General features: G+C 42.6%; 45 protein-coding genes and 1 pseudogene. 15 read left to right on the top strand and 31 right to left on the bottom strand.

Annotated features, from left to right (window positions below):
• Positions 1–662: 662 nt before the first annotated feature.
• The 3 genes from V7K44_RS01695 to V7K44_RS01685 all read right to left on the bottom strand — a co-directional run bounded on the left by V7K44_RS01695 (position 663) and on the right by V7K44_RS01685 (position 7,105).
• Positions 663–3,992 carry an efflux RND transporter permease subunit gene (locus V7K44_RS01695; RefSeq protein ID WP_334928051.1) on the bottom strand — a complete coding sequence of 1,110 codons (3,330 nt, stop codon included), beginning with the start codon at positions 3,990–3,992 and terminating at the stop codon, positions 663–665.
• A 53-nt stretch (positions 3,993–4,045) separates the two neighbouring features.
• Positions 4,046–5,503, bottom strand: coding sequence for an efflux RND transporter periplasmic adaptor subunit (locus V7K44_RS01690; RefSeq protein ID WP_334928049.1), 1,458 nt, complete (start codon positions 5,501–5,503; stop codon positions 4,046–4,048).
• 147 nt (positions 5,504–5,650) lie between these two features.
• Complete coding sequence (locus tag V7K44_RS01685; protein WP_334928047.1) at positions 5,651–7,105, bottom strand: MFS transporter; 1,455 nt, start codon at positions 7,103–7,105, stop codon at positions 5,651–5,653.
• Between the two features lie 75 nt (positions 7,106–7,180).
• Here V7K44_RS01685 and V7K44_RS01680 point away from each other — a divergent pair, with 75 nt between their 5' ends.
• The 3 genes from V7K44_RS01680 to V7K44_RS01670 all read left to right on the top strand — a co-directional run bounded on the left by V7K44_RS01680 (position 7,181) and on the right by V7K44_RS01670 (position 8,393).
• Positions 7,181–7,699 carry a phosphoribosyltransferase gene (locus V7K44_RS01680; protein WP_334928045.1) on the top strand — a complete coding sequence of 173 codons (519 nt, stop codon included), beginning with the start codon at positions 7,181–7,183 and terminating at the stop codon, positions 7,697–7,699.
• A 191-nt stretch (positions 7,700–7,890) separates the two neighbouring features.
• Complete coding sequence (locus tag V7K44_RS01675) at positions 7,891–8,130, top strand: hypothetical protein (RefSeq protein WP_334928043.1); 240 nt, start codon at positions 7,891–7,893, stop codon at positions 8,128–8,130.
• Positions 8,127–8,393: a type II toxin-antitoxin system RelE family toxin gene (locus tag V7K44_RS01670; protein ID WP_334928040.1), complete on the top strand. Its 267-nt coding sequence runs from the start codon at positions 8,127–8,129 to the stop codon at positions 8,391–8,393. Before V7K44_RS01675 ends, V7K44_RS01670 begins: the two co-directional genes overlap by 4 nt.
• 178 nt (positions 8,394–8,571) lie before the next feature.
• On the opposite strand, the gene topA is transcribed toward V7K44_RS01670, so the two are convergent.
• On the bottom strand, positions 8,572–10,737 hold the full coding sequence (gene topA, locus V7K44_RS01665; protein ID WP_334928038.1) for a type I DNA topoisomerase: 2,166 nt from the start codon (positions 10,735–10,737) through the stop codon (positions 8,572–8,574).
• Between the two features lie 153 nt (positions 10,738–10,890).
• On the opposite strand from topA, the pseudogene V7K44_RS01660 reads away from it, so the two are divergent.
• Positions 10,891–11,115, top strand: a pseudogene (locus V7K44_RS01660) (pentapeptide repeat-containing protein); the annotation flags it as partial.
• Between the two features lie 184 nt (positions 11,116–11,299).
• On the opposite strand, the gene V7K44_RS01655 reads toward V7K44_RS01660, so the two are convergent.
• The 3 genes from V7K44_RS01655 to ftsH form a co-directional block, all read right to left on the bottom strand.
• Positions 11,300–13,510 (bottom strand): ATP-dependent nuclease, encoded by a 2,211-nt coding sequence (locus tag V7K44_RS01655; RefSeq protein WP_334928036.1) that lies wholly within the window; start codon positions 13,508–13,510, stop codon positions 11,300–11,302.
• A gap of 677 nt (positions 13,511–14,187) precedes the next feature.
• Positions 14,188–15,099 carry a DUF928 domain-containing protein gene (locus tag V7K44_RS01650; protein ID WP_334928035.1) on the bottom strand — a complete coding sequence of 304 codons (912 nt, stop codon included), beginning with the start codon at positions 15,097–15,099 and terminating at the stop codon, positions 14,188–14,190.
• Positions 15,100–15,416: 317 nt separating this feature from the next.
• Complete coding sequence (ftsH, locus tag V7K44_RS01645) at positions 15,417–17,306, bottom strand: ATP-dependent zinc metalloprotease FtsH (RefSeq protein WP_334928033.1); 1,890 nt, start codon at positions 17,304–17,306, stop codon at positions 15,417–15,419.
• 388 nt (positions 17,307–17,694) lie between these two features.
• Between ftsH and V7K44_RS01640 the strand changes: the two genes are divergently transcribed.
• Complete coding sequence (locus tag V7K44_RS01640; RefSeq protein WP_334928031.1) at positions 17,695–18,240, top strand: NADPH-dependent FMN reductase; 546 nt, start codon at positions 17,695–17,697, stop codon at positions 18,238–18,240.
• Positions 18,241–18,284: 44 nt separating this feature from the next.
• Here the strand turns inward: V7K44_RS01640 and V7K44_RS01635 are convergent, their stop codons facing one another.
• The 3 genes from V7K44_RS01635 to V7K44_RS33090 all read right to left on the bottom strand — a co-directional run bounded on the left by V7K44_RS01635 (position 18,285) and on the right by V7K44_RS33090 (position 20,312).
• Positions 18,285–19,403: a ferrochelatase gene (locus V7K44_RS01635; protein WP_334928029.1), complete on the bottom strand. Its 1,119-nt coding sequence runs from the start codon at positions 19,401–19,403 to the stop codon at positions 18,285–18,287.
• A 569-nt stretch (positions 19,404–19,972) separates the two neighbouring features.
• On the bottom strand, positions 19,973–20,155 hold the full coding sequence (locus tag V7K44_RS01630; protein ID WP_334928026.1) for a hypothetical protein: 183 nt from the start codon (positions 20,153–20,155) through the stop codon (positions 19,973–19,975).
• A gap of 1 nt (position 20,156) precedes the next feature.
• Positions 20,157–20,312: a LemA family protein gene (locus V7K44_RS33090; protein ID WP_442940653.1), complete on the bottom strand. Its 156-nt coding sequence runs from the start codon at positions 20,310–20,312 to the stop codon at positions 20,157–20,159.
• Between the two features lie 278 nt (positions 20,313–20,590).
• Between V7K44_RS33090 and V7K44_RS01625 the strand changes: the two genes are divergently transcribed.
• The 3 genes from V7K44_RS01625 to ilvB all read left to right on the top strand — a co-directional run bounded on the left by V7K44_RS01625 (position 20,591) and on the right by ilvB (position 24,649).
• Complete coding sequence (locus V7K44_RS01625) at positions 20,591–21,184, top strand: hypothetical protein (RefSeq protein WP_334928024.1); 594 nt, start codon at positions 20,591–20,593, stop codon at positions 21,182–21,184.
• A 180-nt stretch (positions 21,185–21,364) separates the two neighbouring features.
• Positions 21,365–22,627: an MFS transporter gene (locus V7K44_RS01620; RefSeq protein ID WP_334928022.1), complete on the top strand. Its 1,263-nt coding sequence runs from the start codon at positions 21,365–21,367 to the stop codon at positions 22,625–22,627.
• Between the two features lie 126 nt (positions 22,628–22,753).
• Entirely contained in the window at positions 22,754–24,649 is a 1,896-nt protein-coding gene (ilvB, locus tag V7K44_RS01615) for a biosynthetic-type acetolactate synthase large subunit (protein WP_334928018.1), read from the top strand.
• A gap of 113 nt (positions 24,650–24,762) precedes the next feature.
• Here the strand turns inward: ilvB and V7K44_RS01610 are convergent, their stop codons facing one another.
• The 3 genes from V7K44_RS01610 to egtD form a co-directional block, all read right to left on the bottom strand.
• Complete coding sequence (locus V7K44_RS01610; protein WP_334928016.1) at positions 24,763–24,903, bottom strand: DUF4351 domain-containing protein; 141 nt, start codon at positions 24,901–24,903, stop codon at positions 24,763–24,765.
• A 1,032-nt stretch (positions 24,904–25,935) separates the two neighbouring features.
• Positions 25,936–26,088, bottom strand: a complete 153-nt coding sequence (locus tag V7K44_RS01605; protein WP_334928014.1) for a hypothetical protein — start codon at positions 26,086–26,088, stop codon at positions 25,936–25,938.
• Between the two features lie 382 nt (positions 26,089–26,470).
• Positions 26,471–27,505, bottom strand: a complete 1,035-nt coding sequence (gene egtD, locus V7K44_RS01600) for an L-histidine N(alpha)-methyltransferase (RefSeq protein WP_334928012.1) — start codon at positions 27,503–27,505, stop codon at positions 26,471–26,473.
• Between the two features lie 209 nt (positions 27,506–27,714).
• Between egtD and V7K44_RS01595 the strand changes: the two genes are divergently transcribed.
• Positions 27,715–28,401 carry a nucleotidyltransferase domain-containing protein gene (locus V7K44_RS01595; protein WP_334928010.1) on the top strand — a complete coding sequence of 229 codons (687 nt, stop codon included), beginning with the start codon at positions 27,715–27,717 and terminating at the stop codon, positions 28,399–28,401.
• A 193-nt stretch (positions 28,402–28,594) separates the two neighbouring features.
• Here V7K44_RS01595 and V7K44_RS01590 read toward each other — a convergent pair whose 3' ends face one another.
• From V7K44_RS01590 to V7K44_RS01525, 14 genes are all read right to left on the bottom strand, one after another.
• Positions 28,595–28,903 carry a hypothetical protein gene (locus tag V7K44_RS01590; RefSeq protein WP_334928007.1) on the bottom strand — a complete coding sequence of 103 codons (309 nt, stop codon included), beginning with the start codon at positions 28,901–28,903 and terminating at the stop codon, positions 28,595–28,597.
• Between the two features lie 17 nt (positions 28,904–28,920).
• Positions 28,921–29,118, bottom strand: a complete 198-nt coding sequence (locus V7K44_RS01585; RefSeq protein WP_334928005.1) for a hypothetical protein — start codon at positions 29,116–29,118, stop codon at positions 28,921–28,923.
• A 13-nt stretch (positions 29,119–29,131) separates the two neighbouring features.
• A complete protein-coding gene (locus V7K44_RS01580) occupies positions 29,132–30,316 on the bottom strand; it encodes an IS110 family transposase (protein WP_334928003.1) in 1,185 nt (394 codons plus the stop codon).
• A 330-nt stretch (positions 30,317–30,646) separates the two neighbouring features.
• Positions 30,647–30,850 carry a hypothetical protein gene (locus V7K44_RS01575; RefSeq protein ID WP_334928001.1) on the bottom strand — a complete coding sequence of 68 codons (204 nt, stop codon included), beginning with the start codon at positions 30,848–30,850 and terminating at the stop codon, positions 30,647–30,649.
• Positions 30,843–31,511, bottom strand: coding sequence for a hypothetical protein (locus V7K44_RS01570; RefSeq protein ID WP_334927999.1), 669 nt, complete (start codon positions 31,509–31,511; stop codon positions 30,843–30,845). Before V7K44_RS01570 ends, V7K44_RS01575 begins: the two co-directional genes overlap by 8 nt.
• Positions 31,512–31,529: 18 nt before the next feature.
• A complete protein-coding gene (locus tag V7K44_RS01565; RefSeq protein ID WP_334927997.1) occupies positions 31,530–31,883 on the bottom strand; it encodes a hypothetical protein in 354 nt (117 codons plus the stop codon).
• A 97-nt stretch (positions 31,884–31,980) separates the two neighbouring features.
• Positions 31,981–32,256: a hypothetical protein gene (locus tag V7K44_RS01560; RefSeq protein ID WP_334927995.1), complete on the bottom strand. Its 276-nt coding sequence runs from the start codon at positions 32,254–32,256 to the stop codon at positions 31,981–31,983.
• Between the two features lie 3 nt (positions 32,257–32,259).
• Positions 32,260–32,544: a hypothetical protein gene (locus V7K44_RS01555; protein ID WP_334927993.1), complete on the bottom strand. Its 285-nt coding sequence runs from the start codon at positions 32,542–32,544 to the stop codon at positions 32,260–32,262.
• A 149-nt stretch (positions 32,545–32,693) separates the two neighbouring features.
• Positions 32,694–33,476 (bottom strand): hypothetical protein, encoded by a 783-nt coding sequence (locus tag V7K44_RS01550; RefSeq protein WP_334927991.1) that lies wholly within the window; start codon positions 33,474–33,476, stop codon positions 32,694–32,696.
• Entirely contained in the window at positions 33,466–33,588 is a 123-nt protein-coding gene (locus V7K44_RS01545) for a hypothetical protein (RefSeq protein ID WP_334927989.1), read from the bottom strand. The genes V7K44_RS01550 and V7K44_RS01545 overlap by 11 nt, the downstream gene beginning before the upstream one ends.
• The gene (locus tag V7K44_RS01540) at positions 33,585–33,758 is read right to left on the bottom strand and encodes a hypothetical protein (protein WP_334927987.1); all 174 of its coding nucleotides are present in this window, start codon (positions 33,756–33,758) and stop codon (positions 33,585–33,587) included. Before V7K44_RS01540 ends, V7K44_RS01545 begins: the two co-directional genes overlap by 4 nt.
• Positions 33,742–33,963, bottom strand: coding sequence for a hypothetical protein (locus V7K44_RS01535; protein ID WP_334927985.1), 222 nt, complete (start codon positions 33,961–33,963; stop codon positions 33,742–33,744). Before V7K44_RS01535 ends, V7K44_RS01540 begins: the two co-directional genes overlap by 17 nt.
• The gene (locus V7K44_RS01530; RefSeq protein WP_334927983.1) at positions 33,963–34,172 is read right to left on the bottom strand and encodes a hypothetical protein; all 210 of its coding nucleotides are present in this window, start codon (positions 34,170–34,172) and stop codon (positions 33,963–33,965) included. Before V7K44_RS01530 ends, V7K44_RS01535 begins: the two co-directional genes overlap by 1 nt.
• Positions 34,173–34,231: 59 nt before the next feature.
• Complete coding sequence (locus V7K44_RS01525) at positions 34,232–34,591, bottom strand: hypothetical protein (RefSeq protein WP_334927981.1); 360 nt, start codon at positions 34,589–34,591, stop codon at positions 34,232–34,234.
• Positions 34,592–35,082: 491 nt separating this feature from the next.
• Here V7K44_RS01525 and V7K44_RS01520 point away from each other — a divergent pair, with 491 nt between their 5' ends.
• From V7K44_RS01520 to V7K44_RS01510, 3 genes are all read left to right on the top strand, one after another.
• Complete coding sequence (locus V7K44_RS01520; protein ID WP_334927979.1) at positions 35,083–35,334, top strand: helix-turn-helix transcriptional regulator; 252 nt, start codon at positions 35,083–35,085, stop codon at positions 35,332–35,334.
• 83 nt (positions 35,335–35,417) lie between these two features.
• Complete coding sequence (locus tag V7K44_RS01515; RefSeq protein WP_334927977.1) at positions 35,418–36,398, top strand: hypothetical protein; 981 nt, start codon at positions 35,418–35,420, stop codon at positions 36,396–36,398.
• A 58-nt stretch (positions 36,399–36,456) separates the two neighbouring features.
• Positions 36,457–37,110 carry a hypothetical protein gene (locus V7K44_RS01510; protein ID WP_334927975.1) on the top strand — a complete coding sequence of 218 codons (654 nt, stop codon included), beginning with the start codon at positions 36,457–36,459 and terminating at the stop codon, positions 37,108–37,110.
• 71 nt (positions 37,111–37,181) lie between these two features.
• Here the strand turns inward: V7K44_RS01510 and V7K44_RS01505 are convergent, their stop codons facing one another.
• The 4 genes from V7K44_RS01505 to V7K44_RS01490 form a co-directional block, all read right to left on the bottom strand.
• On the bottom strand, positions 37,182–37,511 hold the full coding sequence (locus tag V7K44_RS01505; protein ID WP_334927973.1) for a hypothetical protein: 330 nt from the start codon (positions 37,509–37,511) through the stop codon (positions 37,182–37,184).
• 108 nt (positions 37,512–37,619) lie between these two features.
• The gene (locus V7K44_RS01500) at positions 37,620–38,177 is read right to left on the bottom strand and encodes a hypothetical protein (protein WP_334927971.1); all 558 of its coding nucleotides are present in this window, start codon (positions 38,175–38,177) and stop codon (positions 37,620–37,622) included.
• Positions 38,178–38,359: 182 nt separating this feature from the next.
• Positions 38,360–38,515 (bottom strand): hypothetical protein, encoded by a 156-nt coding sequence (locus V7K44_RS01495; RefSeq protein ID WP_334927969.1) that lies wholly within the window; start codon positions 38,513–38,515, stop codon positions 38,360–38,362.
• Positions 38,512–39,093: a tyrosine-type recombinase/integrase gene (locus V7K44_RS01490; RefSeq protein WP_334927967.1), complete on the bottom strand. Its 582-nt coding sequence runs from the start codon at positions 39,091–39,093 to the stop codon at positions 38,512–38,514. The genes V7K44_RS01495 and V7K44_RS01490 overlap by 4 nt, the downstream gene beginning before the upstream one ends.
• Before the next feature lie 216 nt (positions 39,094–39,309).
• Between V7K44_RS01490 and V7K44_RS01485 the strand changes: the two genes are divergently transcribed.
• The 3 genes from V7K44_RS01485 to V7K44_RS01475 form a co-directional block, all read left to right on the top strand.
• Positions 39,310–39,615 (top strand): glucose-6-phosphate dehydrogenase, encoded by a 306-nt coding sequence (locus V7K44_RS01485; protein ID WP_334927964.1) that lies wholly within the window; start codon positions 39,310–39,312, stop codon positions 39,613–39,615.
• A 15-nt stretch (positions 39,616–39,630) separates the two neighbouring features.
• On the top strand, positions 39,631–42,387 hold the full coding sequence (locus tag V7K44_RS01480) for a hypothetical protein (protein ID WP_334927962.1): 2,757 nt from the start codon (positions 39,631–39,633) through the stop codon (positions 42,385–42,387).
• A gap of 6 nt (positions 42,388–42,393) precedes the next feature.
• On the top strand, positions 42,394–42,935 hold a 542-nt coding region (locus V7K44_RS01475), incomplete at its 3' end, for a hypothetical protein (RefSeq protein ID WP_334927960.1).

The raw sequence follows: 42,935 nt of genomic DNA, 5'->3' as shown, positions 1-42,935 counted from the left end.
AAAATGCTCTAAATTGGTTTAATCATTGCGGTCTATTTTTTGAGCCTGTTTAGATAGCTATTTCTGTGGTGCATTTGGTCGCAAACTGCTGTAAGTGGGCTTTGCTAACCAAAACTACCTTACTCGTGAACAAAGTTTTTGTATGGAATATTCTTTCTTGTTTATATCAAAAGCCCCCTACGGCTTTAAAATTAGCTTGTAGAGGGCTTTTGAATATTTAATAAAGGCTTAATAAAAATCCTATTTTTCCCACAATGAATTGTTTAAACATAACTGAACAAATGAACCAAGTGTTATTTGTTCAGTTGGGGGAGTTGTGAACTACTCAGACTTGCCTACGGCTCAAGTCTGAGCTTCCCAATTCATTGGGAATAGCCATCAATTACTTCGTAGTTTTTTTGGTCTTACATTCCCTCCAAGGGCAGGAGTCCTGGTTCCCAAGACCCAAATTTTTTTCTCGCAACATATACCTATTAGCTTGGTTTTCGCTTATGGCATTGATGGTCAAGACACTGACTATTCTACCAGAAAATACTGGGGATTCGTCATACATCCAGAATTTGTTTTTACTGCGTAAAAAATCAATTCCAGATGTAATCCTTATCCCCCGCTCACAATCCCCACCTTATGAGTACATTGAAGGTGGGGACTTCCGCGACTCGTTAAACTGGCTGTTTGCGCCAGCTGCGTTTTTTTAGCTTGGTTTGCCAAGACTCCATGTAAGTGTAGAAAACGGGCGTCAAATAAAGTGTGAGAAACTGCGAGAACACTAATCCCCCAACTACTGCTAAACCGAGGGGACGGCGTGTATCTGCCCCGGCTCCTAAACCAAGGGCAATGGGTAGCGTACCCATGAGTGCTGCCATTGTCGTCATCATAATTGGGCGGAACCTCACTAAGCAGGCTTCGTAGATAGCTTCATAGGGCGTTTTACCGTTTTGACGGGCAATAATCGCAAAGTCAACCATCATGATCCCGTTTTTCTTCACAATCCCAACTAGCAGAATAATGCCCACGAAGGCGTAAATATTCAAGTCAACTTGAAACAGCAACAGGGTCAGTATTGCCCCAAATCCAGCAGAGGGTAAGCTAGAAAGGATTGTCAGTGGGTGAATGAAGTTTTCGTAGAGAATCCCCAGCACGATATAAATCACCAAGATGGCCACGAGCAGTAGCAATCCTAAGCCCTGAATCGATGACTGGAATGCCTGTGCTGAACCTTGGAAAGCTGTACTAATAGTAGGTGGTAGGGTTTGACGGGCAAGTTCTTCAATTTTGCCAGTGACGTTACCGAGTGAAACTCCTGGCTTGAGGTTAAAGGAGAAGGTGACAGATGCTAGTTGCCCTTTATGGTTAATAGTCAGCGGCCCCACATCTTTGCTCAAGGTTGCGACAGCGTTAAGAGGTACAAGTTGTCCGCTAGGGGCACGAACTGAGAGTAAATCTAGAGCATTGGCATTTTGCTGATATTTTGGTTCCACGCCCATAATTACTTGATACTGGCTATCGGGGGCGTAGATGGTAGAAACTTGGCGAGTACCATAAGCATTACTCAGGGCGGTTTCGATTTGATTGGCGGTCAAACCTAGAGCCGAAGCTTGGTCGCGGTTAATGTCTACTTTTATTTGGGGATTCTTGATTTGCAAATCGCTGTTGACATCTTGCAAATCTGACATGGTGCGAAGCTTATTTTCCAGGGCTGGAGCATACTGGTAAAGTTCTTGAATATTGGGAGTTTGCAGAGTAAATTGATACTGTGCTTTTGTCTGTTGTCCACCGACATTGATGGCTGGGGGATTTTGCAAGAAAACCTTGATTCCAGGCACAACTGACAACTTCGGTCGGAGTTCTTGCACAACTTCGTCAGCATTAAGACGGCGTTGAGAGCGGGGTTTGAGTTCGATTAAAAGTCGTCCAGCATTGGCGGAAGCATTTGGTCCACCAGCCCCGACACTAGAGTTGATAGAATCGACATTCGGATCGCGATAAGCGATCGCAGCTACAGCCTGTTGATGTTTTACCATCTCATCAAAGGATATATCTTCTGATGCCTGAGTAGTTGCCGTAATTTGTCCAACATCTGCGTTGGGAACAAACCCTTTAGGCACAATGATAAATAGATATACTGTCGCTACAAGAATCGCTCCCGAAATCACCATCGTCGTGCGGTGATACTTGAGTGATTTCTTCAAACTCCAATCGTATCCGCCCAATATCACATTAAAAATGTTTTCTGAAAAGTTATAAAGACGACGGTTGAAATTTTTGATTCGGGACTGGAGACTAGGGGCTGGAGGCTGGGGACTGGGGATTGGGGATTGGGAGTTAAGAATTTCTCCCTCATCTCCCTCATCTCCCTCATCTTCCTCATCTTCCTCTGCTTCCCTTGCTTCCCCTGCTTCCCCTGCTCTCTTATCTTCCTCATGATGAGGTGGACTCAAGAATCTGGAACACAGCATTGGCGTTAAGCTAAGGGAAATTACGCCAGATACCAAGATTGCAACGCTGATAGTAACAGCAAACTCGCGGAATAATCGCCCCAGAATACCTTCCATGAACAGTATCGGGATAAATACTGCTACTAAAGAAATGGTCATAGACAAAATTGTGAAACCAATTTCTTTAGAACCATTTAGAGCTGCTTCCATGCGGCTTTCACCCATTTCCATGTGGCGGACAATATTCTCCAGCATGACTACGGCATCATCAACCACGAAACCTACTGAAAGGGTCAACGCCATCAGTGATAGGTTATCGAGGGAGAAGCCTAGCAAAACCATGACCCCAAAAGTCGCTACTATCGAAAGCGGCACTGCCAAACTGGGAATGACTGTTGCAGAGATATTGCGGAGAAACAGAAAGATTACCAGCACCACCAGAGCGATGGTGAGCAACAGCGTGAATTGTACATCATCCACCGACTCGCGAATTGACTGAGAGCGATCGTAGAGAATATCCATGTTCACAGCCGCCGGAATCTGTGTCCGAAAAGTGGGTAACAGTTTCTTGATTGCATCCACAACTTGAACAGTATTAGTTCCCGGTTGGCGTTGAATTGCCAAAACGATCGCCCGCACGCCAGAATTTTGGACTTTAGATTGCGATTTCTCCCCTGCTCCCCTGCTCCCCTGCTCCCCTGCTCCCCGACTCTCATTCTTGACAGGAAAATACCAACTCGCAATCTTATCATTTTCCACGCTGTCCAAGACTTGACCTAATTCACCTAACTGCACTGGTGCGCCGTTTTGATAAGCCACATTTAGAGAACGATAGCTGGCGGCATCATTAAGTTGACCGTTTGCTTGGATGGTAGAATTCTGCTGCTTACCGTAAAGTGTCCCAGTAGGTAGATTGACATTTCCGTTAGCGATCGCATCAGCTACTTCATCAATTCCTATCCCTTTAGCACTAAGCGATTCGGGGTCAAGCTGAATTCGTACTGCGTACTTTTGAGAACCAAAAACCTGCACTTGCGCCACCCCATCCACCATTGACAGGCGTTGTGCCAGCAATGTCTCAGCATATTTGTCTACAGTGGACAGGGGCAGAATGGACGAATTGAGTGATATATAAAGAACTGGCTGATCCGCCGGATTTACCTTTCGGTAAGATGGTGGATTAGGCATATTAGTCGGTAACTGCTTCGCTCCCTTAGAAATAGCAGACTGCACATCCTGGGCTGCGCCGTCGATATCCCGATTTAGGTCAAATTGCAGCGTCAGCTGTGTAGTACCCAAAGAACTGGTAGAGTTCATCGAACTCAATCCCGCTATGCTAGAAAATTGCTGCTCTAAGGGAGTTGCAACTGAGGCAGCCATCGTTTCAGGACTAGCTCCGGGCAGATTAGCTGTTACCTGGAGTGTTGGATAATCTACATTGGGTAAGTCGCTAACAGGTAGCTGTTGGTAAGCGATCAGCCCAAATATCAAAATGCCAACCATAACTAGAGTCGTCATGATTGGACGCCGGATAAATAGCTCGGAAATGTTCATCGCGTTCCCTTCAATGAGTGAGGAGTTAAGAGTGCTGAGTTAAGAGTGCTGAGTTATTTATTTCCCCTCTGCTCCCCTGCCCCTCTGCTTCCTACTTCCGGTTTCACTTGGACTGTGGCACCAGGCACGAGGTTAAATTGTCCATCAGTAACTACTTGCTCACCTGGTTTCAAGCCTTGCTTAATTACCGTTTCATTCCCAACGGTATCGCCGACGGTAATTAAACGCATTTCTGCTGTTTTGTCAGGTTTAACTACATACACAAACTGCCCCTGTTGTCCACTCTGTACTGCCTGAGAAGGAACAGTAATGGCATTTGGTTCTTCGCTTAGTTTGAGTACTACATTGACAAACTGCCCCGGAAACAGGCGCTCATCAGCGTTAGCAAAAGTACCTTTAAGTTGAACAGTGCCTGTTTGGGTATTGACTCCACTATCAACAAAGGTGAGTTCGCCCCGTACCGGATGCCCTGCATCTTTTGGAGGTAAAGCATCGACTTTTAACTTGCCGTTATTCGCACTGTATTTTTTGATATCTGGCAGCAATCGCTGGGGAATAGAAAAGTTGACGTAAATCGGGCGAATTTGGCTGATTGTAATTAGCGGATCGGTGGCATTCGCCTGTACCAAGTTCCCTTGATTTAACTTTAGGCTACCTGTGCGTCCGGCAATTGGCGAGTAAATAGAACTATAAGAAAGTTGAACTTTGGCATTGTCGATCGCAGCTTCATCTGATGCTACTGCTGCCTGAGCATTTTGGACATCTGCTTGGGCTGCTGCCACTGCTGCTTGAGCATTTGCCACTGCACCTCGATCTGCGTTCACCGTCGCCTGTTGAGCATCAGCACTGGTTTGATACTGTTCGGCCTGTTCTTTACTGATTGCCCCTTGCTTGAGCAAACTACTATAACGTTGCGCTTGTGCATCTGCATTTGTTGCCTGGGCTTTATCCTTGACTACATTCGCTTTTGCCTGATTCACTTGAGCGATCGCTTTGAGGACATTTGCCTGTGCCTGTTTCACCTGGGCTAAATCTTTAGCTTTGGCAGCATTAGCTTGCATCAGCGCAGCTTGTAAAGGACGAGAATCAATTTTAAATAACAAGTCTCCTTTTTTAACGTTCTGTCCTTGCTGAAAATAGACACCAGTAAGCTGACCGCCCACCTGAGACTTGACAGATACCGTAGAATATGCTTCCACTGTTCCCGTCGCCGATAGCTGTATTGGAATTGTTTTTTGAGTCGCAGTAGCAACCACCACTGGCACAGCTCGTTTTTTTCCTGCTTCTTTGCCACTTGATTGGGCGTCAGTTGCATTACAGGCACTACACAAGTACGCTAGAGTTAATATAAGTAGCGAAAACCGCCCTCTTTGAATAATGCTCTGAAAACGAGGAACAGCTTCAGCAGCCAAAGACGAAGGCTTTATCGTCTGAACAGGAGCTAAACAGCGCATATCAACAATCTGGGGGAAAGAGGAAGCACAGACACATACTAGCTTGTCGTTAGACATCGCATCTTCCGCAAAATGGTTGGTTGCGATTGATTCTAATTAGATAAGCGCAATATTAGTTAAACTAAACATTAGTGTACTAATAATTTATTTTTTAGCCTACCCCTTTTGGAAAGAAATTCTTTTTAAGCCGTTGCGATCTGTGACTTAACTCCCCCTCATCTTTTGCCTTTCTTTGAGTTTCAGCATAATTTCAGCGTGCATCTCGCGGGTAATTGGGTAAAAATACGTTAAAATTAAGCCAAAAATCAGACAAACTGTCGGTATGGGGCCAACGGCAACGCGAATAGCAAACAGTGCTGATTCCGGTTGGATGGGTAGTGGGCTTCCAGCTACAGATTCTTTGAAACCAGATACTTGCAAAGCATTTCCCACCAAAAACAGCCCAAAAGCTAAACCAAATTTTTGTAGCAAAACCATGAAGCCATAAAAAATGCCTTCTCTACGTTGTCCAGTTTGCAGTTCATCTAATTCAATTACATCTGGAATCATTGACCAGGGAATTAGATAAGCTGTGGATACACCAATACCTGCCATCACAGCCATCACATACATCAAAACTATTTGACCAGGCTGTAAGAAAAATAGTCCGATCGCTGCTATTATCCACAAACTCATTCCCAGAAAATAAACAATTTTTTTTCCGATTTTTTTACTCAACGTTCCCCAGACAAATAGCATCAGCAGAGCAGTTCCTTGCACTGCAATCAGAATCATGGGCACATCTGATTCTTCTTTAAGACCCATATAATTGACTACAAAATAGGGAATAATGCTGGCTGTTATCTGCACACCTAGCCAAGAAAAAAGATATATACCAATAACAAATAAAAAAGGTCGGTTACTAAAGACAATTTTTAGCTGTTCGCCGAAGGGGAGAGATGCAGGTTCTTCAGCTAGGATGCGTTTGGCCTCAAAAGCCAGGATGCGATCGCGGACTCCAAAAACGCACCAATATAATCCTAAAATCGAAATGACAGTACAAATGGCCGCTAAAACCAGATATCGTTGTTGGCGATCGACAATCTGCGAAAAAACAATTCCCGTTAAAATCAATGACAGAATGCTGCCACCAATGGAAAATGTAAAGCGATAGCTGTTAAGGCTGGTGCGTTCGTCGTAATCTTGAGTTAGTTCTGGAGTCATCGCCGTATAAGGCAAATTCACAACCGTGTAAAAGGACTGAGATAGAATCCCAATTGCTACGTAATACCAGAATAGCGGCCAAATATTATTACTCTGATTTGTACTAAATCGCGGTACAATCCACTGCAAGAAAAAGAAAATTCCAAAGGGGATTGCTCCATAAAACATCCAGGGAAGACGACGGCCCCAACGGCGAGATTTTGTTTTATCAGTCAGGAACCCGACAAGCGGATCGTTTACCCCATCCCAGATTTTGCCAATCATCAAAATAGTGCCAGCTAAACCCGCAGGGATACCAGCAACACTGGTAAAGAAAATCAACAGATAAAAGACAGAGATATTTGCAGTAATTGCTGGTCCTAAATCCCCTGCACCGTAAGCCAGCTTAGTTTTCAAGTCGAGTTTTTCACTGAGAATATCTCGTTGGGCATCGCCATCAGCAGCAGAATCATTCATAAAACTTTGCACTCATACTAAAATAAAAAATCTGCGCGCCTTCAATACTAGCTATCTACCACTCCCGTTAGACTTATGCCAGACCTTTATGTTTCTTGGTCAGATTATCACCAAAAAATTGAACAACTGGCTATCCAGATTTATCAATCCGGTTGGGAATTCAACCAAATTATCTGTCTTGCTAGAGGAGGACTACGAGTAGGAGATATTCTTTCCCGAATATACCAGCAACCACTGGCAATTTTAGCAACCTCATCTTACAGTGGCGCTGGTAAGCAAGAAAGAAGTAATTTAATTTTCTCCCGTCACTTGACAATGACTACCAAAAACTTAGGTTCGCGCATTCTCCTAGTGGATGACTTAGTAGATTCTGGGGTAACACTTCAACAGACTATACCTTGGCTCAAGCAAAATACTGATTCCCAAATTGAGGAAATTCGCACCGCCGTTCTTTGGTATAAAGCTTGTTCAGTTATAGCACCCGATTATTATGTCGATTACTTGGCTGACAACCCCTGGATTCACCAACCCTTTGAACACTACGAGCAGATGAACATCGCACAACTTGCGGCTAAGGTAAATCAACCGTGTTGATAAATATATACACAAAGTTAATTTCACAGCAGCTCATGCTCGAACAGATTTCTTAAGATGCAATTTTTGTAACTTATTGGTCGCTTTTTATATTTTAGCGATCGCTCGTTAAATCCTTGAAAACCGACCGGACTTTACGCGAAACTAGAGATGGTGGCAAAAAAAGTAAAATCACCCTCGGATAATTAAAAATGAAATCAGCACACGAACGCGAACAATTAATTAAAGATATCAACGTACTACTAAACCAAGCTTATGATAGTACTTTAGATGAGATTTACGCATTACTTCAAAAAATCGAAGATGAAGAGGACGAGGAAGATTTCAAAGCCTATGAGCTTGCAAAAAAATCTGCTGATATTGATGGCTCCGTGTCATGGGAGGAAGCGAAAAAAGAACTAAAACGAGAAATAAAAAAGGAAGTTGCGTGAGTTATCAAGTTGAAATATTAAAGGGAGCATTAAAACAACTTAAAAAATTATCGCCAGAACTTCAAGAACGCATACAAGTTAAGATTGATGATTTAGCCATAGAACCCCGTCCAAACGGGGTAAAAAAGCTAAAAGGTAAAGAAAATGCTTATAGGATTAGACTAGGTGAGTATCGAGTTATATACGATATTTTCGATTATATTCTAGTGGTGAATGTTGTAGAAGTTGGACATCGTAGCAAGGTTTATAACGATAAAAGTTAGGACTAATTAATTTGTAATTAATTTTTGATGATTTTAGGTACTTTGAGTGCTTGTTTGTCAATTATTTATGCTTACTAAGGAAGAAGCAAACCCCTTGTCTCGCGATAACATACCTTACGATTTACAAAATTAAATGATTTGTTGTCATTATTGGTAGTAAAAATATCAATGGTGGAACCTAACAATTTAACTCCCCAAACTTAGGACTCCACCACCCTTTTTGAGTACTGAAATAAGCTACATCTTTATGTTTGGTATCCTTACGGGATTGTGAGTCAGAACATCGCAACATTGTTTTACTCTGCCCCTCTTTGATGTAACTGTACTCCTCTAGAGGTTTTTTACATACTGGGCAGGGATATGCCGTCATCTTTACGGGAGGCTTTTGTTGATTTTCAGCTTGGACTGCTTTAGTTTGTGGTGGCTGCCAAGTTTTGTTAAAGTCGCTCCAAAATAGCACGACATTTTCACAGCTTTTTGTACATTTGAGGAAATATTTCTTTTTGACCTTAGTACTCGGAATTTTGGAAAGAAAATTTTTGCATTCAGGGCAACGAGTTTTGGAAGTTTCATATTTGCGCTCAGTTACCACATTAGCTTTACCTATTGAGGAACTCACAACTACAGTTTTAGCTTTAGAGAGCGCTGGTATAAAGTAATTTTGATTCCAACTAGTTAAATAATGCTGCCAAGAATTCTTTCCTTCGGAAATTGCATCAAGAGCATCTTCCATTTTTGCTGTGAATTCTGCCTCTAGTAAATCTGGCAGTGCTTTGAGCAAAAACGCATCAACTTCTAACCCTAGCGCTGTTGGTTGCAGATGGTCTTTTTTCAACTCGACATAATTTCGTTTTTTTAAGGTAGCAACAGTAGGAGCATAAGTACTTGGGCGACCAATTCCTTTACGTTCCATCAGCTGCACCAATTTTGGTTCGCTATAACGGGGTGGTGGCTGCGTCTGCTTCTGCTCATGTCCAGCATTCTCCAGTTTCAATGCTTGTCCCTGTTGTAGTGAAGGTAAAACACTATCCTTGCTGAGATTGTTCCAGTACCGGGCATAACCGTAAAATTCAATCACTTGCCCTCTAGCTGACCACAGTAGAGAACCAGACTGAGTAATCACCAGAGTTTTACGCAATTGAGCAGCCCGACACTGAGAAGCAATTGACCGTTTCCAGATCGTTACATATAAATTAAACTCATCATCAGAAAGTTCTAAACGCAATTGAACTGAGGGACGAAACACATCAGTTGGACGAATCGCTTCATGTGCTTCTTGAGCCGATTTGCTACTACGATGCTTGGCGACTTGCTGCGGTACATTCGGCGGATCGTTTTGCTCTAACCATTTACGGGCGCTAGCACAAAATTCTGGACTCAGCATAACTGAATCTGTTCGCATATATGTAATCAGCCCAGCCTCATAGAGCTTTTGGGCAACAACCATAGTTTTGTCAGGAGCAAACCTCAGCTTTGAACCGGCTGCTTGCTGAAGGCTGGAAGTTGTAAATGGCGGCGGTGGCTGGCGGTTAACAATTTTTCCTTCAAAATGAATCACCTGATGAGGATGTCGCTTTGCTTCTTCAACTAAACGTGTAGCCTCTGCTTCGGAAAGAACACGCTTAGACTCTGGTGTTTCTGGACTATTACCTACCTTTGCGTCATCGTGAGTTTCAGTTTCTTGGTCTGCTGCATCTTTTGCAGAATCGACTGTCCCTTTGTAAAAAGCTCGGAATCCTTCTGCATAATCTACCCACACACTCCAGTAATCTTGGGGGACAAAAGCCAGAATTTCGTTTTCTCGTTGACAAATTAAGTGCAATGTCGCGCTTTGGACTCTGCCAACACTTTTAGCGCCGTTATTTAATGCCCAAACTAAAGGACTACCTTTGTAACCCACCAACTTATCTAGACAATCTCGGCACAACCCAGCACCGATTAAATTTTGATCTAGCTTTCTGGGATTAGCGATCGCACTTTGCACCGCCGATGCTGTAATCTCAGTATAAATTACTCGTTTCGGTTCCCTTAAACCCAGCGTTTCTTTGAGATGCCAAGCGATTGTCTCACCTTCCCGGTCTGGGTCAGTTGCTAAGACAACTTCATCAACCTGCCTCACCGCAGACTTGAGCTTCTGGATTGTTTCTTTCGCTCGTTGGTCACGCGGGACGTAATTGCACCGGACATTACTGCCGTCCATGACGAAGCCCAAGGAATCGTCTCCTTCATTGCTGAGTTCTCGGATATGGCCACAACTGGCTAAAACTTTCCAATCCGAACCCAGAATTTGACTGAGTTTTTTGACTTTTCCGGGAGACTCGACCACAAGCAGGCGTTTAATCATAGCAACTGCATTCTTGATTCTGAGCAATAAACTGGCAATTACAATTAGCGATCGCCTATTCTCGTCATCTGGATTTTATAGAATACTGTAACAAAAAGCTTGGGAAATTGCTGAACTCAGTTTAGAGGTAAATCACCTCAACGCGATGCCTGATTGTGCGATCGCTGTTGTAACTGCCGCAACTATTATGATTTTAGCCTCAACAACCTAGTTAAATTAGGATTTTACAACATTCGTCTGCGAGACGAACACCTACCAGGTATCATCTCTGCACTTTCTTGTTATCAATGGAGTTTGGGTGTAATTTACATTACGCTGTTTTTATGGACACTTTCCCGCACGATTCCGGGATTGAATTTGCTGATTTATCTGAAGTAGCTGACTAGGCGATTAGATAACAGCAATGAATTTATTATTTTGCCTTTTTTAATCTTTTTATAATTTAGTCAATATTTTTGTTATGAACGGAAACGCAGCGATATTGTTCAGTGTTTCTGCATCGATTCATGCGTTACGCAAGAGTTAATGCACGATATGATATTAGTGATCACACTAACCTATTTTAAACAACTATTTCCTGAATAATGTCTTTAATCTCTTGGTCAATTTCATCTTTATCCATTAAACTTGCTAATCGAGAAGTATCTTTTTCTTTCTTAAAACGAACATTATATTTTTTACAAACTTCATCTAGTAGGATATCACCAGGAACTAAGTCTAACTTTTTAGATTGCCAAGCAGCGTTTATCTCATTAGATTTATTTGAATAGATAGTCTCTACATTTGTTTTTTCTAATTCTAACTGATCAATTATCTTTTGGATCGAGTCTATTATCCTAACAACAGTTTCTTGGTTAGTAAAATCCTTAAAAATCCCTTTTGCATCTGGATAAATAGGTTTACACACAATTTTAGCAACTCTTTTATCTATGGCAAACTGCTTTAGCATTTCCGCACATACATGAATTTCAGCATTAATTTCGCTTTCCGTTGGCGACTCCTGACTTAAATTACTTATTAATTTCTTTTTATACGCTATAAAAATTTTTATAGCTCTTGAGCATATTAAATAATTTTCAATTTCTCGTTTCTTTAAAACTTTAATTTTAGCGTTGTTACCAAGCATCTTTTGCATTTTAATAATTTCATAATCCTCTTTTTCGTCGCGATCAATAAGAAACCACATTTTAACTTGGCGCTTTGTTAGAAACTCCAGAGTTGCTTCTGTTGCAAAGTGTGCAAAATTGCGTGCACCGCCCATATGAATAAATCCTACATTCGCTTGGCTAAGGTTGATTCCTAATACAGAAGCCCATTCTCGAATGGCATCTTCATCTGATTGACCTTCTACAAAAATAAGACGATCAAACATGAAGAGGGAACTTAACCTAATGCCAAGCTCTTGTGGAATTTTTGCTTCAGCTTCTCCAACATCCAATTGCTGTATTTGAGTAGAGTTTGGTTTTGTCACCAAATATACATTATTCATTTCAGCAGTATCTAAGAAGTTAGTTGAATGAGTTGTTAAAAAAACTTGACAGTCACTACTGATACGTTTTAGATATCGCATCATGCTCGTTTCGATAGCAGGGTGTAAATGTATTTCTGGTTCTTCAACAAGTAGTATATCAGAATGTTCAAATTCAACATCTAGTAATAATCTCAAAGCCTCTTTAATTCCTGAACCATTTACTTCTACTAAAAAGTTATCAACGTCCATCTCAGCCGATGCTTGGCTTGTAGGCGAAGAAGGGCTACTTTCAAAGGCATCTATATGTACCCCCAGCAAGGCAGCAACAGTTTCTTGAATATTTTTAAGAATCTCATTTCCACCTCGTTTTACTTTTAAGGAAAGAAGGCGATCTGCTTCTTCTTTACCTATCTCTTTACGTCTTTCTGTTAGATAAAGGATTTTTATCTCGCCTATCCTTTGCAATAGATTTTTTACATAATTAGGAATCGAAGAATCTTCACCAGAAAAAGTCCCTACCTTATTCTTCAAGGGTTGGTTTAGAATTGCTTGAAATTCTTCTTTAAAACTAGATATAAGTTCTGAAATAATGTTTTCTATTTCTTCAAAAGATGCTTTTGAACCAACTCTATTCTCGATTAATGACATAACTTCAGTATTAAAATTTAAAACTGAGGATAAATATTCCATTGGTGGGCGTTCACGTATTTGTCGTGGTAAATATCCTCGAAGTTTGTCGCTGTCAAAAGAACTTAATTCTTCTATTTTTTTACTTAACTTATGGCAGTATAAAAAATTACCATAGATTTCCAAAGCACTAGTTTCATCAATGCTTAAAATAACTCTTTCAGGATCAGAATGTTTTGTTCCAACCTTTCCTGTTCCTCCCAGACTGAGTTTCTTTACGTAACTGAAAGATGATGATGGAGGCATAATAACAAGAGTTACAAATAGACGCAGTGAGGGATCAATACCATCAACTGCATTTTTCATTTGTGGCGATTCTGTCACAATGTCTCGAATCAAAACATCTCTTTCAGCCAGTGTTAAAGAAAAAGTATGAGAAATCTCGATAGGAACTTGAGTCTTCTTATCAAAAAAATCAATCTCCCTACCAATTTTCGGTTTAAGAGTAAGTACTTCACCATTATGTAAACAGTTGAAGAAAGCGTGTATAGCTGAAAGAACACTTGATTTACCAGAGTTGTTCTTGCCAATAAGAACGTTAAACCCACCACAATTAGTTAATTCAGAACTCTCAATGCTCCGAAATCTTTTGATAACCACGCTCTCAAGCTTCATAATGTTCTCTGATTTTAATTGCCTAAATTTTAATATTTAGTGGTTGAAATTTTTAATCAAGAAGCTCAACTTGACAAGCTGCCCTCTTGCAAGTAGAATACAGATTCTTATGCTCAAATTGACTCAGCTTTGAAGTTGAGACTCATTGCAATAGCAATTAGCCCATAAATACTTGCAGCTACACCATAGTCTTTAGATTGTCCCACCAGCAACTTTAAAGCTACACACCTACCAATAAATTAGCAAGCTAACTCTTATTGGATAGGTTTTTACTTCTTATACCTTCAATTGCAGTAAATATATAGACTCCTAATGTATATCTGCCACTTTTAGGTAAATTAGCAGTGAACTATGTGTATAGTAACCTGCTTTAAGTAAATATATAGTATAAGTTTGTATATCTTCCAAGTCATGTCTTCTTAATAGTATTTTTGTATTGTTAATTTTTTGACACACTTGGCAGTTAAAAAATGCTGCTTTCAACGTAAAATCAGGCGATCGCATTCATCGTCTTTTGTCGCGCTAGCACTTCCTGTTCTCTCTACCAGCTTGGCTTACAGCAGTAATTAGCGAGAATTGATACCGTCCACGCCATAAGTATTCGCGATCGCTTAATCTTAAATTGAAGAGTAAAAAACCCAGCTTCTTTATAAAAACCAGGTTTTAAATAATTGAATTTATTTCTGAACAGTACAACAGGGCAATAAAGGCTTATTTACAACTTCTTTAATCTCTACTGAATTTAACAAATCTTCCCAATATTTCTGAACTTCAGGATCGTTCGGACGCTGGCGGCGTAAATTAGCTAAAGTTCTCAGAGCATCTTCCCAAAATCCGGCTGTGGCAAACAAAACTGCCCGATCAAAGTCTGTGTTTGGTTGGTTTAGCTGAAGAGATAGGTTTTCATCTTGCGATCGCACAATTGTACCTTCTACATACGAATCTTTATCGCGGTTATTAGGATCGCAAATCATCGAAAAAGTCCAATTGTACTCTTTACCGATTTGTAGAGATGGCTGATCGACAGGTACATTTACACTAACAATACCATTCTGCCCAACAGGTTTGAAAGTTCCCTTATACAATGGGTCGATGCTATCACCATCCCGTAAAACAAATTCTAGTGCTTGCACTGTTGTCGAGGTTTGAGGAACGTAGAAAAAGAATGTGGGACGCTCTGATGTGGTGCGTTGAGCTTCTTTATCTGTTGGTGTCAAGGGAATAAGATATTGTCCAGCTTGAAAGCAACTTCCTCGTGTTCCAGCCGATCTTACCCTACCAGGTCTACCTGGGACAAAGGCGATACGATTTTTACCGCGTTGAATGTAACTTGTAACATTTCTAATTGCAGAAGTAGCATATCTATCTCCAGGACGTAGCCGCTCTGCTTGCTGAAAATTCAATAAAGCTTTTCTATAGTTTCTCCGTTTGGTTTCGTTATAACCAAGCTGCATATATTGGGTGTAAGCAGATTTTGCTTGTGCTAGTTGGTAAACTGATGTTGCCAAAACCTGAGTAATGCTCACAGGCTCGAAGGGCAGAAATGCTAAAGCAGCAAGCAGATAACTTGCCCAAAATCTATATTTCATGATGTTTATGTTTACTTGTAGTACATTATTTGGTTATATATAATACAATAGCCTAAGCTTTACAGTGGCAAGACTTCATGTGTGCTAATTTCTGTGAAGGCTGAGGTAGCATTCTGAGTTTTTTGACAACAAAATTCCCGACTTTTTGAAGAAGTCGGGAATATGAACCTTTGGATTTTCAGTAGTCTAAAGTTAATAGACTATTAGGTTTTGCCTATTTCTTAATAGACATCTGGTGAAATTTAAAGATGCGTTATCCAGAACCCTTGTAGAGACGCAGCAGTGCTACGTCTCTACATTATTTCCCACTCATATTTTTAATGAGGTACAGCCAATTGTTCATCGGCTACCTGAACATGATCCCCAACAATTTTGCGGAATACATCACCTTCAATTGTTTCCTGTTCTGCTAGTAAATCTACTAAACGCTCCAGAACTACGCGGTTTTCTTCCAACAGTTCTTTAGCCTTAATGTAGGAATTGCTAACAATTTCGCGCACTTGTGAATCAATTTTGGCGGCAATTTCCTCAGAATAGTCTGATTTATTCATCCAGTCGCGTCCTAAAAATACCTCTCCACTCTGATTTTCCAAGGACAATGGGCCTAATTCTGACATCCCGAAGCGTGTCACCATCTGCCGCGCCATGCTTGTAACGTGTTGCAGGTCATTGCTTGCACCTGTGGTCACTTCTGGCTTCCCAAAAACGATTTCCTCGGCAGCGCGACCACCCAAAGTAGCAGTAATCCGGGATTTGAGTTGGGAACGGGAAATTAATCCCTGTTCTTCGTTGGGAGTAAACCAAGTTAATCCCAGTGCTTGTCCGCGTGGAATCAATGTAACTTTCTGCACAGGGTCATGGTCTTTGAGCAATGTGCCTACTAAAGCGTGTCCAACTTCATGATAGGCAATCAAGCGCTTGCTTTTGCTGTCTACTAAGGCGGTACCTTCCATACCTGCAACAACTCGGTCTACAGCAGCATCAATTTCTAAAAGAGTGACAGCTTCTTTGCGTCTTCTAGCAGTGAGAATGGCGGCTTCGTTGAGTAAGTTTGCTAAATCTGCGCCAGTAAAACCAGGAGTGCGGCGAGCGATCGCTTCTAATGATACGCTAGGATCGATTTTCTTATTCCGGGCGTGGACTTGCAAAATTTCCAGTCGCCCTTTGAGATCGGGTGGATCGACCATTACTTGTCTGTCAAAGCGTCCCGGTCTGAGTAACGCTGTATCTAAAACATCTGGGCGGTTAGTGGCGGCAATAATAATGATGCCTGTGTTACCTTCAAACCCATCCATTTCGGTGAGCAGTTGGTTCAAGGTTTGTTCGCGCTCGTCGTTACCGCCACCGATACCAGCGCCCCGTTGTCTACCTACTGCGTCAATTTCATCGATAAATATTAGACAAGGGGCATTCTCTTTGGCTTTCTTGAAGAGGTCGCGCACGCGAGATGCACCCACACCTACGAACATTTCCACAAATTCTGAACCGGAAATACTGAAGAATGGTACACCCGCTTCACCTGCGATCGCTTTTGCTAGTAAAGTTTTACCAGTACCAGGGGGGCCAATTAACAGCACTCCTTTGGGAATCCGTGCGCCTACAGCGGTAAATCTTTCAGGCTGTTTCAGGAAAGTCACAACTTCTTCGAGTTCTTCTTTGGCTTCTTCAACCCCGGCGACATCTTCAAATTTCACTCCAGTTTTTGCCTCCATTTGGAAGCGAGCTTTGGATTTGCCGAAATTCATCGCTTGGCTAGAAGCATTAGTAGAGCGTCGGAGGAACAACAGCATTAAAGCCACCAGTGGCAAAATCCACATCAAGTTGATCAACAGTCCAACAGCAGCTCGACTGTTCGCAGAGGAAACTTCGCCAAAATCAACATTCTTATCTTTGAGAATATTGATTAACTCTGTGTTTTGCGCCAAAAGTCTCACCTGTTGCGGTGGTGTATTCTCCTTTTGTCCCTTGAGATAAACCTTTGCTAGCTGTTCGGTTTCGTCAAGCTCTACTTTCTCGACTTCTCCCGCCTTCACTTTCTTGATCAAGTCACCATAATTTAGGGGGGTGGTTTCTGCTTTTTGTGCCATGACAGGAGTACTTCCGAAAATTCCTGGCAACATAATCAAACTAGCAGCAATTGCACCAACCCAAGCAACGCGCTTTGAAGACTGCCTTTTTATCAATGCTTTTTTTCCCGAATTTGTCATAATAATTACCCTTTGTCTGCTGGCACAAGTTAAGCGCTGGTTTTATGCCTATTCTTCTATCAAAAATTGTAATAACTGGAAATTACACTTTTCTTATCTAGTCTAACTTCCTCACAAAAGCATTCCCAAGTTTCTTCAGGCTATTACATAAAGTTGAGCAAGGGTTATCTAGTATGCAGATGTTAAGACTGGGCATTTGGTACAAGAGGCAGAGGTGCAAAGGGGCAGAGGGGAAAAACAAAAACTTACTGCTCCCCTGCTCTCCAATCCCCAGTAGATATTAATTTGACACATTCCGGCACAAATCGCTAAGATAAACATAGTCATAACGATTCCGCTTTTTAAGAAATCTGACGATAGTAGCTAATTAATAGTTTGTGGGTTAATTATGGTGAAAATTATTGGCATTGGTGGTAGTTTAAGACCCAACTCTTATACCCAGCTTGCTTTACAAGTCGCAGCGCAAAGAGTTGAAGCTGTAGGTGCAGAGGTAGAAATTCTCGATTTACGGCAGTTGCAGCTACCATTTTGCACTGGCGCAAAGGAGTATCTAGAGTATCCAGATGTTCAGCGGTTGCAAGAAACAGTTAGTCAGTCCGATGGGTTAATTTTAGCGACACCTGAGTATCATGGCGGCGTTAGTGGTGTCCTAAAAAATGCTCTGGACTTAATGAGCTTTGACCAACTGTCTGATAAAGTAGCAGGATTTATTAGTGTTTTGGGTGGTCAGTCTAATAGCAACGCTTTAAACGAACTACGGTTAATTACCAGATGGGTGCATTGTTGGTCTATCCCTGAACAAATTGCGATCGGACAAGCTTGGGGTGCATTCAGTCCTGAAGGCAAACTAGTAGATGAAAAGCTCTCTCAAAGATTCGATCAATTTGCTCAGAGTTTAGTTGATAACACTCGCAAGCTGCGGGGCGTAAATTAATTGTAGGGTGGGTCTAGCTTTGCCCACCCTCGTAAACTCAAAACTTAATGATGATGGTGGTGATGATGGCGATCGCCAGCTAATTGGGGATTAATTGCCAAAGGTTGCTCCGACAACAACTCTGCTATATGAGCATCAGCCCATTGCGCCACCATTGCCAAGAATTCTGGGCGATCGTTGACGCAAGTCATTTGCACGTAGTTCGTACCAGGATGCTGTTTTTCTAAAGCATGGATGATATGGTGTACATCCAATAGAGTTTCGTGGTTTTCTGTAGCAAAGCCAATTGGCATAAAGATTACTACTTTCGCACCCAATTGAATCAGGTTATTTGCAGCTTGCTCGGCATTTGGCTGCGTCCAATCAATTAGGGGTGTGTCATGATTCAGCCAACCCACCGAGATTAACGGATAGCGGTTAATCAACTTATCCCGAACTAAATCGTACATTGCTTCACTTTCGGCAATCCCAGAAGTAAAGCCTTTAGCTTTATGGGGACAGCCGTGATTCATTAACACAATACCGATTTGAGAAGGGAGATAAGCTCCGGCTAACTCAGCAATTTTCTCCTCAACCAGATGAGCCATCAAATCGATATAAGCTGGTTCGTTGAAGAAAGAAGGAATGTAACGCTGTGCTTTAACCCAGTGTTCCTCACCATCAGTCAACTCAACGAGAGCATTGTTAACTTGCTCGATCGCAATCCCACTGGTAAAGATAGAATCAACAACCAGTAGTGGGTAAATTAGCAGCTTGTCGAAGCCTTGGTCTTTGATTTCTGCTAAAACTTGATTGGGTAGGAAAGGGGCGCAGAAGTTGAAAGCTTTGAAAACTTGAACCTTATCGCCCCATTTTTCTTGTAAATTCTTTTCAATGCCAGCTCGCTGCTGTTCAAAGATGGCATTGTGTGGGGAGATAAAATCGTGGTGTGTGTGTCCCCACTCATGGCGGTCAAATAGCGCCAAAAGTTTTGCTAGGGGCGGATAAATCCAGGTTGGTACTGGTGCAAATTTTGCTGTCAGTAGATTTAAAGCCTGTTCGTTATAGTTGGCGAAATCTTCGTAGCTTTCGACTTCGCCGTAGCCCATAAGCAGTACGGCTACACGGTCTTTACCTGATAGATGCTCGTGGGTGTGTTGTACTTTTTCCGGCGTGGCAACCACAATTAGTTCCTCAATATAACCAGAGTGCAGAGAGATTTAGAGCTAGGGAATAGTTTGCACATTTTCCCTACTTGTAACTTATTATCCCATCCAGGGGGATAGGATAGGTGGGAAAATCAAGATAATACATCAAAAGACATACAAAACTTACGCACGGATAACGGAAAATCGAACCACAGAGACAAGGCAGCGCGGTCTTCTCCCAAAGGGAGAGGCTAGCGCCAAGGGGGTTTCCCCCATGAGCGACTGCCGCACAGAGAAGCCAGTGCGTTGGGCGGGTTCCCCGACTTGTAGCAACTGGCGTGACACGGAGAAATAAGAATTTGAGAGGTATTTTGCGTAAGTACTGACATATAAAACTTACGTGGGGGATTAAGTATACATTGAACCAATGCGCCATTTGCTATGTTGCTGGAATAGCAAAAATGGTTCAGATACCGAAAAGCTGCGTTTTCAGTGAAATTAATTTGGTGTGCCTTTTTGCCAAATACGTCTATCAAGATTTAAGTCTTCAACAATTCCCAACATCAAGTTGAGAGTTTAAAAATATTCTCTTAAAGGCGCAAAGCTTAACACACTTTAATATTATCTATAAATAGCTCTGTAAATAAAAGTTGCCTTGCCCATTTTCTTGTTGCTTCATCTTCATTAATCAGAAGTTGCTGACAAAGAGCGATCGCTTCATTAATTTGCCCATTCTCTTGATAGCCTTTTATCAGCTTGGTCTTCTGTAGCAACTCGGCTATTGTCACTTCAATCTTTTGAACTTGCTCTACTTCTGAGCCTGCTAATCTCTGTCAATATTTTTTGCTCAAACTGCATATACATTTGAGCTAAGGTAATAAGTCTAGGTATCAAATCGCTTCTTTTTTGCAAAATAATATCAACAGTAAAAAACGCATTTTTAATTTGATTTTTTCTGATCCAAGCTGTTACATAGAGCTATAAAAATAATTGGCATTGAAATAATAAAGCTAATTAAAAAGTAAACCATTTAATTAATTAGATTAATTTAATATTGTTTATAATCAAAAATAATCCTTTTTTGAAATAGTATTATTTCGGGATAGTAAATGAAGCAGCTATAATTTACTCAGTAAAAATAAGGTAATATATAAGAATATTGCTTGATTTTTGAAAAAGCTCTGTACATCGGAAGAGTCAAAAAATCAAAGATAGTGTTAAAGATGAATATAATTATTTGCCCTGGAATTCATGAGCCAGAGTTAACTGAAAGCTTTAGAGTCGGATTGTTAGATTTAGTTTCTCATAGCGCGATACCTGCGGTGAGCTACGCTAACGCACACAATCCCTCAAATATACTGGTTTATCCAGGTAAGGATGTTTTGGTTTTATCAGCATTGCACATCTTCCAGTTTTTGCGCGATTGCTTGACCGGCTCATTAAAATCACCAATTATATTCATTAGCTTTAGTGCTGGCGTAGTCGGGGCAATAGGGGCAGCACATTTGTGGCAACTCTTGGGTGGTCGTGTCAAAGCGTTTATTGCTATAGATGGATGGGGAGTACCACTACAGGGGAATTTCCCTATTCATCGGATGAGTCATGATTATTTCACTCATTGGAGTTCATGTTTGCTAGGTTGTGGGCAAAATAACTTTTATGCAGAGCCAGCAGTGGATCATTTGTCCATTTGGAAATCTCCCCAAACTGTACAAGGCTGCTGGGTAGATTCATCCATTGAGATTATTCCACCCAAAGGTCGTCTGACAGCAGCTGAGTTTTTGCTTATGCTGTTAAAACGCTATGAAGCTAATTAATCCGGACAATGGAGTAAGTACACAGGAGTTAGGAGTGAGGAGTCTGGAATCAGCATTTATTCTTTCCTCTGCCCAATACAACTCTTGGAGAGGCTGCGCCAACGGCTTCTCTTCGAGACGCTGTTCGCGTTCGCTCAGTACAAGTGCCCAATGCCCCATCTACCCAAAAAAAGTATCTAAATGTTTCCAACTGAACCAGCTGCTGTTAATAACGGGTTTGGCGCACTGCTAAAAAACCGTGGTTTTATGCTCCTGTGGATTGGGCAACTGCTGTCCCAGTTAGCAGATAAGGTCTTCTTCGTTTTGCTGATTGCTCTCTTGGAGAACTACCCACCGCTTCCAGGGTTGGCACAAAACTCGATGTACTCAACCTTAATGCTGTCGTTTACAATCCCAGCAATTTTGTTCGGCTCTGCCGGTGGTATCTTTGTTGACCGTTTGCCAAAAAAGCTGATTATGGTCGGCTCAGATGTCGTGCGGGGAATATTAACGCTGTGTCTTCCCTTGTTACCACGACACTTCCTGATTCTGTTAATCCTGACTTTTGCTATTTCCACCGTGACGCAGTTTTTTGCACCAGCTGAACAAGCAGCTATTCCCTTATTGGTGAAGCGAGAGAATTTGTTGGCAGCCAATGCGCTGTTTACCAGCACGATGATGGGAGCTTTAATTGTTGGTTTTGCCATTGGAGAGCCAATTTTGAGTTTGGCGAAAAGCTGGATGGGAGAAGAATACGGTCAAGAGCTTGTGGTTGGTGGATTATACATATTATCGGCTGCGATCATGCAGCCAATTAAGTTTAAAGAACCCAAACAACCAAGGGAACATCGAGCATCAAATCACCCTTGGGCTGAATTCACCGAAAGCCTCCGCTATCTCAAGAAAAACCCTTTGATCTTGAACGCCATGCTGCAACTGACAACCTTATATTGTGTGTTTGCAGCCTTAACAGTGCTGACGATTCGATTAGCTGAGGAGTTTGGTCTTAAAGAAAAACAGTTTGGTTTTTTCTTGGCAGCAGCAGGCGTAGGTATGGTCTTTGGTGCGGCAATTTTAGGTCATTGGGGTGATAAATTGCATCACAAGCCTCTACCTTTAATTGGATTTTTGATGATGGCACTAGTTTTAGGGGTGTTCACTTTTACGCACAACTTGTTGCTGGCGCTAGGACTCTGTGCATTTTTGGGTGTAGGTGCTGCTTTAATTGGTGTCCCCATGCAAACTTTAATTCAACAGCAAACACCACCTACTATGCACGGTAAAGTATTTGGCTTTCAAAATCATGCTGTGAACATCGCTCTGGCATTACCTCTGGCGATTACTGGGCCATTAACTGATGCTCTGGGCTTGCGATTTGTACTAGTAGCAATGAGTATTGTTGTCGTGGTTGTTGGTGTTTGGGCTTGGAAAAATACCCGCAAAGTCTTGCAAGACGTAATTTAACTAATGTAAGCTAATAATCTAGCTTTATATCTAATATAAAAATTAATAAGATTTTGATTGAAGTTTTCAATTAAAATGAAATCTTAACTACAGAATTCAGCATTAACTTTAGCTATAGTCTGAGGTTTGACCGTGCGATCGCTTTCCCCAATTAGTCTCCCACAAACCGAGAATCACAAACAGTCTCGTGTTTCTAGTCCGCCAGTCGTGCCCAAACGTGCATCTGGCGGTTTTGCTCTGCTTGACAGCCTTCATCGCCACGGCGTTGATTATATTTTTGGTTATCCTGGTGGAGCAATTCTCCCAATTTACGACGACCTGTATAAGGTGGTAGCAACTGGTGCTATGAAGCACATTCTCGTGAGACACGAGCAAGGTGCAGCCCACGCTGCTGATGGTTATGCCCGTGCTACAGGCAAAGTAGGAGTATGCTTTGGTACTTCTGGTCCAGGAGCAACTAACTTGGTGACAGGCATCGCCACCGCCTACATGGATTCAATCCCGATGATTGTGGTTACAGGACAGGTAGCACGTCCGTCGATTGGTACAGATGCGTTTCAAGAAACCGATATTTACGGGATCACGCTCCCAATCGTCAAGCACTCTTATGTGGTGCGCGATCCCAAAGATATGGCGCGAATTGTCGCCGAAGCCTTCCACATCGCTAGCACTGGGCGTCCGGGGCCAGTTTTGATAGATGTCCCCAAAGATGTAGCTTTAGAAGAATTTGACTATGTACCTGTAAAACCAGGTTCAGTGAAGTTACGCGGTTATCGTCCCACAGTAAAGGGAAATCCTCGGCAGATTAATGCCGCCATCCAGTTGATTACTGAAAGTCGCCGTCCGCTATTGTATGTGGGTGGTGGTGCGATCGCAGCTGGTGCCCATGAAGAAATCAAACAACTAGCGGAATTATTCGATATCCCTGTCACCACAACCTTAATGGGGATCGGTGCCTTTGACGAACATCATCCCCTAGCTTTGGGAATGTTGGGGATGCACGGCACTGCTTACGCTAACTTCGCTGTTAGTGATTGTGACTTGCTAATTTGCGTCGGCGCTAGATTTGACGATCGCGTTACAGGCAAGTTAGACGAATTCGCCTCCCGCGCCAAAGTAATTCACATCGACATCGATCCGGCAGAAGTCGGCAAAAATCGCGTTCCCGAAGTGCCCATCGTCGGCGATGTGCGGAACGTGTTAGTAGACTTGTTGCGTCGCTGCAAAGAAACAGGGGTAAAGGCTACACCGAATCAAAACCAAGAATGGTTAAATCTAGTTAACCGTTGGCGCGAAGAATATCCTCTCATCGTGCCGCACCATCCCGATAGCATTTCACCCCAAGAAGTAATTGTAGAAGTCAATAGCCAAGCACCCAACGCTTTCTACACCACAGATGTCGGACAACATCAAATGTGGGCAGCACAATTCCTGAAGAATGGCCCAAGGCGCTGGATTTCTAGCGCTGGTTTGGGAACGATGGGTTTTGGCTTACCTGCGGCAATGGGCGCGAAAGTGGCGTTTCCTGATGAAGAAGTCATCTGTATTAGCGGTGATGCTAGTTTCCAAATGTGTTTGCAGGAACTAGGAACACTTGCACAGTATAGAATAAATGTCAAGACAATAATTATCAACAACGGCTGGCAAGGGATGGTGCGCCAGTGGCAGCAAGCCTTTTATGGTGAGCGTTATTCATGCTCAAACATGGAAGTAGGGATGCCAGACGTAGAGTTTTTGGCAAAAGCTTATGGCATTAAAGGCATGGTAGTTAGCGATCGCAGTCAATTAAAAGATGCGATCGCCGAAATGCTAGCACACAATGGCCCAGTAATCTTAAATGTCCACGTCACCAGAGACGAAAACTGCTATCCAATGGTAGCCCCTGGAAAAAGCAACGCTCAAATGGTCGGTTTGCAGAAGCAAGCGCCGAAAGCGGCATCCGAGCCAGTGTATTGTAGCCATTGCAATGCCAAAAATGCTTCTACGCACAACTTCTGTGCTGAGTGTGGGACGAAGCTGTAACGCTTTTTGATAATTCAAGACCAGAGAAGAGATAGTGGGGGCAAGGAGAAGGGGAGAAAGATGCAGAAATATCCCCCTAGTTCCTGCCCCCTTTCCTCTTGCGTAGGTGTCGCTTAATCTTCCAGATTAGGTTGAGGTAAAAAGATATTTCCTAAGTAATTTACTAAATCGCTTTGACTGTTAAAATCCAACAGCGCCTCAGCTAACTCTTCTAGTTGAGTAATCGATTTACATAAATCAAAAAAAAATCTCATTTTAATTAATTGTTATCTGTCTTATCTAAATAGGAATGGGTTGTAGTTTAAGGATGTTTACAGCTAAACTCATATCGAGCAAACCTAAATCATCTGTGGGTTTATATTCCAATACGCTTGGGTTAAGAAGAATAGTAGGTTGGGTTGAGCTTAAGCGTTACCCAACAAAGCCTTGATAATGTTGGGTTTTGTTCCTCAACCCAACCTACTAGCGCGGCGCGGCAAGCTTAATTAATTGGGTTGAGTAATTCTGTTAATCATTGGATTTTGGTTTTAGTGAGTTTTTGAAACCTAACATTTTAAGTATGTCACGCTACTACGCCAGTTTTAGTTTTTAGCCTTAACTGAACCGTATTGGTTTATGTTCTCAATATTTACTTAATATAGTCAAACTTAGTGTACATTGCTAAAATATACACGCATTTATTAACGAAAACTACTTTATCAAACTTAGGTTTTATTAAAAGTTCATAAACTTTTCGCTTTAATTAGTTAAATATGCGAGTTAGAGTTGATTTTATATAAATCAGTTTTGTTAAAAAATTCAGTAACATTCCTCTTTTATTAACAAGTTAAATATTACTAGAATATTAATAGTTGTGCTGGCTTAGTTGATTAAAAAAACGTCAATTATTCCAGGTGTGTCTATTTCTAACTCTCTTTCAGGCAGATTTAGTAGTCTTAAAATAACCGCTCTCTTTCTTTTACAAAAGAGAGTTTAGCTTCCCCTTGATTGAGGGAGGTTAGATTGTTGTTAGCGAATTAATGTACTAAGCATTAATAGTCTATTCATTTAGAAATCGCTGTGTTCAAGTTTTCTTGGGCAACAGCGTCATGATTTCTATTGGAAAATTGCAGCTTTATTTCTAACTGAGAACAAACACAACTTTTTTAAGCTTTGAATATTTATCAACCCATTTTACCAATCTCCATGCAACAATATATTTCTCATTTGCTCATACTGGTATTAGGAACAAGTTCAAATTTCCTCGTTACTCCATGTCAAGCTCAAACTCCAGTAAAAACCAACAGTCAAAATCCTGAGAATGTTACTTCCATATCTTCAAGTTCACCTTCGGCTGCAAAATTAAGTGATTTTGCCAATTCTACTAATAGCAAACCACCTCTTCTTTCTGAGGCAGCTAATAACTCTTCTGCTACTAATGCCAATATAACAGCAAACAAACCTCGTCCACGGGTTCCTATATTCAGCAGAATTTTTCCCAGACCTTCGATGCAGCAATAATTAGCAGCTAAACATTTAGTTTATTTGCTTGGGTTGATAGAATTTTGCATTCATACCTTATGTACATTGTACATAAGGTATGAAAATACTACCCCAGCAAGAGGGATTCTAATTATTCTCTCTTGTTGGGGTGGAACAAATATCATCTGGATAGGCAAATTTTGCATTTGTGTAAGAAGTCTAATATACTTTGACCTCTCTCCTTTTAGAAGAGAGGCTTTGAGTGTTACTCCCTAACGCTTGTAGACAAGGGCTGTTTTTGTTAGGTATATATTGGACTCAACTGAGAACCACTATATATGAGCCATACTCTGATTTGCTTTATGCTTTCAGCTGACAGAGCAGTAAACCAAACCATTGATTTGGATCTGTCCACACATGAAGAGGTAATAAACCTTGTGCGTTTAGTTGCTGTTTAATGGTATTAAGATCAAATTTGCGGGAAATTTCGGTGAGGATAGTCTCACCTAGTGCAAAATTAACCTTAAGATTAAGAGTGCGTAATTCTACAATTTGCGATCGCAAGCTGCGTAAATGCATTTCTATTTGATGCTCGCTTTCATTGTAAAATGCCCGGTGTTCAAACTGGGTGGTGTCAAAGTTACCCTCAAATCGCTGATTTAAATGTTCCAGCATATTGAGGTTAAATGCAGCTGTCACTCCCTGGCTGTCGTTATAAGCTGGTTCCAAAATCTGTTTTGGCTTTCGTAAATCTATCCCCAATAAAAAATACTCACCTACTTGTAGAGCATTGATAATTTGAGAGAAGAACACATCACACTCATCAGGGGTAAGATTACCTAAGCTGCTACCAATAAAACAAATCATCCGAGTGGGTAATTGCGTCGGTAGGAGTTTTGCAAGGGCTAATTCATAGGTTCCCGCTAGTGCATAAACTTGGAGTAAGGGATAATCTTCTAATAACTGCTTGGCACTACTTTCCAACATACCTGCACATACATCAATTGGCAGGTAGTGCAGAGGATAGCCTAGTTGCTGGTAGGCATCTAGTAAAATGCGGGTTTTACTGGAACTACCACTGCCAAGTTCTACCAATTCACAAACGCCAGTTATCTTGGCAATTTCACCAGCATACTGCTGTAAAATCGTTGTTTCTGTACGTGTAAGATAATATTCTGGTAAATCACAGATTTGCTCAAACAGATCGGAACCGCGATCGTCATAAAAGTAACAAGGGGGTAGAGATTTAGGTGTTTGAGTTAATCCCTTCACTACATCACTCCCAGCACTAGGTGCAACTATTTGAGTTGCTCCTATCAAACGCTCTATTTGCAAGCGTTTTTCAACACTCCTTTGAGAAGTAACCTTGCTATTAACAGTTTTAGATATCGACATGAAACCTCCGTTTACTTGGCGTAATAGGTTACTTTGATAGCAAACCTTTACCCCAATCAGTGAAACACATAGCCATAGTTAATAAAATCATGCTTGAGCTATATAGCTCAAGCATTAAAGGTATTTTTCAGCATTTTCCCATTAAAATAGTAGCAGGTAAGCGTCTAATTGCTATGTTCTAGCAGTGATAAAGATTCGATCTAGGCAATATGCCCCAAGTACCAGCTAACAGCATGAATATTCCAACTTCTATTAACACAATTATTGGGCAGCAGCCTTACCAGTTTTTATTCACCATCATCAGTGGTTCCCACTTATATGGCTTTCCCTCAGCCGATTCTGATTATGACTTGCGTGGTGTCCATATTTTACCAGTTCAAGAAGTAGTGGGATTACAGACTAGAAATGAAACTATTGAAGTTTCAGAAGTTCGCGAATCTTTAGAGATTGATTTAGTAACTCATGATGTAAAAAAATTCTTTTTGATGCTGCTTAAAAAGAATGGTTATGTATTAGAACAATTGTATTCTCCTTTAATATTAATAACCTCACCTGAACATGAGGAATTGAAAATTATTGCTAAAAATTGTATTACCCGTCACCATAGCTACCATTATATTGGTTTTGCCGCAACACAATGGAAGCTTTTTGAAAAAGAAAATATGCATCTAATTAAGCCATTACTTTATGTTTACCGAGTTTTATTAACAGGGATTTATCTGATGCAAACAGGAGTAGTTGAGTCTAATTTAATTAAGCTAAATGAGCTTTTTGATTTACCATATATTTCTGATTTGATTGCCCAAAAATTAGCAGGTACAGAAAAGTCTGTTCTGCCAGATATTAATGTAGCTTTTCATCAAAGAGAATATGAACGTCTGCGTAATAAGTTATAAGAGGCATCTCAATCTAGTCCATTACCTGAAACACCTTCAGCTAATGCAGATTTGGATAATTTGTTGATACGCTTGAGAGCAATGATCTATAAATTATAAGCTTTCGTAAAAATGAGGTAAATGAGCTTCTAAAAAATGGAGTTAAGAGTTTTTAACTTTTAACTCCTAACTTTTTTACAACTTCAAATTCACTCTAGTAACTTGTGGGTGGTGTAGTGGCGATGGACTGAATAATCAGGTCATAGTGACCATGTACAGCTTCATCCCAAGTTGAGTAAAAACGTTTTTCACGATCGCAGCTACCTCCAGTGACTAGCGACTCAAAAATTTTGGGCTGTTCAACAGTCCCAATATTTATGCCAGTAAACACAGTTGAAACGCTGATAAAACTATGAATGACAGAGAGGATAACTTGTGTGTTAGCGGTTGTGCGCCAAGCAGCCCATTCCTCAAAATCAACAGCAACAGGTGTGTGTGCTTCTAACTTGTAATAACGAGTCATAATCTCCATTTTGTCACTTAGTCGCGTGTCCACTCCACCCAAAATTCATCAGGCAGAAGCAATTGGAGGGAAATTGCAGAAACTCTAATTACCTCCTCTTGGAATCGCCGACGATAATCAAGCGGTAATTCTCTCCATTTTGGTAAGAGCTTACGCGAGGCACTAGCATTTAGGCGCTCTCGCCCAGCATTGTAAATGGTTTCTCCCAGAGTCATAATTCCGTTTTTGTCAGTTCAAGCCTTTAACTAATTCTCTAAATAGTAACCTTGCTCCTTTGGCTGCAATCCGACTCCTGACAAGCTTCACAGGACGGCCCGCAGCTTTTTCAGTATCTAACTGTTCACCCAAAGTTTTACCAATATCATTTTTGAGCCGCGATCGCTTTGGCTCTATCCTCGTAAAAACCCACTGCCACAGAGACTTGCGACACAAATCTGAACCGCCCACAACTTTGCTTTTACGGCTATCGCCCGACGCTTCCATTGATGGAGCAGCGCCGAGAGCCTTCTGAAATCTTCTCAGTGAAAGGTGGCGTTTAGTGGGCTTTTTTGAATTTCTCCCTTGGCGTATCCGCACCTCTGGCTTACCATCTAGCAAGAATCCCTCAATGGGGTAAATCTGGGAGAGAATGATCGCACTTAGGCGATCGCCAAACCCAAACTTTTTAAAAACTATGCGGTAATGGTCAAACCGAGTATCAGCAAGCAATTGCCGTAACTCTCCCTCAATGACGTGTTCCTCATGCTGAAGGTCACAGATGCGTTTTGCGTGTTCTCGAACAGTGTCAGTGATTCCCAGTCCTACAGTTTGCGAGTAAAGGCGGTCATAACGCGTACTTTTCCGAACTCCAGCAAGCCAGCCCCAAAGCAAAGGGGCTTCACCAGCTTCACCTCGGAGTGACCGCACTAGTGCCACCTCTGGAAACTGCCAAGCTAAATCTTGCCTTGCGCGATTCACGATCGGGGATTGAACGCGGTTTAAGTGAGCGAGTCTAAGCACTAGTTCGCGGATTTTGACAATGGCGCGATCGCGAATTTGAACAAATCGCCGTGGGTCTTGGTGGTAATCGAAGTAGTAACAAGCCAGTGCTAGAGCGTCTGCATCATCATCTTTGTCTGGTAATGCTAGGTGATTAGCTCGATAATTCCTCAGTTCTTTGTGACCTACCAACCGCACTTCTACACCGCTTCGTGCCAAGTGAGTGCCCCAAAGCTTACTGTAGTTACTGCCAGTCGGCTCCAGTAGTGCAATGTCCGCATTGAGCGCGAGTAAATGTTGTATGCCTTTTGCATCAGCGCTCAACTCAAAAAACGGGCATTCGTAATAAAATTGACGTGGATCTTCGGGCTTATCCGTAAGCAGACAAGCCGAAACTGAGGACTTGCTGACATCAAGTCCCAATATTTTAATCATTCAGTTCCTCCTGGGTGGTTTCGTCTTATCCCTGATGCCATGCCTGCGAATCACCCGAAGGCCCAATCAGCCTAATTCACTCTCAAGGCAATACCACAGCGCGAACTGTGGCGACATAGGGAGGAACAGCGCACTCACAGCAGCCGAGCTTAAGAATTTGAGAAAGCCATGCAGCTTGATTCCAAGCAAAAGCCCTAAGCTGCTGTGTATTGTGCTGTACGAGTGCTTTGGACACAACCCGCGACGGTGGCTTGTTTCCACCGTTTCGGCTACTGTGTCAGGTAGCCCGCGCGTGGGAGAGCGCGATCGCAGTTGCGATTCATCAGGCGGTTATATGCTTTCGAGAGTGACGGTAATTGTGTGTAAGTCTTTCATCAGTATTTCTTGAGTGTCTTCTGTGGCATTTTCAACCTTTGAGATAAACTCAATTAATTTATCTAACTGAGCTTTAGCCCTAATTAACTTGTGCCATTCAATGTAGTAATCCCAGCTTGGATCTGGATGTGGAATATTTAAATTTTCTTCATTATTCATAAATTTCATCATCATCAAATTCGTCATCACCAACTAATGAATATGAGTTTTTTGGGTCAATTTCGTTAAGAACATCAACCATTGCTCGACCGCTCAAAACGTCAAAAACTGAGTAGCCACCCTGTCCGATCGCAGTTTCAATTCGCCTCATCTTCAGAGCTTGCTCCAGTTCTGGAGTTCTAAGACGCGGATCGACGTCATCAATGGAATTAATCGGTGGCGGCACTTCATCCCCTTCAATCCATCGCTCATGCTGGCTGTTGTAGAATTCTAGCCAAGCTCTAGCAGATGGTGGTTGTGGTGCAGTTTCAAAAAAATCAGCCAGTTCTTTTGACCTTTGGAACCCTTCAGCATCACATTCCATTGATTCAACCCACCCGTTACTCAGGGCAAAACCACCAAGGGATGCAGTCTCGGCTTGTACTTCAATAACTTCAGCACCAAGGCCTGTGGCAATGAGTTGAGTTATCGCATTTATTTGAATCGGGGAGAGACGCTCTAAATCAATAATCCACAGCGCCACCTCTTCACCATTTGGCCCGGTGGTTCGCTCCAGGGGGAACGGGTCGCGCATGGGTGTCTTGCCATCTGGGAATAAATCTAAAATTAGCTCGTAAGGATTGCCGGGTTTGAGTTTTACCCAAGTGTCATGTTTGGTCATAAGGTTTTGCGTTCTCAGTTAAAAATCTGCCGGGTCGCTGCTTGTGGGACTCCCAGGATTAAAAGGGATATCGTCCACTAAGTCCTGCTCTTTCTCTTCATTCATTTGAGCTTTCAGAAGTTCAACCTGTTTACTTAACTCCGCATACTCTGCCTTGAGAGCTACTAATTGTTTCCTCCGGACTGCAATTTCTTTATCAATTTGGTTCTGTATATGCTCGTCATGAATTTGGCGCTCAACACTTTCTATAAGATTCTGTGTCGCAATTTCTTGGTCTTCATACTCGTCAGCTAGTGCGGTTTTCTCTAATCTGCACGAATTGTAATCGCCAAGATTTAGAACTCTTTGGTAAGTGATGGTTGTTACTTTCATTTGCTCAAAATGTGCTATTTTTTACGAGTTAACGTTTGAAGTGTTGAATTTGATTTTGAACGGCGATCGCGTCTGTGTTGGCGCGATCGCAATTGATTCACCCCAGAGCAAGAGCAAGCTGTTTGCCAATGGCGTCAGCCTCTTCTTCCTCCCTGGCTAGGGTGTTAACAATTTGCTGTAAAAACTTCAGTCGCTGGTATAGATCAAGTTTTTCGCAGTATTCAATGGCATCTGGATCTAATTCCCAGAACATCTCCCAGTCGGCTATTTCCAAAAGACTATCAGACGGATGCATTAAGCTTTGAATCAAAAAATCGGACAGATGAAGCAAAGACCCTCTGTTAAGTTGAGCAATGATTTTCTCGTTGTCCATGAACTATCCTCCGAACTGTTTTCTTAACCGCTCCAGCAGCGCTGCGCCCTCGCCATAGCGCTTGCCGGTGAAGCCAAGGACTTCTGTCACGATCGCACTATCACTTTTTCCCTCCCCCAGGCGTTGAATTAACCGCCAAAGTACCCGGTCGTTGTCAGAAAAATTTTCCTCTAAATCCGCCTCCAGACCGGGTTTGAGGTCATTTTCAGGTGGTTTTTCCGGCGCGATCGCGTTTTGCTGGAATGGTTGGACTATGGTCGAACCACCGCGCAGCGCTGCGGCTTTCATCTCCCTGTATGGAGGGAGTTTGAGCGGCTGATCGTCAAGTAAACAGTGTGACTGGTCGGCTTTTAACCAGTTAATAAGCGCTTCATTTTTCAGGGATTTGGCGTGGGTTATCGCCTTTTTACCAAGGCGAATACGGTAGAAAGCATCAGCTAAATCGCTCTTACCGTCTCGTCTAGTCCCCAGGCGGCTACTCGGTCGTATTGGCTGAGAAGAACAGCAAAACGTCGGGCTTTGCGTCCCCTTCTGGCGTGACGTTCTAGCCATTCGCCTGAGCTTGACACTTTTGATACGAGTTCGGGGTACTCTTCCGCGATCATGACTCGTTCAGTTCCAGCCAAAGCATCATCGCCGCGTTCGTTTCTTAGCTTTAGCTGGTTGCTCAAATCGTCTAGATCCTCAGCCATACCGCGCTCAATTGCGGCCCAGTTTTCGCCTTTACCAATTACCTCAAGCCCTTGCCAGTCGGTCGGTGTACCTTCACACTCGTAGACGCGAACCCGTCCGCCCACTGTGTAGGCGAGGTATTGTGCTAGGGTGCTTTTCCCGGTTCCCATTTCGCCGATAATCATTACCTGTTTACCCTCAATGGCGGCGATGATATCGGTGATGATTTCCAGTGGTTCCTCAACTACCGCAGCGCTTGCTTCAATGACTTGGGACATGGGAACCCCGGCGTAGGGCAAGGCATCGTAGACTTTCAGGAGTTTTTTGACAGCGTTTTCGGTCGCTTGACAAATGTTGATACCCAATTTCAAAGTAGCTGTGACACCGTAAAGGCTAAACAGTCCGAGGGAAAAGACTACACGACCTAGACCCCATGCACAATAACGCATTAACGTTTTAGCGTTGGGCAAGTGCATCTCTACCCAGGTGTGGGCATTGGCAGTTCTGGGCGGCGCTGCAACTTTGATATCTATTAGATCATTTGCCATACTGCACCTCTATTTTCAAGTAAAAGGGGTGCTGAGTTTGCTGTTTGCAAAGTGCAATGATGCCGATTATCAGGGCTGAAGTGGTGAGAATGAGAATAAAAATTTGGTTCATTCTTTAGTCCCCCCTGCTCCCTGCTCCCTCTCTCGAATTGCCTTCCAGGTTTCAGGGTAGATTTTACGATCCATCCGCCGAATAGAAACTTGAACTTCTGGTGGTTCCAGTTTCAGCCCTTCCTTAATTGCGATCGCAGCTTCTAACCACGGACTACACTCTTGAGTCATAAGTCACCTCAATTTCAGGGATTTCAGGCACTGCAATTACTGGTGGATCGATTTCAGAAGTTAGGTAAGCAAGCGCTGTAAAGGCATCACCCACGGTCAAGTCTGGGTAATATCCTTTTTCTATCAAAGCTTGGTAGTCTGGATGAAGGTAAATTTCACTAATTAGCAGTGAGGCTTCAGCTACTAGTTCAGAGAGTGTTTTCATTAGCCGATCCTCTTGTACATAAAGGTGTTGGTCGATGAACCAACGCGTGCTACCAGTTCATCTTCTGGAGTGTCGGCGATGATTTCAGCCCAGCCAGTTTTGTCATTATTGCGGATGTTATTTTCTGCAACAGCGCCCAGACCGGGGCGAGACTTTTCAAATTCCTCAACTACTTTTTGTTCTTTGGGTGTTAACGGTTGGTTGTTCATGGTAAATTTTGCTTAGGTAGTGGATAATTCAATCGTTTTTTAACAAGCTCTAGCGGAAACTAGGGCTTGTTTTGATTTGGATGGTTGGATAAGGAAACTCGAAAACAGCGACCGCCACCGACCATCATCACTTCACGATCTGCAAGGCGTACAGCTTTGCTACGGCTGACTTTCATCATCGGAAATGAACCGTCTGGTGAAAGGCTGAACATTTCGTAATTCTTCAGGGAATCCCATTCAACTGCTGTTCTGTCAGCTAGTCCTGAATACTCAACTTGATTCATGTCTGCGGCCGAGGCAGCGCTAGGTAAAGATGGCAAGTGTCGCCTTGCTCTTTCTCGCTTCGGCTTTAACTCGGTTTTATCTTCGGTCTTTGGTGGTGCTTTAGTGCCATTACTAACGGCTTCTAGTGCTTCCATAGTCGTTGCATACTAGGGTCATAGTGGGTCTTAAGTGCCTGCATACTGGGGTTATAGTCACGCTTAAGTGGCACTTAAATAGGTCTTAAGTGGCACTTGAATAGGTGTATACAGGTGTTTAACTACTGCGATCGCAGTCCAGTTATTTTGGTAAAAAGCTTGTTATCACTGGGTTTTAGCGTTTTTTAGTCTGGGTTTACCTCCGTTATTCTTGGGTTTTAGTCAGTTTTAGGGTGTTTCCGCATCGGGCACGCTTGGCAATGGTGCGGGTGCTTGCTCCATACTTGCCACGCAAAGGTTTAGGCGTGGGGGAGCGAGATCACAGAAGCTTTACATCGGAGTGAGACACTAAAAAAAGACCAGTCAAATAACGCACTTTTCCCAAGCCAGTTAGATTGGCTGGTCTTTTGTTGTCTATATAAGGCTCATTATGGAGCTTCTTTCTTGCATCTGTCAAATAGAAGCTCCATAATGAAACATGAGCGGGTAAGATGAACGCAAAAAGCAAACGACTAAAAGAGGAGAGTGATTCCCCATTGGACGCTCTAAGGATAGAACGAACCGATTTAAACCAAGATCAACTCGCAATGCGCTGCGATATTCCCAGATCCACTTACCGAAGATGGATCTCAGGTAAGACTGAAGCGCGACTCACCGTATCTCAATTTAAAAAGTTATGCCGTGAGTTAAAAATTGACCGAGTTGAGGATTTACCCGATCATTTTGAACCTCCCAAGCGGTAAAGTCACTAAAACCTAAAAAAAACAAAAAGCCACCCAGATTTAGAAGGTCGGTGGTGGCTTTCTGATATCAAACTAATAGTATTATGCCAGAAAATAGCATACAAAATCAAGCTTCTTATCCACAGCCCAAAGTTGTCTCTATCTCTAAGAATGCTGAGAAGAGAGAACCAATTAAATACAATAAACCCCATTGCATTATCCCAATAGCGGATATGACATGGGTGTTAAATCAAGCTAAAAGCATACAAAAATTGTGGAATGAATGTTGGCAATCAGACCCCTTTGGTAGTCGATGGGTCAAGCTAACAACCACATTAAAATCATCAGCATTTAGATTAGCTAGACGTGCATTATCCGCCGCAGGTCTGTTTGAATTCAAGCGTGAAACTTCCACAAATGACTCACGTAAAACTGAGTCATGGTCAGTCATCAATTTGCACGGTGCTAGGCGAATAAAAGACTTTTGGAACTCTGAATCAATAGCCGCCACAGATTCAGAGATATCCGCCACAGATTCAACGATATCCGCTACACATTCAACGATATCCGCCACAGATTCAGCGATATCCGCCGCAGCTGTGGCGGATATCTCTACTGAAACCATTGTAAACACTGGGGTTCCAGAAGCCCTCAGTAACTCTTCATTATCTTCTCAGGAACTTCTCAAAGAAGAAGTTCCTGAAGAAGTTACACAAGAAACCACGATGAACGAACTCTCTCAAAGAGTTCGTTCTCGTGGCACAAAAATCGCGGACAAATTAGCAGCTGCTATGGAGCGCTGTATGAAATTGTCCGCAGGAGAAGAACCCGAACAGTCTTTTAGGGAATTATTTATTACGAGGTACAAATGGAAAATTGATGAGGAGAGATTTAAACAACTACTTCAACTCACCAAGTCATGTACACTTTCGTTCTTTGAAAAATTCAAATACGTATACAAGAATGACGGAATGAGCGCTCCTAGAACATTTGATAAAGCTATAAGCCTTGTAATAAAAAATGCTTCAAGCATCAATGAAGCAGTGAATTTACAACTAGCAGCTTTCAATTATCAACCCACTTGATTGTTGATACAAAAAAAGGCCGCTGTCACGGCCATGAATTTATTACTTCAAAAACATTATGAAACATAATTCTGATGTGCCTGGGCAATTAGCATTATTCGCTATTGCACCAACATTTGAAAAAAGCACTACCATTCACGATCCTTACTGGAATGAACTGGAAACTGCGCCCCAACACGAGGAACCAGAAACCAGATGGAATCCTGCTGACTTTGGAGAAGTGCCCCATAAGGTAAGTGACAACGGACAACTGACAATTTTCTTTGATGACAGCGACGAACCACCAGACCCAGACGATTATCAAAATCTGGATGATTACGAGCAAGCCTGGGCGGAGTGGAGAACACGTGTTGGGGCGCAAGTTACCACAAGCACTATTACAACCACAGTAGAATCTCGTGTTGGGGCGCAGGTATCACACGTTACTCAAAAAGTTGCGCCCCAACACGATACCCACTGGGTAGAAAAGTACTGGGTAGAAAGGTCTGGTAATAAATATTGGTACTACCGCTACTGCTGGATGGTATCTAGGAAGAAGAATCGTATCTACCTCGGAAGTGTAGACAGTAACCTAGCAAGACACAAAAAAGCAGATGTGGAAACTGCGATCGCAGATGGTAAATTACCAATTGAGATTGAGCAGTTAATCCGAGGCTGGAAACATGAGCCGTCCACCATGCCCAAGATGCCATCAAGAAACACTAATTTTTAAAAACGGTAGCTATCGATTGTCTGACCAGACAGTAGTGCAAAGGTGGTTTTGTCAGCGATGCCGCAAAGGCTTTACTCCTGCAACAGTTCAGGAGATTGCCGCAGCAGTTCTTGAAGCTTCCGCAGCTCGTCCCAGGTGCGAGATGTAATGTCTGGTTTTGCAAAAAGCTGTGTAGAGCGGTAATTCTTGGTTCTCCAAGCGATGTAGCTGTCAATTATGAGGAGGAAATCCCCTATCAGCACGGGGATTTTTTCAGACTCATTGATTAACAGTTTGGAGTCAACAGCCCTAGCGTAAGTCAAAATGTCATCTTTGAGCGCTACGGGGACGCGAATTGTGGTTGTCTTGCCACCGTTCCATCCAGGCTGCCAAGTTGTAGATTTCCGTCCACCTTTGCTCATGTTTATCGCATCTATTGCGTGTTACAAGGCAATATTACAGGAAATGGGGAGTTACGAGTTAGGAGTTATCACTAAAAATCCACATCCCGGCGTTGTAGATATCTATACCTAGCCCGGATGTCTACGCTTAGATAGATCCCGCCCACTCCAAGGATACAAAATCTGAACTTCTTCTCTGTTGTATTGTAAAACCTGTTCAAGTTCCTCAAACGTCCATTTGCTGTAATGGACAATTTTTTCCCCAAACCAATCCAGGGATACTCCGTTAAAAGCATCATTAACTACTCGCTCTAAACCTGCTTCAGATAGAGCAATTAATAAGATAATAGCTTTGACATTTTTCTGTTTAAGTGCCTCATAAGCAAGCAGCTTGTTGAAATCCCTAACACTAATAGTTTTAGCTATAGATGCTCCACTTTTAGTGCCTTCGCGAGGTACAGTCACCTCCACTTGTGAACCTGTGAAACCATCTTGCTGCAATAGTTCTAAACGTTTTGACCCTCGTTTTGTGAACGTGCCAAACCATTGCTTTGAGTAACCCAAAGCAAGTCCCACTCCTGTTGCACTAAATCGCTTCTCAAAAGTGTAGTTTTGGAGCTTATAAGCATCTACTGGAATTCTGCCAAACCATATAGTTGTCTCAATAGCTCGAATGAGATCGCTCATGGTGGAACAACCTGACTAAGTATATTTAATTAACTATAAGTCTACTAAGCGTATAGGCAACAAAAATGCATTAACGGGACAATCCCTGTTCCCCAATGCCGAATGCCCAATAAAAAGCGATCGTACTTTATCCGATTAGTGCGATCGCTTGCTTGTTATCTTTGAAATTTTAGATTTTCAGTTTATCTCAACTCTGGGTAAACCCGATCGACCTCCTCCCATGCCTGATTCGCCAAAAATTCGAGCGCCATAGCTAAATAGACTGGATGGTCATATTCACCACCTTGTAAGCGCTCGAAGAAGATTTCAATTTGGAGGAATAGGAGATTGGGGTTCATAGAGTTGCGATCGCCTGTCTAACCTCGTCATCACTCACCTCGATGTACCGGCTTAAAACCTTCAAATCAGTGTGACCAGTAGCTTTTTTAATAGTTGCCAAGCTAACACCCCGCCTTGCCAGCCTCGTAATAAAGCTCCGGCGGGTGGAATGAGTCGATATTCCCTTGGCTGACAAACCCGCTCTCTCTACAGCTGTGCGTAAAATTTGGTCAGCCCCCCTCAACCCCATCGGTTCGTCTCCATCCCTCGACGGGAATAACCAAGCTGAACCCGGTTCTGGCTTATATGCTGCTAGCAACTCAGCCAAAGTATCGTGAACCGGCACTTGGCGCGTCTGTCGCTTCCCGTTGGGTGTTGCCTTGCGAGTCCTGGCGCGAAAGTTGATATACTCGCTGGGTGTACCATCAAGGTTATACACATCCAGCAATTGCAACTTCACCAACGCCCCCCAACGTTCCCCGGTGTACCAAGCTAGATCCAAAAGCAGTTTATATTTTTGAGAGCGGATCTGCTTACGAATTTTGGAATAGTCCGCGTCGGTCAAAACAGCGGCTTGTCCATTTCGATTATTTTTCATTTTATTTCTAACTTCTGTCTGTTCCGGTTTAGCCAGTACCAATGGTTAAACCGGAATATTCCTAACTTTATAGTTGAGAAATATTCGACTCAATCCTATTAGCAGCAAGCATCACACGTCCTCGGTGAATGTGCTTGTTTTACATAAAAGTGGAACATTTACATTATTTTTATCTGTGAATAAAACAAGTAAATAACTATTTAAAAATTTCTGAATATGACAGTTATCAACATTGCTACACAGATTCCATCTCAGATCACAACATTGGAGCAACTGCACGCATGGACGGGGATGGCATTATTTAGGATTAATGCGGATACCACTGCGATAGAAGGCGCGGGCTATACCGAGCGGGTTGCTCAATGCGGGAATTTTTACGTAGCTGCTGACAGCAAAACAAGGCTGATCACAAGAACATCGCTGGAAGTGTCACCCGATTATCTGAGCGCGACAGGCAAACCTTGGATGTTTGTTCAACCACTATCAAACACTGCATTGCCTTCCAGCTTTAGCTCTAACTAATAAGGCAGCAAACCTATGTCAACCAATCCGCGCCAATTTAGTAGCCTTGACAACGGCGATCGCGGGATGGGTGAATCGCTTACAAATCGTCCTGCTACAGGAGCGCCTGTAGGCGATCCAATAGATTTCGACGCACTAAAAAGGCAGGTATCTAATGAACGCAGACAACCTGGGTATCAATGGAAAGAAACATCTGGTGAAGCAACACTAGAACGCCAAAGGCAAATCGACCTAGCAATTGCAAGAAAGCAAGAATACGCGCAAGAGCAAGCAGCAAGGGAAATACAGACTGCGAGAGAACAAGCATCCAGACAGGAATTGCAAAATAGGATTCGTAACAATGAGCCAGCAGACTCAGAAGTAGCTACGCCGCGGGGGGAATCACCACTCGCACAACAACAGCGCTCTACACCCGAACGTCAGCCATTGCCCAGCACTGGTAGAACACCACCAACGCTGAACGGTACAGCTGCAAGAGCTAACCCATTAATAGAACCCACGGCAACACCAGCCCCCGCAGCACTCAAAGAAGCGATCGCCGCAACTGCGGGAAATGCGATTAGTGCCTTGCCAAGGGCATTACCACAAGCGGCTGGGAGACTTGTTATACCCGGTGTAGGGGCTGCATTATCGATTGGTACGCGCCTTGTAGTGGGACAATCTGTTACCCAAGCTGTAACTAGCACTGGTGCTGGATTAATTGGTACTGGAATTGGTGCGATCGTCGGCACTGCGATTGGAGGTCCCATCGGTGGCGTTGTCGGCGGAATGATTGGTGGTACTGCGGCGTCACTTTTTTCCGATTGGTTATTTGCTCAAAACTTACCGACGGCTGTAAATCACCTTGAAACATTTACACCTAACTACCCGGCCTTCATTGGTGGACAAGAGCCGGGAGCAGCGTATCAAGTAACCTACACATACAAAATCCTTTACGATGGTCAGACGCAGCCGACAACGTTTAATGAATCATCTGTAATGTTCGGCCCCGTATCCGCTCCAGTGCTGTACAAGAGCGACACTGGTATGGGTGCTTTATTCCACGCATTCGATTATGTAGGCAACCCCAAGGAATATCAAACATCACGCGGCGGTAGTGGTACGCCAATAAGTGTAAGTGTTCAATCGGTAACGTATTTATATGGCGGACGCGGTCAAGAGTCACCCGTAATACTGCAAAATCCGACACCGCCGCCAGATAATTCGCCATACCGCTATGATTCATCCCCTGTCGGTAACGATAACGTCATACCGTCCGGCATCCCTGGGGCAGGTAAAAATAACGGCGAAGCCCGGTCTATCGCCCCATCAATGCCATCGAATAACACGCCCAATGGTGCGCGTGGTTTTGTTGGACATGGCGGACTTGCACCGTCTTACTTGCCAAATCCCGAACACCAACCGTCAAACCTTGGCGGTATGTTACCAGCGGTGAAAAACGCACCGCAGCCATTACCGTTCGCCGAACCGGAAGATATACCAGTGCCGCGCGCGCCAACATCAGAAGGCACGGCTACGACAACAGCGACGAATCCATCTACATTCGCATATCCCACCTACGTACCACAAGTCGCGCAGCCCATACCTATAAGTGACGCATTGTCACCCGTACCGGCAAAAACTCAACCAATACCAAAAACACCCGAACAGATAGCGACCGATAAAACCAATGAAACTATAGAACAACAAAAGAAAGACTTCGACGATCAAATTAAGCGCTTGACGGCAATTGCTACAGGATTAGCAGCGCTGACACCCGCGATACAGGGCATACCAGACGCTATAGCAAATTCCCCAACCGTTCAAGCAGCGAATAGAGAAACTACCCAAGGTGCAGTTTGTGAAATTGCTCAACCTGGCGGATGTTTGGGCAATGCCTTAGAAAATTCTGCAAACAATATCAACCAAAATAACAATCAAAATACAGCTAACCTTCTAGACAAAATTAATGCTGGTGCAAACGCTGCACAATTGGCACTTCTAGAATTAATCAATACAAAGCTGGGTGATTTACTCCCTGGTGGATTATCGGGTACTTTCTCTAGATTGTGGCAAACACTGCAAGTAGATAGAATCCTCAACATTCTAATTCTAATCACTACTTTTCATAATGCTTTAATGCTTTCCAACAACCTAGCCCAAACTCTATTTGCTGCCATTGATAATATTTCCCAAGCAGTAGGTTTTAAGTGGAAAAATGAAAAAGGTGAAGAATCCGGTTTTGGTAGCATCGTTTCCGAATGGACTGCTGACTTTTTTAAATTAGTGTTCGGCGAAGAAAACTATACAGAATTAGTGGCTAATTATAAAAAAGCTAATCGAATATATCAAGCGACTGCAAATATATTCAATGCACTGCAATCAATTGGGTATTCAATTCTTAGTGCATTGGAAGTTGTCGGTAGCTATGTAGCTTTAATCGGAAATGCTCTCCGTAAATGGGGCGAAGTTGGGGAAACCGCTTACAAGTGGTTCAATCCACAGCCCAATTTTCACAATAAGTTTTTCACCACATTAGAAGGGGCTACTAACGTTGTCTCTCAAATAGATCAAGTAGCTTCTGAGGTCGTCTCTGTAGAGCAAAATGTTGCTCAAATTGGAGAATTGAAAAATGAACTAGGCAAATCAATAGGTGAAGAGCACGGCTCCAAACAAGGCGTACAACCACCAGAAGCAACAAAGGTTAAAGCGGCGTTTGATGCTTCCAAAATAGTTAGTGCTATTGGGATCGAGCTTGATGATACAGATTTTGAAGCTGATGAGGGAGACTGATAAATAATGCCATTACCAGATAATTTTGACGAATGGGAACACTTACAAGACACTGTAAGACTCTGGCATAACAAAGCAGTAAATCAATATTTTAAAAATACTGAATCCGATAGTTTAGACACTCCTAAGAAATCTTTAAAAGTTGCTTGCACCATGAAGGATTCTGATACTTCAACGATGACGTTAATGAGGCTATGGCTGTTTGAAGTAACAGCAGGAAGGTTGCAAAGCGTGCAGCGACCTGTGTATGGTATTCCTTGGTTTGATGTGCAATCAGAAAGGACTTTCAAACCTCAAGTAAAACTTTATTTTTTAGAGCCGTACAATTTTGAGATTCACAGTAACGAATCAACACCTCAGCTAGAAGGTGAAATTACTTTTAGATTAATGCATGAATCTAGTGAAACTATCAGCAGAAGTGATGCTGAAAGACTTGCTAGACAAATTAAAAGTATCTTTGCTACTCCCCCATTTATCTGGCATAAAGGACATTTTAAATGCACTTATACCGATAAAGAACGTGGCTACGAATTAAAACTTTTAGTTCC

This window comes from Nostoc sp. (assembly GCF_036917235.1).
Taxonomy (GTDB): domain Bacteria; phylum Cyanobacteriota; class Cyanobacteriia; order Cyanobacteriales; family Nostocaceae; genus Nostoc.
Note: the sequence above shows the minus strand (reverse complement) of the source record. Positions and strands in the feature narration are given on the sequence as shown.

What these genes read in the sequence shown, in the direction of transcription:
- V7K44_RS01695 (WP_334928051.1), bottom strand. Translation starts at nt 3,992, where the DNA reads ATGAACATTTCCGAGCTATTTATCCGGCGTCCAATCATGACGACTCTA.
- V7K44_RS01690 (WP_334928049.1), bottom strand. Translation starts at nt 5,503, where the DNA reads ATGTCTAACGACAAGCTAGTATGTGTCTGTGCTTCCTCTTTCCCCCAG.
- V7K44_RS01685 (WP_334928047.1), bottom strand. Translation starts at nt 7,105, where the DNA reads ATGAATGATTCTGCTGCTGATGGCGATGCCCAACGAGATATTCTCAGT.
- V7K44_RS01680 (WP_334928045.1), top strand. Translation starts at nt 7,181, where the DNA reads ATGCCAGACCTTTATGTTTCTTGGTCAGATTATCACCAAAAAATTGAA.
- V7K44_RS01675 (WP_334928043.1), top strand. Translation starts at nt 7,891, where the DNA reads ATGAAATCAGCACACGAACGCGAACAATTAATTAAAGATATCAACGTA.
- topA (WP_334928038.1), bottom strand. Translation starts at nt 10,737, where the DNA reads ATGATTAAACGCCTGCTTGTGGTCGAGTCTCCCGGAAAAGTCAAAAAA.
- V7K44_RS01655 (WP_334928036.1), bottom strand. Translation starts at nt 13,510, where the DNA reads ATGAAGCTTGAGAGCGTGGTTATCAAAAGATTTCGGAGCATTGAGAGT.
- V7K44_RS01650 (WP_334928035.1), bottom strand. Translation starts at nt 15,099, where the DNA reads ATGAAATATAGATTTTGGGCAAGTTATCTGCTTGCTGCTTTAGCATTT.
- ftsH (WP_334928033.1), bottom strand. Translation starts at nt 17,306, where the DNA reads ATGACAAATTCGGGAAAAAAAGCATTGATAAAAAGGCAGTCTTCAAAG.
- V7K44_RS01640 (WP_334928031.1), top strand. Translation starts at nt 17,695, where the DNA reads ATGGTGAAAATTATTGGCATTGGTGGTAGTTTAAGACCCAACTCTTAT.
- V7K44_RS01625 (WP_334928024.1), top strand. Translation starts at nt 20,591, where the DNA reads ATGAATATAATTATTTGCCCTGGAATTCATGAGCCAGAGTTAACTGAA.
- V7K44_RS01620 (WP_334928022.1), top strand. Translation starts at nt 21,365, where the DNA reads ATGTTTCCAACTGAACCAGCTGCTGTTAATAACGGGTTTGGCGCACTG.
- V7K44_RS01610 (WP_334928016.1), bottom strand. Translation starts at nt 24,903, where the DNA reads ATGAGATTTTTTTTTGATTTATGTAAATCGATTACTCAACTAGAAGAG.
- egtD (WP_334928012.1), bottom strand. Translation starts at nt 27,505, where the DNA reads ATGTCGATATCTAAAACTGTTAATAGCAAGGTTACTTCTCAAAGGAGT.
- V7K44_RS01595 (WP_334928010.1), top strand. Translation starts at nt 27,715, where the DNA reads ATGCCCCAAGTACCAGCTAACAGCATGAATATTCCAACTTCTATTAAC.
- V7K44_RS01590 (WP_334928007.1), bottom strand. Translation starts at nt 28,903, where the DNA reads ATGACTCGTTATTACAAGTTAGAAGCACACACACCTGTTGCTGTTGAT.
- V7K44_RS01585 (WP_334928005.1), bottom strand. Translation starts at nt 29,118, where the DNA reads ATGACTCTGGGAGAAACCATTTACAATGCTGGGCGAGAGCGCCTAAAT.
- V7K44_RS01580 (WP_334928003.1), bottom strand. Translation starts at nt 30,316, where the DNA reads ATGATTAAAATATTGGGACTTGATGTCAGCAAGTCCTCAGTTTCGGCT.
- V7K44_RS01575 (WP_334928001.1), bottom strand. Translation starts at nt 30,850, where the DNA reads ATGAATAATGAAGAAAATTTAAATATTCCACATCCAGATCCAAGCTGG.
- V7K44_RS01570 (WP_334927999.1), bottom strand. Translation starts at nt 31,511, where the DNA reads ATGACCAAACATGACACTTGGGTAAAACTCAAACCCGGCAATCCTTAC.
- V7K44_RS01565 (WP_334927997.1), bottom strand. Translation starts at nt 31,883, where the DNA reads ATGAAAGTAACAACCATCACTTACCAAAGAGTTCTAAATCTTGGCGAT.
- V7K44_RS01560 (WP_334927995.1), bottom strand. Translation starts at nt 32,256, where the DNA reads ATGGACAACGAGAAAATCATTGCTCAACTTAACAGAGGGTCTTTGCTT.
- V7K44_RS01555 (WP_334927993.1), bottom strand. Translation starts at nt 32,544, where the DNA reads ATGAAAGCCGCAGCGCTGCGCGGTGGTTCGACCATAGTCCAACCATTC.
- V7K44_RS01550 (WP_334927991.1), bottom strand. Translation starts at nt 33,476, where the DNA reads ATGGCAAATGATCTAATAGATATCAAAGTTGCAGCGCCGCCCAGAACT.
- V7K44_RS01545 (WP_334927989.1), bottom strand. Translation starts at nt 33,588, where the DNA reads ATGAACCAAATTTTTATTCTCATTCTCACCACTTCAGCCCTGATAATC.
- V7K44_RS01540 (WP_334927987.1), bottom strand. Translation starts at nt 33,758, where the DNA reads ATGACTCAAGAGTGTAGTCCGTGGTTAGAAGCTGCGATCGCAATTAAG.
- V7K44_RS01535 (WP_334927985.1), bottom strand. Translation starts at nt 33,963, where the DNA reads ATGAAAACACTCTCTGAACTAGTAGCTGAAGCCTCACTGCTAATTAGT.
- V7K44_RS01530 (WP_334927983.1), bottom strand. Translation starts at nt 34,172, where the DNA reads ATGAACAACCAACCGTTAACACCCAAAGAACAAAAAGTAGTTGAGGAA.
- V7K44_RS01525 (WP_334927981.1), bottom strand. Translation starts at nt 34,591, where the DNA reads ATGGAAGCACTAGAAGCCGTTAGTAATGGCACTAAAGCACCACCAAAG.
- V7K44_RS01520 (WP_334927979.1), top strand. Translation starts at nt 35,083, where the DNA reads ATGAACGCAAAAAGCAAACGACTAAAAGAGGAGAGTGATTCCCCATTG.
- V7K44_RS01515 (WP_334927977.1), top strand. Translation starts at nt 35,418, where the DNA reads ATGCCAGAAAATAGCATACAAAATCAAGCTTCTTATCCACAGCCCAAA.
- V7K44_RS01510 (WP_334927975.1), top strand. Translation starts at nt 36,457, where the DNA reads ATGAAACATAATTCTGATGTGCCTGGGCAATTAGCATTATTCGCTATT.
- V7K44_RS01505 (WP_334927973.1), bottom strand. Translation starts at nt 37,511, where the DNA reads ATGAGCAAAGGTGGACGGAAATCTACAACTTGGCAGCCTGGATGGAAC.
- V7K44_RS01500 (WP_334927971.1), bottom strand. Translation starts at nt 38,177, where the DNA reads ATGAGCGATCTCATTCGAGCTATTGAGACAACTATATGGTTTGGCAGA.
- V7K44_RS01495 (WP_334927969.1), bottom strand. Translation starts at nt 38,515, where the DNA reads ATGAACCCCAATCTCCTATTCCTCCAAATTGAAATCTTCTTCGAGCGC.
- V7K44_RS01490 (WP_334927967.1), bottom strand. Translation starts at nt 39,093, where the DNA reads ATGAAAAATAATCGAAATGGACAAGCCGCTGTTTTGACCGACGCGGAC.
- V7K44_RS01485 (WP_334927964.1), top strand. Translation starts at nt 39,310, where the DNA reads ATGACAGTTATCAACATTGCTACACAGATTCCATCTCAGATCACAACA.
- V7K44_RS01480 (WP_334927962.1), top strand. Translation starts at nt 39,631, where the DNA reads ATGTCAACCAATCCGCGCCAATTTAGTAGCCTTGACAACGGCGATCGC.